Source organism: Succinivibrio dextrinosolvens, assembly GCF_900116345.1.
Lineage (GTDB): Bacteria > Pseudomonadota > Gammaproteobacteria > Enterobacterales > Succinivibrionaceae > Succinivibrio > Succinivibrio dextrinosolvens_B.
In genome coordinates this window covers 1-44,450 of the sequence record NZ_FPAH01000021.1, presented here as the reverse complement: position 1 = coordinate 44,450, position 44,450 = coordinate 1, and the positions used below count along the sequence as shown (strand labels likewise).

General features: G+C 39.2%; 33 protein-coding genes and 2 pseudogenes. 18 read left to right on the top strand and 17 right to left on the bottom strand.

The features are described from left to right. Nucleotides 1-198, top strand: a 198-nt coding sequence (locus BM308_RS07900) for a transposase (RefSeq protein WP_177214431.1), incomplete at its 5' end; no start/stop codon positions are given. A 193-nt stretch (nt 199-391) separates the two neighbouring features. Here the strand turns inward: BM308_RS07900 and ade are convergent. The 3 genes from ade to BM308_RS07885 all read right to left on the bottom strand — a co-directional run bounded on the left by ade (nt 392) and on the right by BM308_RS07885 (nt 5,205). After that, a complete protein-coding gene (ade, locus tag BM308_RS07895) occupies nt 392-2,107 on the bottom strand; it encodes an adenine deaminase (RefSeq protein ID WP_074944321.1) in 1,716 nt (571 codons plus the stop codon). Between the two features lie 30 nt (nt 2,108-2,137). Continuing rightward, nucleotides 2,138-3,118 (bottom strand): hypothetical protein, encoded by a 981-nt coding sequence (locus BM308_RS07890; protein ID WP_074944319.1) that lies wholly within the window; start codon nt 3,116-3,118, stop codon nt 2,138-2,140. A gap of 257 nt (nt 3,119-3,375) precedes the next feature. Then, nucleotides 3,376-5,205, bottom strand: coding sequence for a hypothetical protein (locus tag BM308_RS07885; protein ID WP_074944316.1), 1,830 nt, complete (start codon nt 5,203-5,205; stop codon nt 3,376-3,378). Nucleotides 5,206-5,489: 284 nt separating this feature from the next. On the opposite strand from BM308_RS07885, the gene BM308_RS07880 reads away from it, so the two are divergent. The 5 genes from BM308_RS07880 (at nt 5,490) to BM308_RS07860 (ending at nt 12,091) form a co-directional block, all read left to right on the top strand. After that, nucleotides 5,490-5,924 carry a DUF805 domain-containing protein gene (locus tag BM308_RS07880; RefSeq protein ID WP_074944315.1) on the top strand — a complete coding sequence of 145 codons (435 nt, stop codon included), beginning with the start codon at nt 5,490-5,492 and terminating at the stop codon, nt 5,922-5,924. Nucleotides 5,925-6,149: 225 nt separating this feature from the next. Next, on the top strand, nt 6,150-7,106 hold the full coding sequence (locus BM308_RS07875) for an AEC family transporter (RefSeq protein ID WP_074944313.1): 957 nt from the start codon (nt 6,150-6,152) through the stop codon (nt 7,104-7,106). A gap of 15 nt (nt 7,107-7,121) precedes the next feature. Beyond that, nucleotides 7,122-7,493, top strand: a complete 372-nt coding sequence (crcB, locus tag BM308_RS07870) for a fluoride efflux transporter CrcB (protein WP_074944311.1) — start codon at nt 7,122-7,124, stop codon at nt 7,491-7,493. Between the two features lie 225 nt (nt 7,494-7,718). Then, the gene (locus BM308_RS07865; RefSeq protein ID WP_074944309.1) at nt 7,719-9,878 is read left to right on the top strand and encodes a SpoIIE family protein phosphatase; all 2,160 of its coding nucleotides are present in this window, start codon (nt 7,719-7,721) and stop codon (nt 9,876-9,878) included. 38 nt (nt 9,879-9,916) lie between these two features. Further along, a complete protein-coding gene (locus BM308_RS07860) occupies nt 9,917-12,091 on the top strand; it encodes a SpoIIE family protein phosphatase (RefSeq protein ID WP_177214430.1) in 2,175 nt (724 codons plus the stop codon). A gap of 3 nt (nt 12,092-12,094) precedes the next feature. Here the strand turns inward: BM308_RS07860 and tusA are convergent, their stop codons facing one another. Next, nucleotides 12,095-12,322, bottom strand: coding sequence for a sulfurtransferase TusA (gene tusA, locus BM308_RS07855; protein WP_074944305.1), 228 nt, complete (start codon nt 12,320-12,322; stop codon nt 12,095-12,097). 47 nt (nt 12,323-12,369) lie between these two features. Next, nucleotides 12,370-13,050 (bottom strand): formate/nitrite transporter family protein, encoded by a 681-nt coding sequence (locus tag BM308_RS07850; protein ID WP_074944304.1) that lies wholly within the window; start codon nt 13,048-13,050, stop codon nt 12,370-12,372. 226 nt (nt 13,051-13,276) lie between these two features. Between BM308_RS07850 and BM308_RS07845 the strand changes: the two genes are divergently transcribed. The 6 genes from BM308_RS07845 (at nt 13,277) to radA (ending at nt 20,556) form a co-directional block, all read left to right on the top strand. Then, nucleotides 13,277-14,116 (top strand): 5'-nucleotidase, lipoprotein e(P4) family, encoded by an 840-nt coding sequence (locus tag BM308_RS07845; RefSeq protein WP_074944302.1) that lies wholly within the window; start codon nt 13,277-13,279, stop codon nt 14,114-14,116. A gap of 593 nt (nt 14,117-14,709) precedes the next feature. Then, nucleotides 14,710-15,933, top strand: a complete 1,224-nt coding sequence (gene iscB / locus BM308_RS07840) for an RNA-guided endonuclease IscB (protein ID WP_074944300.1) — start codon at nt 14,710-14,712, stop codon at nt 15,931-15,933. Between the two features lie 33 nt (nt 15,934-15,966). Next, entirely contained in the window at nt 15,967-17,559 is a 1,593-nt protein-coding gene (gene prfC, locus BM308_RS07835) for a peptide chain release factor 3 (protein ID WP_074944298.1), read from the top strand. After that, nucleotides 17,560-18,288 (top strand): TatD family hydrolase, encoded by a 729-nt coding sequence (locus BM308_RS07830; RefSeq protein ID WP_074944296.1) that lies wholly within the window; start codon nt 17,560-17,562, stop codon nt 18,286-18,288. It abuts the gene before it with no gap. 4 nt (nt 18,289-18,292) lie between these two features. Continuing rightward, nucleotides 18,293-19,174 (top strand): phosphoserine phosphatase SerB, encoded by an 882-nt coding sequence (gene serB, locus BM308_RS07825; RefSeq protein WP_083425500.1) that lies wholly within the window; start codon nt 18,293-18,295, stop codon nt 19,172-19,174. Between the two features lie 5 nt (nt 19,175-19,179). Further along, nucleotides 19,180-20,556: a DNA repair protein RadA gene (gene radA / locus BM308_RS07820; RefSeq protein WP_074944294.1), complete on the top strand. Its 1,377-nt coding sequence runs from the start codon at nt 19,180-19,182 to the stop codon at nt 20,554-20,556. A gap of 97 nt (nt 20,557-20,653) precedes the next feature. Here the strand turns inward: radA and BM308_RS07815 are convergent, their stop codons facing one another. Next, complete coding sequence (locus BM308_RS07815; RefSeq protein WP_074944291.1) at nt 20,654-21,157, bottom strand: Rsd/AlgQ family anti-sigma factor; 504 nt, start codon at nt 21,155-21,157, stop codon at nt 20,654-20,656. 400 nt (nt 21,158-21,557) lie between these two features. Between BM308_RS07815 and BM308_RS07810 the strand changes: the two genes are divergently transcribed. Next, nucleotides 21,558-22,433, top strand: coding sequence for a Cof-type HAD-IIB family hydrolase (locus BM308_RS07810; RefSeq protein ID WP_083425499.1), 876 nt, complete (start codon nt 21,558-21,560; stop codon nt 22,431-22,433). A 3-nt stretch (nt 22,434-22,436) separates the two neighbouring features. After that, nucleotides 22,437-24,227, top strand: a complete 1,791-nt coding sequence (locus tag BM308_RS07805) for an ABC transporter ATP-binding protein/permease (RefSeq protein ID WP_083425498.1) — start codon at nt 22,437-22,439, stop codon at nt 24,225-24,227. Between the two features lie 199 nt (nt 24,228-24,426). Here BM308_RS07805 and BM308_RS07800 read toward each other — a convergent pair whose 3' ends face one another. From BM308_RS07800 to BM308_RS07775, 7 genes and pseudogenes are all read right to left on the bottom strand, one after another. Continuing rightward, nucleotides 24,427-25,728, bottom strand: coding sequence for a hypothetical protein (locus BM308_RS07800; RefSeq protein ID WP_074944289.1), 1,302 nt, complete (start codon nt 25,726-25,728; stop codon nt 24,427-24,429). Between the two features lie 60 nt (nt 25,729-25,788). Next, nucleotides 25,789-26,274 (bottom strand): type III secretion system chaperone, encoded by a 486-nt coding sequence (locus BM308_RS07795; RefSeq protein WP_074944287.1) that lies wholly within the window; start codon nt 26,272-26,274, stop codon nt 25,789-25,791. Between the two features lie 288 nt (nt 26,275-26,562). Then, nucleotides 26,563-26,838, bottom strand: coding sequence for a hypothetical protein (locus BM308_RS07790; protein ID WP_074944285.1), 276 nt, complete (start codon nt 26,836-26,838; stop codon nt 26,563-26,565). A 296-nt stretch (nt 26,839-27,134) separates the two neighbouring features. Then, on the bottom strand, nt 27,135-27,503 hold the full coding sequence (locus tag BM308_RS13665) for a M23 family metallopeptidase (RefSeq protein WP_373604446.1): 369 nt from the start codon (nt 27,501-27,503) through the stop codon (nt 27,135-27,137). Between the two features lie 84 nt (nt 27,504-27,587). Next, nucleotides 27,588-28,085 (bottom strand): annotated as a pseudogene (locus BM308_RS13660) (hypothetical protein); the annotation flags it as partial. Between the two features lie 1,225 nt (nt 28,086-29,310). After that, entirely contained in the window at nt 29,311-29,781 is a 471-nt protein-coding gene (locus BM308_RS07780; protein WP_074944280.1) for a type III secretion system chaperone, read from the bottom strand. Nucleotides 29,782-29,862: 81 nt separating this feature from the next. Next, nucleotides 29,863-35,421: a hypothetical protein gene (locus BM308_RS07775; protein WP_074944279.1), complete on the bottom strand. Its 5,559-nt coding sequence runs from the start codon at nt 35,419-35,421 to the stop codon at nt 29,863-29,865. A gap of 502 nt (nt 35,422-35,923) precedes the next feature. Here BM308_RS07775 and BM308_RS07770 point away from each other — a divergent pair. Next, nucleotides 35,924-36,520: a DUF416 family protein gene (locus tag BM308_RS07770; protein ID WP_083425497.1), complete on the top strand. Its 597-nt coding sequence runs from the start codon at nt 35,924-35,926 to the stop codon at nt 36,518-36,520. Between the two features lie 108 nt (nt 36,521-36,628). Here BM308_RS07770 and BM308_RS07765 read toward each other — a convergent pair whose 3' ends face one another. From BM308_RS07765 to purH, 3 genes are read right to left on the bottom strand one after another with little or no spacing between them, the layout of a single operon-like run. Then, nucleotides 36,629-37,405, bottom strand: a complete 777-nt coding sequence (locus BM308_RS07765) for a sulfite exporter TauE/SafE family protein (RefSeq protein ID WP_083425496.1) — start codon at nt 37,403-37,405, stop codon at nt 36,629-36,631. An 18-nt stretch (nt 37,406-37,423) separates the two neighbouring features. Further along, nucleotides 37,424-38,704 (bottom strand): phosphoribosylamine--glycine ligase, encoded by a 1,281-nt coding sequence (gene purD / locus BM308_RS07760; protein WP_074944277.1) that lies wholly within the window; start codon nt 38,702-38,704, stop codon nt 37,424-37,426. Nucleotides 38,705-38,716: 12 nt separating this feature from the next. Then, nucleotides 38,717-40,306, bottom strand: coding sequence for a bifunctional phosphoribosylaminoimidazolecarboxamide formyltransferase/IMP cyclohydrolase (gene purH, locus BM308_RS07755; protein WP_074944276.1), 1,590 nt, complete (start codon nt 40,304-40,306; stop codon nt 38,717-38,719). A 633-nt stretch (nt 40,307-40,939) separates the two neighbouring features. On the opposite strand from purH, the gene BM308_RS07750 reads away from it, so the two are divergent. The 3 genes from BM308_RS07750 to BM308_RS07740 all read left to right on the top strand — a co-directional run bounded on the left by BM308_RS07750 (nt 40,940) and on the right by BM308_RS07740 (nt 44,006). After that, on the top strand, nt 40,940-41,215 hold the full coding sequence (locus BM308_RS07750; RefSeq protein ID WP_031490801.1) for an HU family DNA-binding protein: 276 nt from the start codon (nt 40,940-40,942) through the stop codon (nt 41,213-41,215). Between the two features lie 218 nt (nt 41,216-41,433). Next, a complete protein-coding gene (pgm, locus tag BM308_RS07745; protein ID WP_074944274.1) occupies nt 41,434-43,083 on the top strand; it encodes a phosphoglucomutase (alpha-D-glucose-1,6-bisphosphate-dependent) in 1,650 nt (549 codons plus the stop codon). Nucleotides 43,084-43,307: 224 nt separating this feature from the next. After that, nucleotides 43,308-44,006: a hypothetical protein gene (locus BM308_RS07740; protein ID WP_074944272.1), complete on the top strand. Its 699-nt coding sequence runs from the start codon at nt 43,308-43,310 to the stop codon at nt 44,004-44,006. A gap of 132 nt (nt 44,007-44,138) precedes the next feature. Here the strand turns inward: BM308_RS07740 and tnpA are convergent. Beyond that, a pseudogene (tnpA, locus tag BM308_RS07735) lies at nt 44,139-44,431 on the bottom strand (IS200/IS605 family transposase). Between the last annotated feature and the right edge of the window lie 19 nt (nt 44,432-44,450).

Genomic DNA, 44,450 nt, shown 5'->3' with positions numbered 1-44,450 from the left:
GAAGGCCTGAAGCATAGAAGCCGGAGACCAATTGAACCTGAAGCTGTATTCGGTGATATCAAATATAATCACGGTTTCAAAAGATTCAGACTGCGATCTAAAGCGAAGGTAATAATTGAATTTGGGCTTGTGGCTCTGGCTCATAATATAAGAAAATGGGCCAATATAAGAAATGAAATGAATGCGGTAATAAGTTAAAAAAGAACAAGAAATACCTTAAGCTTCCCACCTTATCTCTCTAAAAGTTCTAAAAATCTCCAATCAAAATAAATATCTCAACAAAATCGTATTTGAAAATTTCAATTCCCTAGAAATAACAAAATTCTATGTTTGAAAAAAGAAAGAGGCTGACATACTTTTTAGCCAGCCTCTAGCATTAAAGAGAACTGTTCTACTTATTAATAAGCTCTGGCCCATAATCTCCTATGCTTACCAGACCTCTAGGAATAATTCTGAGTTTTGGAATAACCGGTAGTGACAGGAATGACAGGGTAATAAAAGGATCAATATCCTTATATACGCCCATCTCGTAGGCTTTATTCATAAGGCATTCTACCTTCTCTCTAACCTTATCGCATTTTTCATTTGAAATCAGTCCCATGATAGGCAGCGGTAGAGAATCAAAGACCTTCCCCTTTTCCACGATAACAATACCGCCCTGAAGTCTGCTGATCTCATTTACTGCGATTGCCATGTCATTATCGTTGTCTCCAATAACAATAATGTTATGGGAATCATGAGAGACAGAAATTGCTATGGCGCCGTTCTGAATACCGTAGCCATTGGCAATTGCAACTCCAACCAGACCTTTGTTTTTATGACGTTCAACAGAGGCTATTTTCTTGAAATCTCCATATGATTGGAAATTGTCCGTAGGATTGAATCTGATTAGAACATCCTCGGTGGTAATCTGTCTTGGTACAATGCTTATAACGTGTACAGGCTCTTCGTCTATAGGCAGCCTGAATCGATCTGGAGTAATAGGGGAAATATTAACGGTATGTTTAAGTCCCTCTGGACACTCTGGTCCATTTTCAAAGTCCTCTTTACCTTTAATCTCTTTTCCTTTTACGAAAACTCTTTCAACATTGAACTTGTTAAGATCGTCCACGATTATAAAGTCAGCCTGGTAACCAGGAGCAATGGCTCCTAAATGCTTCAGACCATAGCGGTGTGCGGTGTTGATTGTTGCGATTTTTATTGCATCAAGAGGCTTCATTCCAAGTGAAATAGCAATTCTGACATTGTTGTCGATATGTCCAATCTTAACAATATCCTCAATATGACGATCATCTGTACAGAAACTGAAATTGCAATTATCAATCTCTGTATTCATGATTCCCTTGATCAGGCCTTCTACATTATGAGCGGCACTTCCTTCTCGAATCAGAACCTGAATGCCAAGGCGCGCTTTTTCAAGCGCTCCTTCAAAGTCGATAGATTCATGATCTGTATCAATACCGGCTGCAGCAAATTTCATCAGATTTATGCCGCTCAGGGAAGGAATATGTCCATCAATTATATGGTGTTGATCGAAGATTTCGAGCTTTTTAAACATCTTCTCTTCACCGTTGATGACCGCTTCAGTATCCATAACTTCAGCAAGACCAAGTACTCTTGGGTGATTAGCGAATGGCTTCATGTCCTCTGCAGTTATTTCGCTGCCATTGTCATCAAGAGGAGTTGCTGGTACACAGGAGGGCATGGTTATAAAGACATTGGCAGGAGCATTCTCGGTCTGATCAAGAATATACTGGACACCTTTTATGCCACAGACATTTGCCGCTTCATGAGGATCTGAAATAAAGGTTGTAGTACCGTGCATAACAGCAACAGCAAGAAGATCTCGTGGCTGTACCATGGTTGATTCAAAATGCATATGGGCATCAATAAGACCAGGGACAACATACTTGTCTTCAACATCAATCTCTTCAAGTCCTCGGCCTGTTTCTGACCAGAATACAAAATGACCTGCACAGACAGCAAGATTGGAATGGATGATTTCACCAGTAAACACATTGACAATATTGCAGTTTCGAAGCAGTAGGTCGGCAGTTTTTTTACCGTCTATGACTTCTTTTACTTTCAGATAACTTTCTCGATCCATTCCCGACTCCTGGGGGTCCTTATGTGATTTCTACTCACAGATTTTCAGATACTCTTTCAGCGGTATAAAATCCACTGCAGTAACTGAACAGGCTTTACCTGTATAGTCTGCGATTTTTGTTTCGGAGAGAGTAACTGCCTCTGGAACGTAGGACACTCTGTTTTTTATTTCATTGTTAATTTCTCTGATGTATGTCAGATACTCCAAAGGAAATTCTGTATTCTGTGTGGTTACTGTTCCTTTCTCTGTGATCAGCTTTACTGCCTTTTTCTCAGGATTGGCAGGATTGCTCTCATTTACATAGCCAATCTCTTTGGCTTTACCTTTATCGACAGAGGTTGAAAAGCTGATCCTCTCTAGATCTGGTTTTACGATTGTTGTCAGGTTGAAACAGTGCTCCTGATTGTTTTCAAGGGCACAGTAGGCTTTGGTGAACTCCTCAATCTCTGCTCCCTGTCCATATCTATAGATGTAAGTGACATCTCTCGTCTCAAGAAAATCAGTAAACATCAGATCTGATTCTTTCGATTCAATCGTCCTGAAATATCCAAACATTGTTTTCTCATCCAGATCGATCTCCGCGTGCCCGGAGTAAATTTTTTTATTCTTCTTGTCATTGATCCAGTAAACATTCATGATTTTCTGGTTTTCGCCGTATTCAATCAGCTGCTCAACATCTCCTGAGTCTGATTTTATAAAGAGTCGTCCTAGACCGTCAGCCTTTCCTCTCACGCACTCTCCATCCCAGAAGAATTCACTTTGTTGTGCTAGCGTATCTCCTTCAAAGGTAAAATAGGTAATTTCGCATTTCTCTTTTTTATTTGAAGGCTGAAACTTCATGATCTGATAAGCTGTTTTCTTATCCTGAATGCTCTGAATATTATCTGCTTCCAGAGCCATCAGTGTTTCGTTTGATGGAACTACCTCAAGATCAGTGGTATCTATCGTGTTTACACAGCCACTCAGAATTAAACAGGTAAAAATGATCTTAGGGAAGTTCTTTTTCTTCATTGCTCTCACCTCTAGCTTTACTCAAACGAGCTTATCTGTGATGAAAATTTACTTATATATTTTTAAGATTAGATTTTGATTTTGCGATTTCAAGGTAAACATAGTAAAAACAATATGTTAGTATCACACTTTTGGGATAAATATTGAAATTGTGAGTGTGAAGAGAAAAGCTTTAAAACAATGCTCAACAGGGGAGGGGGAGGATAGAAAAAAAACAACGGGGATATAAAATCCCCGTTAGAGCCGATATCTACATGTTATTTAAGCGGATTAATCTGATTTTCTACCTGTAACACTCCTTTGTTGACAAGTTTTGAATCGGTGGTAACTAATTTCTTAAGATTACTTACCGGCTGAACGCTTACATTGTTGATCTTGAGGGCTCCGATCTGAGCGCGTCCTCTGCGATCAACTCTGATGGTGGTTGGCTGTCCTGAAGCGGTATTCTCTACACTAACCTCTCCTGTTACCTTAAGAACTCCTCCCTGTACCAGAAGCTGTTCGTGTCTTACATCCTCTGCATTTGGTGCCTGACCAAGTTTTACAGCCTTGCCCATGTCAGGTCCAGGAGGAACGGTTCCCACGAACTTGGCTATAGTGCCGTCATCATAGCCTTTGACAAAAAGGTTGCCGTTGACTGTGGTTCCGTATCCCTTGAAGGTATTGGTCTGGAAGAATGCATTTCTGCCCTTGGCGCTTACGGTTACATCCCCCATTACAGAGGTGGTTTTCTCCGGTCCAGTCCAGCGTGCATGACCTGTTGATACAATAGCAGCTGCACCACCGCCAGGAGCTGTTACACTGACTTTTCCTGTTACTGTAGAGTCAATTACACCCTGAACTGTGTAAATCGCAGAAAGAGGTCCGTCACGATCATTGTCTGCTGCGTTTTCGACAATAACTTCTCCAAGCTTAACCTTAGGTCCAACCTTGGTAACCTTGCCTCCTAGAATACCCGCTGCTGTGTTGAAGTTGGCAAGAGCAACTGTTGAGTCAGCTGTTACTCCTGGATTGGTGCTCTTTACAACCATGCTGCCCACATCAATGGTTCCATTGGCTCCTACATAATAGAATCCGGCGTTGGCATTATTTCTGTAGCCTGGGCTGCCATCTACTGAACCGTCTGGATTATATATACCCTCGATACCATGTCCTATGATCTCGATTGCTCCTAGTCTGATTTCTGGTTCATCTGCGCGATCAAAACCGTCAGATAAGGCACCGCGGTCGAACTCGTTGATGGCAAAGATAGCATTACCGTGGGTCTTGTTGAGACCTTCAATCAGCAGCTTTCCTTTACCTGTCAGAGTTGTTCCCTTGCCCTTGAGATTTCTAACTGTTCTGATCTTGGCAACTCCGGCTCCGGCTGCACTTGAGACTTTTAGAACGCCATCTACGAGGATATCTCCTGCATATGGACTCTTCTTGCCGTTCTCTGCGATTGAACGTCCGTCAGCCAGCCACAGAACCGCATTATCCGCCTGTCCTAATGTCTTGATCTCAGGTCCCTTGGTATTCTTTGCATCAGCCTTGTCAGAACCTAGGATGAAGGTACCTCCTTCCTGAACTTCAAGTGCATGGGTAAATTTTGGATTAAAGATGCAGGCTGCAGTCTTTGCATTCTTATCTGCTGAAGACTTTGATACTGCGGTATTTGAAGTTCCGTTACCGCCTACAATAAGTGTGGTGTGATCATAATCCTTTTTGTTGAGTCCGCTGTGAACCTGGAGTTTAGCTCCTTTTTCAACTAAAACAAATTTTCCTGCAGGGATATAGAAAGTATTTTTCTCCTTCTTCAGTTCTCCTGGAAGACAGACTGAAACATTGGCTCCTGAGGCGATAATCACGCCATCATATGGAAGTCCAGTATCAGCTGCTCTCCATTCTTTTACATCACCTGAGAGAAAGCCTGTAGCTGTAACTTCGCTCCATTCACCGGTAAAACCTGTTAAAGCATCCATCTGGGACTGATTATGTATTACTCTGATTCGTCCGTTGTCATCCGCCTGCTGAGTGCTTGTACAGGCGCTCAGGGAGAGTGCTACAACGACAGCGCAGGCTGAGAGTTTAAACTGATTGAGGTTCATACGAACTCCTTATGTTTGCTTAAAAATAATTTTTAGTAAATTATATTTACAAAAGTTGAGTGTGATAACTTTTGTTGCATATTTAATGGTAGGGTAGCATTCTCAGTAATCAAGAAAAGAAATCTGAAACCTTGACGGTGTGTACAATTTACTTTACAAAATAGCCATGGGGAGCAGGTCAATTTCTGTTTTCATTCATGTGGTGCTGCTATGTAAAATATATATTTTGTGTGTTATATTCGGCACCGAAAAAATGATGAGTTTAGGTTTTGAGGTTTTGGAAAATGCTCTGTAAGTACTGTGGAAATCCTGTCAGCGCCGGCGACAGAGTCTGTCATATGTGCGGCAGATCTTTGGTTGATCCTGTTGAAATCAGAACCGCAAAAGAACCTCAGAACAAGATTATGAAAAGACTGCCTTTTGCAGTGTTTACCTTTCTTCTGTGTGTGTCCATCATATTCTGTATGGTGATAGATCAGCGTGCTTTACTCTATCCGCAAAAATATGCTGATCCTATCTCTCAGTGCTTTCTTCAGATAACTTCAATTCTGCCTGCAGTCATGACTTTTCTTTACTGTATCCTCTGTGTACGCAGAAGACTAAGAGATATAGGAAAGAGTCCTTACTATTCTCTTTTGGTAATGTTACCTGTGTTTGGTGTCTTTTATATAATCTATCTTTGCTTTAAGAAGTCTGTTCCGCTTCAGGTCTGTCACTAGTTTTTTGAAGAACTGGGAATTAACTTAAAAGGTCTAAATCCTAATCTTGTCAGAATCTTTTGTACCAGTTCTGAATTGAATATCTGTACAAATTCTCTAAAAAACTTGTAATTTTTTCTCACACAGAAATTTTTTTTGTATCTTCGCGACATAAATCCTGAATAATGGGTGTATATTAAGTCGCCGATGATATATTTGCGTTAAAAATGATTTTGGGTTTGCATTGTGCTTGAAGAAAACTACAGACTTTTGTTCGTTCTTACTGATCTGATTCTGCCTCTTGTTGCTGGATATTATCTGCACAAAAGTCACATCATTACAGATAAGATTAACTTTTATTTGATTAAATTTAATATTCTGGGAGTCTGTACTTTTTCTGCCTTATTCAGTTTCTGGGCACTGCCTCTGAATATTGAGTCTCTGATTCTGCTGCCTTTCGGTTCTCTTTTTGTTATAGTTCCTGGTATTGTAGGCTACCTGACGTTTGCCAAGCGTTATAAGAATATGCTCTCTCAGGGCTCATATATCATGAGTGTTATGCTCTCCAACGTCGGTACCTTGGGCGGAGTTTGTTCATTCATTCTTTATAGTGATGTAGGTTTTGCCTACAGTCAGATTATTGCCTCCTGCCAGAATTTTCTTCTGGTTGTTCTGTGCTTTCCTCTTGCTCAGTATTACTACAATAAGCACATCTCCGCATTTTCATCAGAGTTTCAGTCCACCAGTATTCTCAAGAAGTTTGTAAGCTGGAATCAGATAAGTGTAGTCGGTATTGCTGCGGGACTGTACCTCAATGCAACAGGTGTACAGCGAAATGAGACTCTGACAGATATTTTCCATTTTCTTGTTCATTTTGGAGCCTGGATTGCACTGATCCCTGTAGGGTATCTTATAAACTTTTCAAAGATTCGCTATTATTATTTCAGGGTATTAGATATTCTTGTTGTCAGATTCCTGATAGTCCCACTGGCAATCTACATGACAGCACTCCTTTTCTTTACAGACAAGGTGTTATTAAACTCTCTGTTAATCTGTGCAATGGCTCCAACTGCTATTAACGCAGTACTGGCCTGCAAGCTGTATAAGCTTAATGTTAATCTTCCAGTGGCTTCGTTTGTTTCTACAACGGCTCTGTTTCTTCTAGTGATCTTCCCTGTTATGTTCTTTATCATCAGATACTAGGATTAAGGTTCTGTTATGGCTCTTCAGCTTTTATGTGTTTTTATCGGGGGCGGCATTGGTTCAGCTTTGCGTTTTCTTATTACAGCCTTATCAAGAAAAATTTTTGTTCATTCTGTCTACGGCACTCTAAGCTGTAATCTTATCGGTTGTTTTCTGATAGGTCTGACTGCAGTCCTCTTTACCCAGAAATTAGGCATTTTTGCTTATATCCCCAAGCCTCTGGTGGTCACCGGTTTTTTAGGAGGTCTTACGACTTTCAGTACCTTTAATCTTGAGGCGTTCACCATGCTAAGTGAAGGTCGTTTCCTTCAGGGAATACTTTATCTGGCGGTATCTGTGCTTCTGGGGCTTCTCTGCACATATGCCGGCTTCAGAGTTTTACTCTGATTGTCTGCAGGCATTTCTGTTTTTTTAGGAAAAAGCTCATAAGAAAGAAAGTTTCCACTTTGTAAGTAGATTAATATGCGCTTAAAAAGCTTCAGAATGATGCTATTTTCTTATAATTAAAGATTTTTTTTTTACACGTCTCAAATAATCAGCATATAACCTCGTCAATTTGTTAATTCTTGTTTTAGACTTCAATTAAGATGGTATGTTTTGAAGGTGAGACTTGTGAAATTAACAAAGTCCTTAAGAATAAAATTAACATTTGCTGCATTGTGCGGCAGTGTCCTGTTTATCATAGGTTTCGCTATCTCGTCTCCTGTAAAGAGTTATTTTTTACTTAATGAGATTAATTCTCTCGAACGAAATACCCTTAACAATATTACCACTCGCGCTGAAAACTACGCCTTAAGAGAGGAAGAAAGGCGTCTTACCAGCCAGAACGAAGCTGTATCAGATCTTCTTAGTACTGAGTTTCGTCTCATTTCTGAAGATGTGGCCATGCTTAGAGATACCTTTGTTTCCTTTTTAGAGAATCCTGACAGGACCAAGCTAAGAGAACTGCCTAATGCTCTTTATGAGGATGTTAAATCAAAAACTCCTTATGTTCACTATAGTCAGAGGCTTCTGAAAAACGGGCTAACACCGGAACTTGTTAAGGAGATAAAATCGGTCTCCAATATCGCTGACTATATTCCGTTCTTTGATGATTACTACAAGTGCTTGTTTTTCGGAGCTGAAGCCGGTTATTCCGTTGCAATGTATGTGATGGAACATGATTATGATCTTGTGCCTGTAAGCAAAGAGCCAAACCGTCTTACCTACGATCCTGTAACCAGAATATGGTACCAGGAGGGTAAATCCTTTGACGGAACCGGTTTTACTGATGTATACAAAGCCAAATCTGGAGATATGGCTGTATCCTGTATTTCTCCATACTATGCCAACGGTACTTTTCAGGGAGTGATGGGAGTTGACTGTAATCCACAATGGATTTATGAACTGGTTAAATCCATTGCCGTGGAGGAAGGAGACCTTTATTTTATTTTAAGTAGCAAAGGAGAGATCCTCTTTGTAAATTTTGACTCTGATGCCATTAAGGTAACACTTGGGGATGATATCCGAAATTCAGAGGAAAAGTCCTTAGCAAATATTGCTGAAAAAATGGTTGGACAGGATAGGGGCTTTGATACTGTAACTATAGGTGGAAAGGATTACTTTATTGCTTATTCTCCTATCACTAACGTGAACTGGAGCTTTGCTTCATTAGTCCCTGTTGAAAAGGTTTATGCACCAGCCAATGAAATTAAAGAGCACCTTCTTAAGATTAAGGAGGATTACTACAGCAACCTTAAGTCTTCAATTGTTCTGATTGTTCTTTCAACCTCTGTTCTGGTGCTGCTGCTTCTGTTCTTCATCTTCAGACGCATCATCCGCCTTTCTGACAGTGTGGTCAATCCTATTATTCAGCTGACCCGTGATGTCAACGAGTTTGCCTCAGGAAATCTTGATAAGCGAGTTAAACTTGAATCTCATGATGAAATACAGAATATAGCTGAGAGTTTTAATTCTCTGGCTCAGAATCTTCAGGATAACATCAGAGCTCTATCTGAGGTTTCAGAGCAGAAGAAACGTCTTGATGCCGAGGTGAATGTTGTTAATGAGATTCTGATGAATTATCTGCCGGACAATTTCTCTATTGCAGAGAAAAAAGGATTTGATCTTTTTGCTAAAGAATATCCATCCAAGAGCTCTGGCGGTGATTTCTATGATTTCTACCTTCTTGATGATGATCATCTGGTTGTAAGTATCGGTGATGTTTCCGGAAGAGGTGTTCCTTCTGCGCTGTTTATGATGACCTCAAAGGCCGTTATCAAGAGCTTCTGCAATATGAATTCAGAGCGGGATCTGGAGAATATCTTATACAAGGTCAACAATCGTCTGCATGAGCATAACTCAGAACAGATGTATGTTGCTTTATTCATCGGCATAATTGAACTTTCTTCCGGCAGAATGTCCTATGTCAATGCTGGTCACTATGCTCCATATGTATACAGAGCGGAAAGCAGCAGTGGAAGTTTCCTGATTGACGGCAGTATCGATTCAATTATGGCATTGAATCCAAATGTATCTTTCCATACCTTTGAGACGATTATAAATCCTGGCGATTTGCTTTATATGTATACAGACGGTATTACCTCGGAAATATCAAGAAATGGTGAGAAATTTGGTGAGGACAGGCTTGCTGCATCTGTTCTGAAAGCTAGAGAAGACAATCTGAGCTCTAAGGAGATTGTTGAATCCTCTTACCATGCAGCAGTTAATTTTATTGGTCGTGATGAGTTTTCTGACGATATTGCACTCCTATGTCTGCAGCGAAAGAAATAGTATGAGAGTTTTAATACATGGAAGAGCTTAGAAAAAAAATGGGTCATAGCATAAAAAGGAAGATCCTGCTTCTCTCCTTAGGAGGCGCTTTTGTCAGCTTTCTGTGCATATTCTGTGTGTTCCTGTTTACTGTTTTTTCAACAGAGGAGAAACTCTCGGCATGGTATCCTCAGCTAAAGGAGAATCTGAGTGAAGAGATTACAGAACATACAGGACAGTCTTTAAAGAGAATCTATGTAAATCATGTTATTGCAGATGGCGTGACTCTGGATCTTAATGTAAAAAAATGTATGGACGATGTTGAGCTTATAGCTAATACCATGTCCAACTACATGAAACATCCAGAGAAGTATCAGAGAAATTATGATTCCACATTAGCTAAGAAAGCTCCTGGAAAAAGGGATGTTGTTACAAGGTTCAGTTTCGGCGTAAATCCTCAGGACAAGGTCGTCAGAGAAGAGCTGGCTTTAACAAATAATATCAAGGGGCTTTTGACCTCAATATCAACCCAGTACACCGATCTTCCAATAGTGTTTTATATAATCTCAAAAAACGGATACTGCCTGAGTATTAACTCTGATGACTTAAGCTATAGCGGAAATCTTTTCTCATTTCTGGTACAGGATTCCACAAAACGCTATTTTGATTTCAGAGGCCTGCCAGCTTATGTGCTTCAGAATCATTCAAATGGTAAAGGTAAGATAAGTAACGTCTTTGTCAACAACAACGAGCCTGTTGTCAGCTACTCTTTTCCTTATTACGATAAAGAGGGGCTTGCTGGTGTTGTGGCCTTTGATGTTAGCATTCACGATCTGGCAGAGTTTTCTCTGCATTCTAATGGCGATCATGAGTGGAAGATGTTCTTTATGGATAACACCGGAAAGATTCAGATGTCTGACTTCACAGAAGGCGTCTTCTCGGTTAAGGCTGATCTCACCTTAAGACAGATTGCCTCGGCTAACATCAAGGATATGGTCAATCGTGTTCTGGCAGGAGAGACCGGTATCTCTCATATAAGTATTGATGATAACTCGTACTATGTTGCCTTTACTCCTGCCCCTTCCTTAAAAGGTCATCTGGTTGCTGTTTATTTTGAGGATGAGATTAAACTGTCATTGTCTTCGGCAAAAAACAACATCTTTAAGATCATCGACGAGAAAAATGATAATGTCTTTTCTCTTATACGAGAGTTCAGACTCTTTATGTGTTTTCTTTTGGCTGGTCTGCTACTGCTCTCACTGTTCCTCGCCTATAAGGTGGTTAAAGCTTATACCAAACCGATTAATCTGATTTCATCTGAGATTGAAAGTCTGTCTACAGGTAAGCTTGACAAGAAGATTTATGTCAGAAGTGGCGGAGATGAGATTGAAACTTTAGCCGAGAATATCAACAACATGGTTGTTGAGATTAAAAAGAAGATGAAATCAATCTCAGAAGTCTCCTCAGAGAAGGACAGAATCGAAGCTACCATGAACGTGGCTAAGACTATCCAGTCAAATATGTTGCCAAAGAAATTTGATGTTTCACCATCTCACAGCAATTTTGATCTTTTTGCCATGAATCTTCCTGCAAAGAGTGTGAGCGGAGATTTCTATGATCTGTTCATGATCGATGACGACCGTCTGATTGTCACTATTGCAGATGTCTCAGGAAAGGGCATTCCTGCTGCACTGTTTATGGTAACCTCCATGACCATCCTGAGAAATCTGTCCCACATGATGCTCAAAGACAACAACGATCTTGCCAGTGTGGTTACTCAGACCAATATTCAGCTTTGTGACAACAATAAGGAAGGCATGTTTGTAACTTTATTTACTGCCATTATCAATCTTAATACCCGTGAGTTTTCATTTGTAAGTGGCGGTCATAACCCACCACTGCTGCTTTCCAGAAAAAACGGTGCCTATGAATATCTGAACTCTCCTAAGATTTTCCCAATGCTGGGAGTTTCAGATCTCATCGAATACGAGCAGAACAATATGGTCCTAGACGACGGTGACTGCCTGCTGCTTTATACCGACGGTGTAACCGAGGCCATTGATATTCATGAAAAACTGTTCGGAGAGGCAAGACTTCTTAAGATCATGAATGAGGTGATGCTCAAGGCATATCCTGAGAAGATTGTTAAGGGGGTTTACAGCAGTATTCTTGATTTTGCCGGTGAAGCAGAACAGTTTGATGATATCACTATGCTCTGCTTCCGATTCAAGTAACGTTTAGCCTTTCTTTTTGACAAGAAAGCTGTGGGGATGTTCCTCATCAGGCATTCTTAAAAGCTCGTGCTTCATGAAGTTACAGAATGCTGGAACATCTCGCTCTGATACAGGATCGTCAGAGAGCAGCTCAACAATCTGTCCTGCATCTGCCTTTCTGACTGCATTTCTCAGCAGCGTCAGCGGCTCAGGACATTTCATCCCTCTGCAGTCTAGAGTTATAGTCTCCATACTTGTAACCTCACAACTCGTTTGCTTTAAAGCCTTATAGCCTGAGATCAGCTTGCCTTCTGATAGGTACTGTCGTTGGCATCGATGGTTCTGCTGTCTTTAACCTTCCTGTCAGATGCCTCTGAGGTAAGCCACTTTGATAGCAGAATTCTGTAAAGATTGCAGCCGATGAAATTACCAAATACGGTTACCGCCCATTTTACGAAAACATCTGATGCCTGTGAGATATTCTCAAAGGATAGCCAGGTTGCATAGTAGAAGGCATCAGCAATAGAGTGATAGAAACCGCACATGATGAAAACAGGAACACCGAACAGCAGTGGCAGGAATTTGTTTTCTCTTGCAAACTGAACCGCTGTGGTCATGATAAAGCCGCAGCCTATGCCAAGAATAATGCAACCGAGCACATCAGTAGATAATCTCTTTTCAACTATGCCTGCACTTAATGAGGAAACATCCATGCAGTATCTGAAGGAGGCAGCAGCTGCCGCACAGCCTAAAATATTGCCTAAAAGAATAGGGAAGAGGGCTATGAATTCTTTTTTATTGGTGAAAAAGCCGGCAGTTCCGGTATAAAGCTTTAACTTGTAGTGAACCACGGTCAGAAGACCAAAACCGAAGAGCACAGCTCCGATGATATCCGGGTTCTTGAGATAGGCAAGGCCAGCAATACCGATGCAAAGACCTGCAGTAAAAGATGAACTAATGATGTGTAATAGTGATTTCATAATAATTCTGATTATATTTTTCTTAAAGAACGACCAACGGGGCATTATATACCAATTGACGGGAAATGATTAAAAAAAAGCTGTGCTGTTTTTGGTATTAACTTCAGAGATGGTCAATATTCACTTTGAATACAGTCACAAAACAGGGGATTTTTTGAATTGAAGATAACGTTAGATTATAAACTTAAAAATAGCTGTTATTGAGATGAATGGAGTTTAATTTTTTATGAAGAATCTGAATAAAACCCTGATGGTTCTGGCCTGTTCTGTTTCCCTGCTGTGCGGATGCTCCTCCCAAGCAACTAAGAAAGGAGATGACGCAACCACTGAACTGTATCAGCGTAATGTGCTTGCCTTATCCTGGATGCAGAATGCAGCTGAATACAGAGCTCTATGCTATCAGGCCTATAACGGTGCCTATGAGCATGTAAAGGCCTCTCTAAAACAGAAGACCGACAAACCTCGTGCCATTATTCTTGATCTTGATGAGACTGTAATTGACAACATTCCTGCAGAAGCAACCATAAATGAAGTCGCCAGAAACGGTAAGGACTTTAATGACTACTGGCTTGCCTGGGAAAGCATGGCCAGTGCCAATGCAATGCCTGGTGCAGCCGAGTTCCTCAAGAAGGTTGACAAGCTTGGGGTTCAGATTTTCTATGTAAGTAACCGCAGCTGTATGAATGTTGATTTTACCAACAAGAATCTTAAGAGCTTAAAGTTCCCTATGAAGAACAAAATCAGGTGCAAGGATAATACCTCAAACAAGAAAGCCCGTTTTGACAAGATCCTTGAGAAGTACAATGTGGTAGCTTTCCTCGGTGACAATGTCACCGATTTCCCAATCAGTATCTATGGTGTAAACGGAGAGGATCGCAATAAGATTGTGGATAAGAACTCCAGTCAGTTCGGTGTTAAGTACTTTGTACTTCCAAATCCTGTTTATGGAGAGTGGTTCAGTCAGATAGATCCTAACCTTCTGAAGCAGTCCCATTCTAAGATGGTGGAACTGGTGGATAAATCAGTAAAGAACGAACCAGCCTTAAAAAAGGCTATTTCCAAATAGTCCTCCTTCCTGAAAACTCAGCCTTTTTTGCGGTATTTTCTTAATATTTGCAAAAAAGGTTGTTTATATCCCATAAATAAGAGAAAATACACGCTGTTTAAAAATGGCGTGTAGGATCTTTTACAGAATTCCTTAAAACAATATCCATAATCATCTATAACATAAGAATCATCAGCAGACTCAGCAGTTGTCCTGTAATGAGCTGCCAGACCACTTCATTAAGACAGCAGGTCTTTGTGGTCTCCTATTAAAAGATCCTTTATTTTCTTTGTGAAATTGTATTTAACATAAATTTAAAAGCTCTGTTGTAGATGAGTATTGATATACAAGTCTGTAACTAAAGCTTAGTCTTAGCAAATTTTACTGTATACAGTAAATCGAGCTACGTTATGAAAGAATAGATAACAATCTAAATAGTTACGTCAGAATGTTCTACCTAGTTCTGACCTCTAAGGTCTATGATTAAACAGTTTTCACTGAAAACAGTGTTGTAGACAATAAACCTTTCAATAACATTGACGAAGGTAGCATTTTACAGTTTTGCAGGATCTGGCTTACAGCAACAAACTGCAACTTTTTAAAGGAATTTAATTATGGTTTATGTTCTAAATTGCAAAGGAGTACCAATCATGCCGACTACTCGGCACGGTATGGTAAGACGTTTGCTCAAAGAACGTAAAGCAAAGGTGGTTAAAAAATGTCCATTTACAATTCAGCTTGATTATGAAGGTGCAAACATTACCCAACTTATCACTCTTGGTGTAGACACAGGATATGCAAATGCTGGTATTTCTGCATGTACTGAGAAAAAGGTTCTCTTTGAAGCTAAAGCTAAAATCAGAACTGATATGGTAAAGCTCTTGTCTACAAGAAGAGAAACAAGACGTACTCGTAGATCAAGAAAAACAAGATATCGCAAAGCTCGTTTTTTTAACCGAAGTATTGAAAAAGGTTGGCTACCTCCATCTATCAGAGCTAAAGTAGAATCTCATTTAAGATTAGTTGCAAAAGTTCACGAAATTTTGCCTATAGACAAAATTGTCGTAGAGATTGCAAGTTTTGACATTCAGAAAATCAAAAATCCAGATATCAAAGGTGCTGAGTATCAGCAAGGTGATCAATTAGGATTCAAGAATGTAAAAGCTTATGTCTTAGCTAGAGATGGATGCACTTGCAGATATTGCAAAGGTAAGTCTAAAGACAAAGTTTTGCGAGTTCACCATCTTGAATCAAGATTAATAGGTGGTGATGCTCCGAATAATTTGGTTACTTTGTGTGATTCGTGTCACACGAAATTTCACAAAGGTTTAATCTCTTTAGATGACATTAAAAGAGGAAAATCTTTCAAAGCTGAAACCTTTATGGGATTGATGCGAAATTTCTTTTTCAAAGAACTTTGCAATAAATATCCATGTGTTAAGTGTACTTATGGTTACATAACCAAGCATTTGAGAGAGAAATATCATCTAAAGAAAGATCATCATGTCGATGCTCGGTGTATTTGCGGTACACCGCAAGCTTTACCAAGTGATGTCTATCTGATGAAAAAGGTAAGATGTCACAATCGACAGATCCATAAGTTTATCACTTTAAAAGGTGGTCGAAGAAAGCTGAACCAAGCACCGTATACGGTAAAAGGTTTCAGACTTTTCGACAAGGTTAAGATTGATGGAAAGGTAGGGTTTATCTATGGTAGAAGGACAAGAGGAGCGTTTGATATACGCACCGTGTACGGTGAACGTATCAATGGTTCAATAAGTTATAAGAAACTTCAATTGATTGAAACTAGAAAAAGTTGGTTAATTGAAAAATGTTAAATCAATACAATTCTACAACAGAGCGAATTTAAAATGGCTGATAAAAATCTATTAAATGAAATTAGCAAGCGTAGAACCTTTGCTATTATTTCTCACCCAGATGCCGGTAAGACCACAATTACCGAAAAAGTTCTGCTGTTCGGTTCAGTAATTCAGAGAGCAGGTGAAGTCAAGGCTCGCGGTTCAACCGGTACCTTTGCCCGTTCCGACTGGATGGATATGGAAAAAGAGCGTGGTATCTCTGTTTCCACCTCTGTTATGCAGTTTCCTTACAACGGCTGTACTGTAAATCTTCTGGATACCCCAGGTCACGAAGACTTCTCTGAGGATACCTACCGTGTGCTTACTGCTGTTGACTCATGCCTGATGGTGATTGATGCAGCAAAGGGTGTTGAGGAAAGAACCCGTAAGCTGATGGAAGTTACAAGATTACGTACCACTCCTATTCTGACCTTCATGAACAAGCTGGATAGAGAGACACGTGATCCGCTCGATCTTCTGGACGAGGTTGAGACAGAGCTTGATATTCTGTGTGCTCCTATCACCTGGCCAATCGGATCTGGTAAAACCTTCCGTGGTATCTATCATCTACTGAATGACGAAGTTATGCTGTACCACTCCGGTGAGGGCTATCACATTCAGAAGGCTCAGACCGTAAAAGGTCTTGATAATCCAGAGCTGGATTCAATTATCGGTGAAGATGAGGCTCAGAAGCTTCGTGATGATATCGAGCTGGTTAAGGGCGCCTCAAATGAGTTTGACCTTGAGCTATTCCTTCAGGGTAAGCTGACACCTGTATTCTTCGGTACCGCTTTAGGTAACTTTGGTGTTGACTGTATGCTTGACGGCCTTACCAACTGGGCTCCATCTCCTCTTTCAAGAGTAGCTGATGAGCGCGAGGTGGTTGCTTCCGAGGATAAGCTGACTGGTTTTATCTTTAAGATTCAGGCCAACATGGATCCTAAGCACCATGACCGTATCGCCTTCATGCGTATCGTTTCTGGCTCATATCACAAGGGTATGAAACTTTACAATGTCCGCTTGGGGCGTGAGATGATTGTCTCTGATGCGGTTACCTTTATGGCTGGTGAGCGTGAGCAGGCACAGGTTGCTGTAGCCGGTGATATTATCGGACTTCACAATCACGGAACCATGAGAATCGGTGATACCTTCACTGAAGGTGAGTCTTTGCATTTCAACGGAATTCCAAACTTTGCGCCAGAACTTTTCAGACGTATTCATCTGAAGGACCCTCTAAAGCAGAAACAGCTTCAGAAAGGCCTGATGCAGCTTTCAGAGGAAGGTGCAGTTCAGGTTTTCAGACCTATAATTAATAACGATCTGATTGTAGGCGCGGTTGGTGTTCTGCAGTTTGACGTGGTGGTTTCCCGTCTGAAGCATGAATACAACGTTGATGCTAAATACGAGGCTGTCGCTGTAACTACAGCAAGATGGCTGAGCGCTGACGATCCTAAGGCCCTAAAGGAAATTTCAGACAAGGTTCCTCAGTCTATTGCCTTAGACGGTGGTGACAATCTGACCTTCCTTGCTACTTCAGGAGTTAATCTGAACCTTAACATGGAAAGATATCCAAAGGTTAAGTTCAGCTCAACAAGAGAGCACTAAATGCTTTACGACGCACATCTTCATGCCGGTATGTTCCCTGATATCGGGGCAACGGTCGGGTGTGCGTTGAATTCCTCCATTACCCCTGTTCCTGTGGGGATCTATTTACAAGAAAGCCAGAATACCTTAAAGGTTCTTGAAAAATCATTTCCTTCTATTCCTGTTTTTGTGGGAATTCATCCCTGGTACATGTCTGAGCATCCCTTTGATGAGGAACTTTTTAATTCTCTTTTAACTTCACCTCAGGTTAAGGGAATAGGGGAATGCGGTCTTGATAATAAGATTGATGTTCCTCTTGATAAGCAGATAGAGCTTTTAGAGCAGCATCTTGAGGCTGCTGTAAAACACGATTTGCCGGTGAACCTGCATATAAGAGGCTATCATGGGGAGCTTATCAGGGTATTGAAAAAATACAAAGGCACACTCAGAGGTGTTGTTCATAACTTTACCTTCTCCTATGAGGTTGCAAAAAATTACCTTGATTTAGGGATGTATCTTTCTGTGGGATCTCATATAATCAAAGCTTCACAGAAGATGATTAATGTTTTAAATGCGGTAGGAGTGGAACATCTTGTCCTGGAAACAGACGCTGATTTCCTTCATACCGGAGAATATGCTCCAGATCTGCTCAAAAAATCTTATAAATCATTAGGTTCGATTTTAAATCTATCTGCTGATAATATAGAGCACCTAGTTGAAGTTAATATAAAAAATCTGTTGAGAATTTAGTTTTATGAGTTATGTTTTTATCGTTAAAAAGGCTGAACACTTTAATATAGATGCTGCATGGGAGCACTTTGAAAAGCAGACCTTCCTGAAGCTTTATAAAATCAGATCCAAGAAATTAACTTCTCATGTAGGCGCCCTTTTCTCCTGTGATACCCCCGAGGCAGAGATTAGAGCAAAGATAAAAAGGCTTATTGAAAAGGAAGCCCTTGATTTTGATGTCTGGTGCAGCGAGTCTTTTCCTACCTTAAAGCGTCGCGGTGAAATCTGTCTGGATATGGATATGACATCTGTACAGATTGAGGGGATCGACGAGATTGCAAGACAGCTTGGAGTTTTCGGAAAGGTTTCTAAAATCACTGAACAGGCAATGCGCGGCGGTTTGGATTTTACTGAATCTCTAAAACAGCGTGTGGCTCTGCTTGAAGGTGGTTCTGCTCAGGTGATTGAGGATGTTAAGGCTATCATGAATGAGACTGACGGTCTTGATATTCTGATGAATACTGTCTCTGAACACAACTGGGTAAAGGGCATCTGCTCGGGCGGTTTTGAACAGCTTATCTGTGTACTTGAGGACAAGTACAAGCTGGATATGGTCTGTGCCAACTCGCTTGAGATTAAGGACGGAAAACTTACCGGAAGGGTAGATAAGCGAATTGTGGATGCAGAGGTTAAGCTTGAAGGTGTTCTGAAGCTGAAAAAACGTGAAAACATCGACGCATCTCAGATAATTGTTTTAGGTGACGGTGCAAATGATCTTAAAATGATTGATGGCGCAGCACTGGGAATTGCCTATCATGCCAAACCTCTGGTTCAGAAACTGGCTCCAGCCTGCATAAATCATTCTGATCTGACAGCTGTGGCGCTGTTACTTTTACTGAATTCTTAATTTTTATGGCAAAACCAAAGAGTATCTTTATCTGTTCTGCCTGCGGTGCTAAATACTCCCGCTGGCAGGGTATCTGTTCTGAATGCGGCGAAGCTGCAACCATCTCTGAGACTCTTGTTGATAATGCTCCAAACCCTGGTGCCAAGGTCGCAGCCAGGGCCCTGAATGGTTTTGCCGGGGCCTCCGGTTCTGGTATCTGCAATTTATCAAGTGTTGATTTAACCTCCCGACCAAGAATTTCCACAGGCTTTAGTGAATTTGACCGAGTTTTAGGCGGCGGTATTGTAAGTGGTTCTGTCACTCTTATCGGTGGTAATCCAGGTGCCGGTAAATCAACTCTGCTTCTGCAGACCGTTGGCCGCTTATGTCTTTCCCATAAGATTCTGTATGTAACCGGAGAGGAGTCTCTGCAGCAGGTGGCAATCAGAGCAGCCAGACTTAAAATCGGTACAGACAGGATAAGAATCGCAGCTGAGACCTCAATTGATTCCATCTGTGAGATGGCTAGTTCAGAACAGCCTCAGGTTCTGATTGTAGACTCTATTCAGGTGATGCATGTAAATGGAATTGAATCAGCACCAGGCTCAGTATCCCAGGTACGTGAGGGCGCTGCTGCTTTAACTCAGTTTGCCAAGAGAACCGGCATTGCGGTCTTTATGGTAGGTCATGTCACCAAGGATGGAACTCTGGCAGGTCCTAAGATTTTAGAGCACTGTGTTGACTGCTCCATTATCCTTGAGGCTGGTACTGATATGCGTTACAGAACCCTTCGCTGTCAGAAGAACCGCTTTGGAGCGGTAAATGAAATCGGTGTTTTTGCCATGACTGATGAAGGTCTTAAGGAAGTTAAGAATCCTTCTGCTATCTTTTTAAGCCGTCAGGAGACTGTAGCTCCCGGCTCTCTTGCCATGGTAACCTGGGAGGGCACCCGTCCTTTACTGGTTGAACTTCAGGGATTGGTTGACCTCTCCTTATATTCAAATCCAAGAAGACTATCTTTGGGTACTGACCAGAACCGTCTGTCCATGCTCCTTTCGGTGCTTCATCGTCATGCTGAGTTTTCCTTAGGTGATCAGGATGTCTTTGTTAACATTGTGGGCGGTGTCAAGGTTGAGGATACTTCTGCTGATGTTCCTTTAGCTATGGCACTTATTTCCTCCTTTAAGGACAGACCGATAGATAAGGGCACTATCGCCTTTGGTGAAATTGGTCTTACTGGAGAAATCCGTCCTGTACCATATGGACAGGAGCGAATTGCAGAGGCTGTTAAGCAGGGCTTTGTTAGAATAGTGGTGCCTTATGACAACGCACCAAGACGCAGACTTAACAATGTTGAAGTGATTCCTGTACGAAGGGTAACCGACCTCTTTAATCTGATTTAAAAAACTCCTGATACAAATATTTTTAAAGAAAGTCTTTAAACAGATATCAAAAAAAATCTCCGTTGTTTAGGATGACGGAGATTTTTTTTACACTTTTTTAACCTGAGACTATGGTGTGAACCAGTCTTAGAGCGATGATCAGTCGATCCTCGTTTTTAAATCTTACCTCTAAAGCCTTGCCGATTGATGATAGATCTTTCTGTACGGTGGCCATCTTCGCCTCGTTCAGATCCTCGGCGTATTTATCTGTAAATTTCATCAGATACTCTGTGGTATCTTCTATTCTTGGAAGGGTTCTGTGTGCTATTGAAAGTGAACGTCCTGATGCGTTTTCGATGAGTTCAAGAATTTTTGGGAAGAGGTCGAAGTGACCGTGAGACATGTAATCAACCAGCTGATCACAGAATTTTGTTACATCCTCGTAGGAAGGGTAACAGACATCATTCTTATTAGAACTTCGTGATACAGATACGTTGAGAATTCTCATGTACTGAATCACTAGCTCCTTGCGAGCCTTGATCATGTCATTGATCCAGCTGTACTTATCATCAACTTTCTGTAGGGTAGTATTGAAGTTCTTACCAAATTGTTTCGAGGACATACGAACCTCCTTTGTTATTGTTGTTGATGTAAAATTAACATAAAAATCAGATATTAAAACGTGTCTGAGTTCAAAGAATAGAAACTAATGAAACATCAAAAGTCAAAATTGTAGATTTAATCTAAATTTTTGCACTTTATATAAATCGCTTTCTAAAGCCGTTTTGGTGAATAAAATTTCATTTGAAATATTTTATTGATTATTTTTGAAATTAATTTTCTAAAAAGCTTGCTATCTGTTATCAGAAAAGGATAATTTTTGTGTGTAAAAATTAGATGATTAAAGCCTTTGGAAAAACACTGCTGATTAACTTTCTTACGTGTAATTAAATATACAAAAAATCATGAAAAGAAACGGTTTTTTCCTTATAATTAGAGGCTGTTAATTAGAGGATAATAAATTGGCAAAATATACACTGGATTCACTTCCTGTAGAATTAGATAAATATAAAGTAATCACCTTAGATCTTGATGACACACTTCTTCGTTCTGACAAAAGCATCAGCGAGACCAACAAGAAGGTCCTGAAGAAAGCTCAGGAGCAGGGCTTCTCCATTGCTATTGCAACCGGTAGACACCCTAAAAGCGCTGTTAGGGTCATGAATGAGCTGGGCTGTCTTAATGAGAATTCCTACGCGGTATGTTTTAACGGTTCCTGTGTGGTAAGACTGTCTGAGTATATTGCACATAACAGTATCGTCGGTTATCCAACCGTGTTTAGAACCACTGCATCAGGCAAGCTTGCCAAGGTTATAACCGCTTTTGCTCACTCTTTTAAAGGAGCAAGAGTGCATGGCTATTCAGTAACCCGCGGTCTGGTGATTGAGGATCACAACCCTTATACCCAGATTGAAATAGATACCTCAGACGTTGGCTTTGTGGAAGATGATTTCATGAAGATTGACAACTATGAGGAATTCTTCAAGGTTATGATTGTCGGAGAAGAGAAAGTAATTGATCTGGTAAAATCAAAGCTTCCTGAAAGTCTGACCAGCGTCTTTAACGTGGTCCGTTCAAATCCTAATTTCCTTGAATTCATTCCTAACAAATCATCAAAGGGTACAGGACTTAAGAGTCTGTGTATCAGACTTGGATATCCGGTTAAGAGCTCCATCGCATTTGGAGATGCTGAGAATGATCTGCACATGATTCAGACTGCAGGTCTGGGGGTAGCTATGGAAAATGCTTTTGACGTTGTAAAGGAAGCCGCAGACGTGGTTACCAAAACCAATGATGAAGACGGTGTCGCAGCAGTTATTAAGAAATTTTTAAAGTAAACTATGTTTAAACTTTCCATTTTCAAAAACGAAGACAATTCTGACAAACTAAGAGAAAAATATCATGGCGCAGACAGCCTGCCTTTAAAGGTTTCTATCAAGGCCGGCTGGAGAATGATTAAACTGTTCTGGGGCTCAAAGGACAGTATTTTTGCCTGGTTTCTGCTTCTGTGTATTGTGGCTCTGACCGGCGGTGCCATCTACCTTGCCAAGGTAATCAACACCTGGTACAAGGAATTCTGGGATACGATTCAGAATTATGATCTGGAAGGTTTTAAATATCAGCTGATGGTCTTTGTGGTGCTTGCCACCATTCATGTTGTAGTCTCAGTCTACAACTCCTATCTTAGATCAAAGCTTGCCATCCACTGGCGTAAATGGTTTACCAACAAAGTTATTCATGACTATATTGATGCTGACACCTACTACAAGATGCAGCTTGAAGACAGAAAGACTGAAAACCCAGACCAGCGTATTTCAGAAGACCTCAACGGTTTTGTCGGCAGCAGTATTTCCCTGATTTTAGGTACAGCCTCAGACCTTGCTATGCTTGGAACCTTTGGTGTAGTTCTTTGGGATTTATCTCATGCTGTTACCATGACTTTATGGAATGGCTATGAACTGCATCTTCCAGATGGTTATATGCTGTATCTGGCATGTGCATACGCTTTTATCGGTACTCTTCTGACCTTCTGGATCGGAAAGCCTCTGGTAAAGCTTAATTTCCGTCAGCAGCGCTATGAGGCTGACTTCCGTTTCTCCCTGATTCGTGTTCGTGAAAATGCAGAGTCTATTGCTCTTTATAAGGGAACTGATTCTGAGGAGAAAATTCTGAATGTAAGCTTCCTGGATGTTGTTAAAAACTATATCAAGCTGATTAAAAGAGAGAAGAAGCTTGGCTTCTTTACTTTAGGTTATGCTCAGACAGCGGTTATCTTCCCGATTCTGATCTCTGCGCCTATGTACTTTGCTAAGGTAATTACCATGGGCAGTATTATGCAGATCAACTCTGCCTTCGGTCGTGTTCAGGATTCTCTGTCTACCGTAATCAGTTCTTTCTCCTCATGGGCAAGCTATAAAGCTGTTACCGACCGTCTTGCCTTATTCTTTGACAGTATGGATTCAAGTCTGGGAATTCTGTGTCTTGAGTCTAAGAAAGGGGAGAGTTCTGACTTTGAGGTCTCAAAGCTGAACGTGAATTCTCCATCAGGAGCTAAGCTGTGGAAGAACATTGACTTTAAGCTCGCAAAAGGTGACTCTTTACTTATTAGAGGTCCATCCGGATGCGGTAAGTCTACACTTATTAAGACCTTTGCCAGCATCTGGCCTTATGCACAGGGTGATGTGGTTATTCCTAAGGATGCCAATACTCTCTTCCTGTCTCAGCGTCCATATCTGCCTTTGGGAACCCTGAGAGAGGCTATTTCCTATCCAGGACAGATTTCAAATGACGGTTCAATTGAACGTTATCTAAATGAGCTTAACCTTTCTCATTTAATTGAGAATCTTGATGTGAAGGATAACTGGTCATCAATTCTATCCTTAGGTGAACAGCAGCGTATCGCTATCATCAGAGCTCTGCTGATTAAGCCTCAGATGCTGTTTTTAGATGAGGCCAGTTCTGCAATGGATGAGAATATTGAGCAGAAGTCCTATAAACTCTTAAAGGATAATTTGCCAGATACCATTATGATTAGTGTCGGACATCGTTCAACACTTCTTTCTGTTCACAGATATGCTCTTTTATCTGAGGATGATGCCTCCTGGAAGTTCACAGAAGCTTCTGCTGTCTAATCAAAAAATCCGCGTTATTTTGATGTAACGCGGAGTCTTTGCTTTCTTTTTTGTTTCTAAACGAATTCTTTATATTTACAGAGAAATCCATTTCAATACAATCTTTGTAATATGTATATGAGATTAGATTTGTAACTAGAACTTCTCCGTTCTTTTTAACGGAGAAGTTTAAAGAGAGGAGTAAAGCAGAGATCCAAGGTTATACTTTGTTCTTCATTTTAGAATTACTTTGTCCTAATATATTATTTAACTTACTAGAGAAGTCATTTCCAAATTTATTTGCTACATTAGGGATTTTTTTCCTCTGATTCTGATTATTAACATTGTTTGTGTTCTGTGCTGGCTTCTCTGTCCTTTTTCCTGTGTAGAACTCTGGCTTTCCAATACTGTAAGATACGCTAACATTTTTAATGCTTGGCTCTGTCTTTGACAGGTCTACTTCGAATACGGAGTTTCCATAAATAACAGGATCTGAAATTTTATCTCCTAACTGTATGTTAGATGCACAGTAGGGAGACATGATTTTTACTGTAGCTCCTACAACCTTTCCTTTTTCACTATGAACCTGAATGTCATACATTGGATAGCCCTTCTGCGCATCACTCTTAATCTGGTTTAGATCAGTAGACTGTGAAAGCTGAAAGAGGCCATTTCCGCCAGAATTTAAAGCTAAAAAGCCTTTTGGTGCCTTAAGTCCCAAATCACTTTCGGCAAAATCCTTATTAAGAAATAGTTGAGACATATCAGACTGAGCTGCCTGATTAAGCAACCAGGACAAATACTGCTGATGAGTCTCGTTTGGAATTGCTTTTTTAAAAGCGTTAATTTTCTGATTGATTTTTGTTTGATCTTCAGAATTTGTTTCCATAAATTTATTATTGTTAACAATAATGGTTTGACGACCAATATCTTTACTTAGCTGAGAACTCATTAGGTCAAATGTATTTGACATACTATCTTTAATGAATTTCTGTACATTATTTTTTATAGCATTATTTAGCGCCTGCAGTTGTTTTTTATCAATCTGCTCCATTGGTTTTAATTTAGCTAATTCATTGATAAAAGTTTTTAAACCATCTACTTTTACTTTAAGTGACAGGTTTGAATCTGGAGTCTGAAGCTGACAGCTATCTATACATGCTTTTGCAAGTTTTTTCTTATCAGGGGAAAACTCATTGATTTTGGAGTAAAGGTTCAATAAAGTTGCGGTATTATTGTATTTACCACTGAGTTTCGAACTTAGTGACTTAAGGTTATTTGAATTGTTCTTGTCAGTAATATCAGTAGCTTCCTTATCATTGCTCAGTATGTCTACTATCTTGTTTTCAATGGCTTCTTTACGAATTGCATAATCAGTGGCATTGAAAACTGAGGAAAAGAAGTTTTTTACCTTGTCAAGAAATCCCGCTTTTTTTAAATTTCCTTCACTATCAAGTTTGAAGGTTGATGATTGATTAATTTCATTTACTAATTGCTGTCTAGTTGAAATTATCTCTGTCATAGCTTGACTCCTTGCAGTGTAAATTCTGCTTTGTTTCCCTTTTATAAAACTGTTTCGATTCTAAATCTTTAACCATTGTTCAGGTCCATTTGGCAGACCTGTAGAAGCAGGTGTTTCTGATGTTGTTTTATCAGAGGTCTCGTTATCTGTTTTTTCAAGACTAAATTTTTCTAGCCAGGATGTTCCTTCAATAAAGGTATTTTCAACAAGATTTGAGAAATACTCCTGCGATAGGTAAGAAATATTCCAAACTGTTTGTAGTGTTACTATTTCAGCCTCTTTGTTAATTCCAAGAGTAAAACCATTGGTTCCTGCGAAAAAATCGTTGGCATCTAGAAGGCTCATCATAAATTCTTCTCTATCTGTTTTCGGAAGAATTCCTACAGGAACCTGAATAACTAACATTTGACTACCAGGTTGGATCAGTAGTTTCATTTCCATTGGTCCCAAACTGATGGTTGCACTGTAGCCGTTATCCTGCAGATTGATTTCACACTCGTCATGTTCTTTTTTGAAATTTGTGACTAATTCATTTAACTCAGACATTCTTTTACTCCATTATGTTTTTGTACAATTGAATTATAGTGTATATAATTTGCACTACAAAATTATTTTTAAAAAACTGTGAATATGCTCGAAATCTAAAAAATTAAAATATTTTTTCTTTTACAATAAGACTGTTATTTAAACTTATCTAAGAAAGTTAACGAGAAAAAAATATATAGTGTCCGACAAATAATTATTATTGTGATTCTGTCTTTTGTTGAGAAATTGGAGTATTTTTGAAAAAAAAAACTAGGATTGCTCCTAGTTTTTCTCTATCACATACACATGCTAAATCTTGATAACCGACTTTGTCTTTGCATCTGATTTGGTCTTCAGATACTGAGTCATACCAATTGCCTTGATCTTGTTAATCTCGGTCTGGGCTACATCAATCATAGACTTTAAGTCTGGAGATATATAAGCCTCAGGTACATCAAAGCTTTCATCTTCGTCAAATACCTGTCTTGGTACAACCTTATGATCTACATGAACTTCTTTTGCTGTAGCGACGTCTAAATCTGCGACACCTTCTCCAATGCGCAGCATATCTTCTGCGGTTAACATATCACATACCTCATCGTCTAGTTTGTAATAAATAATATTAATTCTCATTAATCATTATAGATAAGGTTTTTTAGAAAAATTAGCTGAAACTTAGGTATTAATTGTGATTGGAGATAAGATCAAAAATTCCGAAATTTCCCTTAAAGTTTTTCTAGAACTCTGATTTATGTAATTTTTGAAAAAAAATAAATTATTAAATTCAAATAATTAGAAAAAGCATTTTTGAGATAAAAGTTGAAGGGGGTAATATTTGTGCACCAGGTGAAAATCCTAAGTGCACAATTTAGAAGGAATTTTTAGCGTTTTGCGATCAGATTACTCTGATGTAATTCTTTCTTGTATCTCTGAACAGAGGCGGCAAAGGCTTTACGTGCTTTGCTATTGATGTTGTAGTTTCTGTTATCAAGATTAATACGAAGTGGGTTTACTGCACGGCCGTTAACACGAATCTCATAGTGCAGATGAGGGCCGGTTGATAAACCTGTATTACCAGAACGTGCAATTACAGTTCCCTGTTTAATGCGCTGGCCTGGCTTTACGCTAATCTTTGACAGATGCATGTAAACTGTTGATAAACCGCCGCTGTGACGAATTGTCAACCAGTAACCTGCTGATCTTGAGAAGGTTGCCTTATCAACAATACCATCTGCAGGAGCTGTAATCATGGTACCAACAGGTAAGCCGAAATCAACACCGTTATGAGGACGGGTAATGCCGGTTACAGGGTGTCTTCTGGATGGATTGAATGGAGAAGTTACCCTCACACGTGATCTGAATGGGAATCTTGAGAAAGAGGAATGAGTAGCATTCAGACCTTTCTCATCGTAATACTTACCGTCAGCTGTATTCAGGTAGCTGGCAATCTTTCCGCCTTTAGCCATCTGGAATTCAACTGCACAGATTTTTCCTTTGCCGTTTGAATCTGTGAACAGAACTCTCATGGTATCACCAGCCTGAATGTTTCTTGAGAACTGGATCTTACCCTTGAACATCTGAAGAATTCTGTTGATTTCGGTATAGGTTATACCAGCATTATTAGCAGCCTTTGAGAAGGTCTCGCCCTTGTTGATGGTAACAACCACCAGACGTCCTCTCTTGTTGCCTGCTGGAACTTCTTTCTTGTCTTTCTGTTCAGCAGCAACTGCAGGAACTGTCTTCTTATCAGCTGAGGCTACAACCTTGGTCTCGGTCTTGGCTGAAGGAGCTTCTGCCAGAGCCTTGGCTGCACTTACAGCATCGTCATCCATTACATAGGAGTTCAGAGCTTCTTTGGTATAGGCAAACTTACCGGTGTTATCAACTTTGTAGAAGCGCAGCTGCTCCTTGTCAGAAATTGGCTTGATGAAAACAATCAGTTCACCTTTGCTGTCAACGAGGAAGGATAGTTTTTCGCCAATCTTAAGTGAGTTGATGCTCTTTGCTACAGGCTTATTGTTATCTATGATTGTGGCTAGGGTTGCTGCTGGAATATTCAGATCCTCAAACAGAGAGGAAATGCTGTCGCCCTTCTGAACATTTTCAGTAACCCACTTGGCACCAACTGAGCCTGCTTCGACTTTTTCTGTTTTAGATGCTAGAGCTGAGATTTCCTGATCAAGCTGATCATCAGAGTCAGCAAGTTCAGCCTCATTTAGGGTGTCATCATAGTTCTCAAACTGCTCTTTAGATTTGTTTGAAGCAATACCGAAAGCCTGTGCCAGAGGAATTTCCTCGTCAGGTGCGGTAACATTGCTTGCAATAACTTCATTCTCAGGAGCCGCCTCCTCTGTGGAGAAGCCTGAAAACTTGTATAAGTTCTGATTGGTTGCGATTGCAAGGGATAGGGCTAGGGCAATAGTAGAGAAAATTGCCTTATAGTGACCTTTTGATAGAGGTCCCTTCCATGAGGAATTTGTAATCGCTTCTTTTGAAACGTAGTCTTCTGAAATCATTCTTGTATCTTGCCAGAAGTCTTTATTATTTATAATTCTACTACCCACAACACAATACCCTCATCAACCTACATGCACAAAGATGCCTGCTGGTAATTTTTGCGGTAGTTAAGACTTCTTTAGTTGTATTTTGCTAAATTATTGTATTTGATTATTATTATATCATACATCTACAGTATAAGGGGCGTAATGCCATATTTTACAAATACTTTTGATTGTTTATACCCTAAAATATGATATAGCGCAAACTTTTATCTAATTATTTATCTTTTTTCTAAAAAAATTACTGTTATTTTTGTGAAATAATTATTAGTGAATAATGGCATATATAAGCGGTTTATTTTTTTGTTAAAAAAATGAATATAGGAATGTAACAGTAATTTTTTTATGTTATTGGTGTGAAAAAATTTTTATTTTAGAGCACAATTTTTTTGATTGTATATAACAAAAAGTTTTCATTCATTAAAATGAAAAAAAAACTTGGAAATGAATATTTCAACAGATTTACTCTGATTTATGAGACCATCGATAGTTTTTTTTATTAAACAAGATGTGTAAGATCATTTATATCATTCAGAGGTGTATTTTCTTTTTGGCTCTCAATATCTTCTTCGCTGGTAAAAATAGTGTTTCTAACATAGTTAGAATACTCACTGACATTTCCTGCAAAACTGTATACTGAAGCTTTTAGAGTTTCGGTATCTATTCCTTCAAGACTGATAGAATAATTAAACCACAATATTCTAGAAGAAGTATCAAGACTGATACACAGATTTCCATATCTGTGAGATATAGACTGAACTGCTAAAATATCTCTGAACAGATATGGATGAGTTGATTCAAATACATAATCTATATGTATAATTTCACTATAGAACACCAGACTTGTATCAGTTGGATGCATATATATAATCTGATTATCGAGGTTAGTTGTAGAGATTTTGGTTTTCTCATCAAATAGACCAAACTCTAAGTTTCCATTCTTAATAATTTCGTTTAATCTTTTTATCATATTGCCTACCAATAATTTGTCTGATGCTTATTTATATATCATTTTTTTATAGGTTCTACGGAAATTACACAAATGTTTGAGCTACTGCAACACTTTGACTTTATAACTTATTATTTCTGTTCCCTTTGTCGTTGCCTTGTCAGTAAATCCTAATCCGATTATAGAACCAACTCCTCCTACAAATAAAGATGCACCTGTTTGTGTAGTATTACTCTGTTTTGGAAATTCCAGATCAATACTGTCGAATTCATAATTATCTTTACTTTTCAGAATAGACTTTATTTTTTCTGGATGCGCTTTCATTTCATCAATAGCGCTTTGCTTTAATTTAAAAACGGTATTAACATGACTAATTTGGTCTTCTCTACCTGAATTAAGCAGAGTTTGCAAAAAGTTAATTGTATCTTTTCCAACTAGTCCATTTTCCTTCATCCTATCTATGTGCTCCTGTGTGAGCTTAGATGATTCTATGGTTAGAGTCGCAGCATCAGGAATTCTTGGTGAAACAGCAGACAGCGGATAATGGACTACCGTCTTTTTGTTAATAAAATCTTTAACAAATTTTTTGTTTAATGCACTTCCTGTCTTATTAGTTACATTATCTAATTTGTTAAGATATTTCTCGCTTGATTCTTCATTTCCTCCTGCTACCAGGTTTCCATACTTTATGGCTGTCTGTGCTATTAGATTACCTGCAGAATGCACTGCTCCATCAAAATTACCTCCATGAACTAGATTTGCTTCAGCTGTAAAGAAAAATTGTGTCGTAGAGGTTTCTGTTGTTCCATTAATATCTTCTACTGTGGAGGTAGAATTCTGAACATTTATACTTAATCCAACTCTTCCGATATTAATTCCGTCGATAAATCCTACCCCGACGTCACCTGCAACGTCCATAATTTTTTGGACAGCATTAGATGCCAGATGATTAGGATCACTATAGGAAAGTAATCCCTGGAATGGGGCATATCCCAAGGCAACAGAAATGCCTCCGCCATACTTCAGTTTTGAGCCTGCTGCGACATTTTTGGCTGTATTTATATCTTCTTCTGTAAGTTCTTTACAGAGAAGTTTACTTATAAATACAATTGCAGCCTCATCATCTTCAAAAGCAAAATCTGTAACGTTTAATTTTTCAATGCTACCATTTAAACTTACATTCCCCTGTATGCCATAATTACTCATTGATGCTCCGGCTTTCAGTCCAACACCAACAATTTTTGACAGATCAGCAAAAAAATGTATACGTCCACTACTATCTCGATTTAAGGTGAAGCCTGAAGATCCCAATAATTGTAGTGCAGCACTAAACTTTGCTGAATTTGGAGAAGAAGAAATAACTCCTGCTTTTTGCAACAAATTCAGCGGATCAAAACTTAAGTTCCAATCTCTTTGAACTGAAAGAATTTTATTTTTAGCAATACTTCCTATAAACTCTTTAACAAGTAGCATTGTATTGCGCAGTTGTATTTGTTTTGCTTTCTTATTAACACTAACTCCAACGCTTCTTATTGAGAAAGCTAAATTTCTTAGACCGCGAATTATTGTATTGTGAAGCCATGTGTTTAGAGGATCATTAAATCTCTGTAGTACGAGTATTTTTGCCATCGCAGGATCAAACTTCTGTTTTACCAGGGCTTCAACCATCAGATCTTCTGCTTTTCGTTTATCAGCATCGCTCATTTGATGGTATTTCTCGAAGAGATCCTGACTGCCTGTATAATGCATTACGCTTGCTGCATAGCATCCTGCAAAACGCAGATAGTTATGAATCATTGGGGCACGGTAAATCTCCCTAACGTATGGAGTTAATGAGTTTGTTAATTTTTTTATCTCTTTGTTTGTCTGGACATTCTTTTCAATCTGAGATAATAGAATATTTTTCTGCTGTTTATAAACATTCTCAAGAGCCTCTGATTTGTTATTTCCCACCAGTGCTTCTTTGGAAATAATCTCATCAACCTCAGACATGTTTTTTATCTGATAGCTGTGTGATAGTAATATTGCATTTGCGTTGAGCTGTCTATCCGCAGTTAGTTCCTCATTTATAAATGCATTGAGTTTACTATTAAATTCTTCTCCTGGATTACTTCTAATCAGATTGTTAAGTGTATCTACAAAGTTGAGGTCAGGTTTGTCCGTAGAAGAGAGATTATCCAGATTTATGTGGCCTCGTTTTTCATTAAGTTTTAAAAGCAGGTATCTCTTTTCATCATCGGATAAGCTGTCTTTTGATAATGCTTCGGTTATGGTTTCTTCCATTTCATCAGATAAATCACACTGAAGCATCATTTCATGAATTACAGCATTCTCAAGGAGCAGTGGTCCGTTCTGTTTTATAGAAAAATGTCCATCAAACAGAGGTGAATTTGAAGCGTATACTGAAAGGTACATTGACTTGCTTTCATCCTGAATCTGATTTTCCTTGAATCTTACAAATTCTTCATAGGACATAACGTTACCTTTTAAATCTTTCTCTGGATTCTTGAGGTAAGCTTCTTCATCAAGATAACGTTCATCAGATACGAGCTTTTGAGTCTGCTGAGATGAAACTTCAAGCATAGACAGTTCTGCACCAAATCTTACTGAGTAGATTTGGGTGTATTTTTTCATCAGTAGCTCGCCTAGTTTACTCAAAGGATTACTGTTGGCAAATATTTTGATATTCTGTTTGAGTGTTTCTAGTACAGAGTCAAACTGTTTGTTTAGGTCTTCTAGACTTAATGGCGCAACACTCTCCTCAAATTCTTTATCAGTTATAAGTCCGGCATTTTTGTTCAGTAAAATTAAATTATACTGCTTCATTTTATCCAGATTTTCCTGGGAAATTCTAAGGTTTTGAGGGTCCTTTATACCAAATTTTTCAAGATTTACATCGTTGTAGGTGTACAAATCATCAACAAGATTTTCGCCAAGAGTCTTAACCTGTGTTGCGATTTTTGCACAGTTTTTAACAATTGTCTTTGTATCTGGTACATCTTTGTTATTTTTTATATATTCCTGTCTATTGGCTTCGATTACGTTGTTGACAAGAGGATTTCGGATCTCTTTCCTTAAATTATCTGTTTTCTCTTTTAATAATTCAGCCTTGTCTGAAAAAACATAAACCAAATTCGCAAGAGTTCCATCCGTTCTCTTAGGTAGAGAAAGAAGCTGTTCAGCATTTAAATCCCCATAGTCAACATTTTTTGAAAATTTTCCGGTTAGTAACAATGCCTCGTTTCTCATCTGATCTAATGCCATTAAAGACTTACCTGTATCAGATGAATTCATAAGTGAAGTTATGACTGCTGTTGCACTAAATTTAGATTTTAGTTTCTTGTCTGAATCCTTAATTATCTCGCCTGTTTGCTCACTATGAGCCAGACCCTTATGTGTTTTATTCAGTCTGTTTTCTGTCTCAGGATTCTTTTCTATTAATTCTTTCAGATAAGCATCTCGTAACTCTGGATTTCCATACAGATAGTTACCGAAAGCATCTTCTTTTTCTGTAATTGTTGAAGCATTAACCGGCATTAGAGATTTATTTTCCTCAGATTCGATTACAGTATGCTGCCAACCTGCGTTTAAGAATATCTGCCACATCGGCTTGATAATGTTGAATTTAGGATCTTTGTCCATCTCAATGAGAATATTTTTATAGTCCTGAGCTGAGATCTCAGAGAAAGGCTTCTCAATAATATTCTTCAGAGATTTTTCGATTTCCAGAGGCTCTCCATTACTTGAAGTTAGAGCGATGCGATCCTGTTCGGGAATCTCTTTGAGATAGTGCATAATAAGACTCTTGGAAAAGAATGCTTCATGTATATGAGCACAATTAATTGGATCTTTATAATGGAACTGCTCAAGAATACTTAAGGTCAAATCAATTGTATCAGGCATGGATTCACTATAACTTATAAGTTTGTTCATGAAGACAACGGATTCATCCTTATTGTTCAATGCGCTTGCCATTGAGGTTAGAAATTCCTGCATTATAACTTTTGGTTCACTATTAGGATTTGTTGCATTCTGAATTGCAAAGTTCATTAGTGAGCTTGTGTCAAATTCTGACTTTTCTAATGCATTTAATATAAATGGCAAGGTATGGAGCAACTCATTGTTTTCACTTATGATAGAACCTATCATCTTTAGATTCTCAAAGTTTGTTCCTTTGAGTATAGCAGAGCCCTTTAGTCCAGCAATTGCCTCAGAAAGTTTTAGATTAACTATGTTCTGATCTTCTTCTGACAGATCATGAAGTATTGAGTCACTGATTTCTGTAATGGTATTAGCTAGCTCTGCACCTGATACTTGAGAGTGTACGTCATACTTTATCTTCTTTAAAAGCTCATCTCTAATTTCATGAGAATGCTCCTTTAACATTTTTTTCAAATAATCACACTGATAAGGAAATTTATTAACCTTTTCCTCTAAAAATGCAAAACTTGTGTTTGAAAGTGTTTTCCCTTTAAAGCAGAGCTGAATCTGATTGTACAAATCATGTAGTGCATATTTTCCTGCATTTAATTGATCTATTTTCTTAAGTTTATCCAGGTTCTCGTTTTTGTACATCATTGAGCCGATGCCAGAGTATGGATGTACTCCAGTCCCCATTTTTTTATTGTCGTCTATTGAAAAATGTGGCCCTTTGTAATTGACTGGATTAAATTTTTTTAGATTAGGATTTCCATTGTCATCTAATTCTATTGAGTTTAAATTATCCTCAATTTCTTGCTGATAAGTTATTTTCTGTTGAGCGAGCATTTTCATATCGCTTTTTATTTGGTTGAGAATTTCTAGAATCTTTTTATCGCTTTCATCCTTTGTATATACTGTCAGCAAATGTTCAATTTCTTTGTAGGCTTTCTCTGTACTTTCCTTGTCATCACTTGCAAGTAATTCTGCAATAGCTATATGCATACCTCCTGCAAATTCTTTGTTTGAAGTAATGATTTCTAAATTTGTTGCTATTGTTTTTGCAAAGAACATATCTAGGAAGGCAAACTCTTCAGGTGATTGAGCTTCAGCGTAAAGTTCTGCAAATGTGAAATTGCCTGCTCCTTGCATAGGCTTATCGTGACATTTTCTAACAAAGGTAGCATCAACGTTCACTGCTTTTTTCTCAAGACTCAGAAGATGAGGTGCTTTTTCTGCAATCGGAAAAGGGGAAAATTTGTTTTTTGAGTCAATTTCAAACACTTTTGAGAAAAATCTGTTTACATTTCGACCATATCCTTTTTCAACTTGTTGATTAATTAAATTAATTGCGTAGATACCTTTATTCACAACTTTAGAACCAGTGTTTAGCAAGGTATTTCCAATATTTTTGATAGTTGATTTCTGATTGGTAGTTTTATGGGAATCTAATGGTGTAATTAAGTCTTCCTGAGATATAAAATTTTTCTGTAGTACATCTTCGTTGCGTATTTTATCTAAATTCTTGCTGTACTCTTCTGGAGATAGTTTCTCTTCTGGTTGAGTTTTCAATTCTTCATAGATTTTATCATTCTGTCTTAATATTGATAAAACATCAGAAGCCTTTTGATCATCGTTTTTTGTGTTGACATTAGAATCTTTGTTATTTTCTGTAATATTGGTATTGTTAATCTCATCTTCCTTGAATAGAGGACCAATATCCTTAAAATCAAAATCTGACATAAAAAACTCCCAAAGATGTTATAACAGTCTCTTTTGTTGGCTTAAAAGTATGCTGTTATCGCGATTATATATACTCAGATAAAGTGTATCCTAATGATTTTGCAAGAATTATTTTAAGAAAAACGCTTTCACTGTTCTTAACTCTCGGCTAATCATTTTTTGATTCTTTGCTGACTCTCGTGATTTGTATCTGAAGCTTAAATTTGACTTTATCTACACTTTAAAGTCAGATTTTTTCAGATTCTTTGGATGATTCTTTTAAAGAATCATCACTAATTTTTTTTAGTATAGAAAAAAAATGGAGTTATTTATGTATCCACATCACATAAGTTTAAAAAATAATATATTATCAATAAATCTCTTTATATTTGCGATAGTTAACAACTATTAAAAAAATTTTATTTTTATAAAAGAGTGTAAAAATAGCGATTTTGTAGATGAAAATTTATTTTTTCTGATGTGAGTGATAATATTGTAGGTGTTATTGTATGAGGTTTTTTCTATGATTTTTGGCGAGAAGTTTTATGATATGCTCTCAAAGATGTCTCCATGGCGTCAGAGCCTGTTTGCACTGGTATTGGCACAAAGACAGTATCCTAACTATGCTCTGTGGGCTGAGGTTGAGAATATCTGTGGAGGTGTTCATGCCTATAATAAAACTTTAGATACACTTTGGCAGTTTCATTCTGACAAATTTAATACCATCGATCTTGAAAAGGTATTAGATGAGTTTGAACCATACATGCTTGATGACGAAAAGAAAGATCTTTCTGTAGGTGATCTTTTTTCTCTTGATGCCACCTTATCTCTGTCAGCTTCTATTATTGCCATTATTCTTCATGAGGGTGAAGAGGCAGAAATGGCAAGCCGAGCTTCCTTAAGCGGAGTTGTTCGCAAGATTGAGCAGGAAACAGATCGAGAGTACACCGATGAGGAACTTCGTGAAATGCAGAGTGTTGATGATGAAGTTAATTTCCAGGTAGAGCTATACGAGTTGCTTGAAAACTCCTCAAGAGGAGAAGAACTTGTAAGGAAGCTTAAAGTTCTGGCTTTTAACAATGGTGTAAGCAATATCGGTATTGCTGTAGAAAAAGAGTAATTCTTTATTCACTATATTTTTTCTGGAACTGTTCTTCTGTAACTTCACTTTTAACCTCAGTTCCAGAGTCTACTGTTCAGATGATATTCTCATTTGTGTATCAGAATTCTATTTCAGATAACCTTCCGCGATTAGAATTACACCGGAAAGTATGGAAACTATTGAGAAGATAAACTTAACTTTCCTGGTTGGCAGATTTGTCAGAAGTGTTGTTCCAAGATATGCTCCTGTAAATGCCGCAATAATCATGGCAGGGATCCACTGCCAGTGGATTTCTGTTAAGGCGCCTACTGTAACTGCTCCTACTGCATTCCAGATAGTTGCCACAAAAATCATGGTGTGCATGATTGCTCTTTTTAACTCAAGACCAAATATACCTGCAAGAGTCAGTGTGGCAAACAGTCCTGCACCTGATGAAAGTGAGCCGGAGAACAGTCCAACAAATATAATGCAAATTGTTCCGATTATGGTTCTAAGCTTTGATCTGTTCTCAAGATCAGTGGCTCCGAATGACTTTTTGAACATGGTATAGAGGCCTGAGGCAATCACAATAAATCCAAGAACAATCTGAGCAATATCTGATGGAACAGATACAATGATAACTGAGCCTGCAACAACACTGGTACAGCCTGCAAGCAGCATGATCAGAGAAACAGTCTTATCGAATTTGAAGGTAGGATCGAATTTTTTCTTGGAGATGGCTCCGATGCCTAAAAAGACCACGGCAACCTTATGAGTTCCCAACGCAGTCGCAAAAGGCAGTCCTAAAAGGATCAGCATCGGGAACTGAATGAAACCAGCACCTCCTCCGGAGACACTGGCAAAGAGGTTAGCGACAAAAGTTACAAAAAATAGAATGGCCTGTCTAATGATTTCTTCTGTCACGAATCTACCTCTTTATTTTTATCGGTTAAGTGCTCTCCATGCAATATCGTTTCTGAAGAACATACCGTTGAAATGAATGTTTTTAATGTGCTCGTAGGCTTTTGTTCGTGCCTGGGCCACGTCATCACCTAAAGCTGTCACACAAAGTACTCGACCACCTGAGGTTACGATATCATCGCCAACCTGCTTGGTTCCTGCCTGGAATACTTTGATGTCATCTGCAGTTTTGTGATCTAGGCCAAATATTTTATCACCTTTACGTGGTGATGCAGGATAATTTTCTGCAGCAAGCACAACACCGATAGCAGGACGAGGATCATACTTGATATCCATTCCTTTCAGACCATCGTTATCACAGGCATGTAAGCACAGATCAACTAAGTCTGACTGCATTCTCATCATGATTGGCTGAGTTTCAGGATCACCAAAACGACAGTTGAATTCAACCACGCGAGGGTTACCGGCCTTATCAATCATAAGACCTGCGTAAAGGAAACCGCGGTAAGGAATTCCATCCTCTGCCATGCCCTTAAGGGTAGGGTAGATAATCTTATCCATTACACGCTTGTAAACTTCATCAGTTACAACTGGAGCAGGGGAGTAAGCACCCATGCCGCCGGTGTTAGGACCGGTGTCACCGTCGCCAACACGCTTGTGGTCCTGGGAGGTTGCCATTGGTAGAGCATTGATGGTGTCAGACATCACAATAAATGATGCTTCTTCACCTTCCATGAACTCTTCAATCACAACACTTGCTGAGGCATCTCCGAACTGGTGTTCATCCAGCATTGAGTGGACAGCTTCAATTGCCTCTGACTCAGTCATTGCTACAACCACACCTTTACCTGCAGCAAGACCGTCTGCCTTGATAACAATAGGTGCGCCCATCTTTCTGATGTATTCTTCAGCTTCATCAGCCTTTGTAAATACTTCATAGGCTGCGGTTGGGATATTGTGACGCTTTAAGAAATGCTTGGTGAATGACTTTGAACCTTCAAGCTGAGCCCCAGCCTTTGAAGGTCCGAAAATCTTCAGACCGTTCTTTTCAAATTCATCAACAACACCTTCAACTAAAGGTGCCTCCGGACCAACAATGGTAAGACCGATATTTTCCTTTTTGGCAAATTCAACCAGTGCTTTTATATCGTTAACAGCAATGTTAACGTTCTCCATTTTGTCCTCGGCTGCAGTACCAGGATTACCTGGTGCTACATATACCTTCTCGGCTAAAGGAGACTTTGCAGCTCTCCAGGCAAGAGCGTGTTCTCTGCCGCCGTTACCGATAATTAAAACTTTCATGTGCGCTCCGTATTAGTGTCTGAAGTGACGCATTCCAGTGAATACCATAGCAATTCCGTGCTCGTCAGCTGCATCGATTACTTCCTGATCACGGATAGAACCGCCTGGCTGAATAATGCACTTGATGCCTGATGCAGCTGCTGCATCAACACCATCACGGAATGGGAAGAATGCATCTGAAGCCAGTGCTGCACCCTCAAGTGATAGCTTGGCATCCTCTGCACGTAGACATGCGATTCTGGCAGAGAACACACGGCTTGTCTGACCGCAGCCGATACCCAGAGTCTTTTTGTGATTGGTGTAAACAATAGCATTAGACTTGGTGAACTTGCATACCTTCCATGCAAATAGCAGTTCATCCATCTCGTCCTCGGTAGGAGCTCTCTTGGTTACAACCTTCAGGTTCTCTTTATTTACAACCTCAAGATCAGCTTCCTGAACCAGCAGACCGCCGTTTACTCTCTTGAAGTCATAGCGAGGTTTTGCCTGTCCTAATTCACCGGTTTCCAGAAGACGGATATTCTTCTTGCGGGCAACTTCTGCCTTAGCTTCCTCTGTCACAGATGGAGCTACGATAACCTCACAGAACTGTCTGTCAACAATAGCTTTTGCGGTTGCTCCGTCAAGTTCCTTATTGAATGCAATGATACCGCCGAAGGCTGATTCGCTGTCGCAGTTGAAAGCATCTTCGTAAGCCTCTGTTAAATTCTTGCCCAAAGCTACGCCGCATGGATTTGCATGCTTAACGATTACGCAGCAAGGCTCATCAAACTGACGTACACACTCTATTGCAGCATCGGTATCTGCAATGTTGTTGTATGAAAGTTCTTTACCCTGAATCTGTTTTGCAGTTGAAATTCCTGCATCATGAGCATCAATGTCAGCATAGAAAGCTGCTTTCTGATGTGGGTTTTCTCCGTAGCGCATGCTCTGCAGCTTGGTGTAGTTCAGGTTTAAGGTTCTTGGGAGAGTTGACTGTGTACCGTCAGTAATACCGTAATCAGGAACCTTGGTTCCAAAGTAGTTAGCAATAGCACTGTCATATGCAGCAGTGTGTTCATAAGCTGCGATTGCAAGATCAAAACGGGTTGCCCAGGTTAGAGAACCGTTGTTCTGGTCCATCTCAGATAGAACGCGAGCATAGTCTGATGCTCTTACAACAATCGCAACATCACGGTTATTCTTTGCTGCAGCACGAACCATGGTTGGGCCGCCGATGTCGATATTTTCAATTGCTTTTTCAAGAGGACAGTTAGGATCAGAAACAGTTTTTACGAAAGGATAGAGATTTACAACAACTAGATCGATAGGCTTGATATCATGTTCGTTCATTACGTCTTCATCAATTCCCCTTCGGCCTAGGATGCCTCCGTGAATCTTTGGATGAAGTGTCTTGACTCTTCCATCCATCATTTCTGGGAATTTGGTGTAATCAGATACCTCTATAACCTTAATTCCTTTTTCTGTCAGCAGCTTTGCGGTACCGCCTGTGGACAGAATTTCAACATTGCGTTTTTCAAGTTCCTGTGCAAACTCAACAATGCCTTCCTTATCGGAAACACTTATTAAGGCTCTTTTGATTGGACGTAAGAGGGGTTCCATAATTAAGATATGCTCCTATAGATTATGTGAGTGACTTTAATGGAGGGTGGTTACCCTAAAAAGCGCGTATATTGTAACAATTTATGTGATGAAAATCGCTTAAATTAATGTCATTGCCATATCTTTGTGCAAAATATTTCAACGCTATGATTTTTGATAATTTTTTTTTGAGTGGTGCTGCAGATTGTTTTGAAATTTCTTACCGTGTTCGTAATATTCTGTTTAAAAAAATTGTAGCTTTTCTTAATCAAAATTTTTTTACAAACAAAATTTTTGCCATCCTTTTGTGCACCGAAAAATACCGCTATATAAGGCATAAGAGTGCATTTTGTCTACATTTTTTTTTATATTTTTTTTTGAAGAAAAATAGAAAATCAAAAGTCTTATAAATCAAATAGTTATTTTTGCTTAAAAATCTATGATACGGAAATATAAGCCTTTTCAAGTGGTTTTCAAAAAAAAATCTATCTTAATTCTATTGAAAATAGCGTATACTAAGTCCCGCTTTAAGAAGGAATGCCTAGAATTCCGCGTATTAAAGAGATTTGACGGATAATTTTTTATCTAAGAATAGATTTGTCTACAATAATTACTCCAGCTAATGGAGCAAATAATTTAAGGAAAATAATAAATATGAACAAGTCTGAGCTTATTGAGCAGATTGCAAAGCGTTCTGGTTTAACTTTAGTTAGTTCACGTAATGCTTTAGACGCATTACTAAGCACTGTTAGCGAAGCTTTAGCTTCAGGCGACCGTGTTCAGTTAGTTGGCTTCGGTACTTTCAAGGTAACCGAGCGTAAGGAGCGTGAAGGTCGTAATCCACAGACTGGTGCAGTTATTAACATTCCAGCAACCAAGACCCCTTCTTTCAGCGCTGGCGCAGAGTTAAAGAAGTCAGTAAACAAATAATCTGATCTCGATATCAAAATTATTTCATGAAGCCCTCAAAAAGATTAAGAGGGCTTTTTAATTTCCCCACTACTGTTCACTTCATCAAAAATTATCCAACAAACTTTGCAATTTTGCGTTTATTTTCATTTTTTTGTGGCTTTTGATTTTGCCCTGTCTATATAATATTGTGAATACAACTTAAAACATAACTATATGGATAAACAAAGGAAAGTATCATGGCATTGCATCAGAAAGCAGGAAAAAAAGCAACCTATGAGGATTTGGACAATATTCCTCGTTTAATGGCAGCATATTACTTGAATGCACCTGATCTTGATGATCCTGAGCAGCTTGTAAGCTTCGGAACCTCAGGTCACAGAGGAACCTCTCTGAATGGTTCATTCACCGAGTCACACATTATTGCTATTTCTCAGGCTATTGCTGAGTACCGTCAGAAAGAGGGTATTACCGGTCCATTATTTATCGGTATGGACACCCATGCTTTATCTGAGGCTGCTCTGGCAACCGCAGTTGAGGTTCTAGGTGCTAACGGTGTTGAGGTAAGAGTTGAGACCAACCATGGTTATACTCCTACTCCATCAGTTTCTTTCGCAATTCTAAACTATAACAAGGGCCGTACCTCAGGTTTAGCTGATGGTATTGTTATCACCCCTTCACACAATCCTCCATCAAACGGCGGTTTCAAATACAACCCTACTGATGGCGGTCCTGCAGGTACTGAAATCACCTCTGTAATTCAGAACCGAGCTAATGAGATTTTAAAGAACAAGCTTCAGGGCGTTAAGAGAGTTCCATATACTCAGGCAATCAAACTGCCTAACGTAAAAGAATATGACATGCTGACTCAGTATGTTGAGGCTTTAGGTGAGATTATTGATATGGATGCAATCTCTCACTCAGGCATCAAGATGGGTGTTGATCCTCTTGGCGGTTCTGGTCTTTACTACTGGGATCGTATTGCAGACAGATACAATCTGAACCTTAAGGTTGTAAACTATGCTGTTGATCCAACCTTCTCATTCATGAGCATTGATAGAGACGGAAAGATCCGTATGGACTGCTCAAGCCCATATGCAATGGCCGGTCTGATCAAAATGAAGGATGACTTCGATATTTCCTGGGGTAACGATCCTGACTATGACCGTCATGGTATAGTCTGCCATTCTGGTCTTATGAATCCTAATCACTATCTGTCAGCCGCAATCAATTACATCTATACCCACAGAAATATGTGGCCTAAGGAAGCAATGATTGGTAAGACTGTAGTATCTTCAAATCTGATGAACAGAGTTGCCGCAGGTCTTGGCAGAAAGGCTTATGAGGTTCCAGTTGGATTCAAGTGGTTCGTTCCTGGTCTGTTTGACAAGTCTCTGGCATTTGGCTGTGAGGAGTCTGCAGGTGCTTCATTCCTACGTAAGGATGGTAGTGTATGGACTACTGATAAGGACGGTATTATTGCTTCATTACTATCAGCAGAAATGCTGGCTGTAACTGAGAAGGATCCTGCTCAGCATTACGAGGAGCTGGTAGCCAAGTACGGCAGACCTTACTACGATCGTGTTGATGCTCCTGCAAATACCGCTCAGAAGGCAGCTTTAAAGAAACTGTCTCCATCAGATGTTGAGGCTTCTGAGCTTGCTGGTGAGAAGATCATTGATAAGCTGACCTGTGCTCCTGGCAACGGTGCTGCAATCGGCGGTCTGAAGGTTGTAACCGAGAACGGCTGGTTCGCTGCAAGACCATCTGGAACTGAGAACGTTTATAAGATCTACATGGAAAGCTTCAAGGGAGAGGAGCACTTAAAGAGAATCGGTTCTGAAGCAGAGCAGATCGTAAGCGCAGCTTTAAAGAAGGCTGGAGTTTAATCTGAATCAGTTTTAACAACTGTTTTCTAAAGGCGTCATAGATGTAAAGTTTATGGCGCTTTTTGTTTGTACATAAAGTTGACCAGAAAGTTACACAGAATTAATGCAAGTTATGCAAAACTTGTGATCTGTGATACAAGATTTTGACTATTTTTCCAAGAATGTGAAACAATAAGATAAAATCTTGCAAAATACATAATAAATAATCAAAGGGATATAAAAAAATGAAGAAGAAGATTGTCCTAGCAATAGGAGCATTTGTTGCGTCTAATATTTCTGGTTGTGCTGTTGTCGGTTCAATGGTTACAACAAATGACGAATATGTTCAGATTGCTGCCAATAATATAGGTGTAGGTGCTGATACATTAACTCTGAATCAGGAAACCTTACATCCAAGTCTAGATTACGTTACCTACGAATTAAAATCCAAGGATGGCAAGCGTTATAAGTGTCAGGTGAATACCGGTGTAAGAGGTTCATCCGATGAAGCTTTATGTCAGGTAAGAACCTCTGAGGGTAAATGGGAATACGTAGGCAAGTCAGTTGAACTGTCAAAGAAAGCCGAGGAAGAAGGAGATTCAGAGAAATCTGAGAAATCCTTTATTACCGTGGGTGATCCAAGATACTCTTTGGAAAAAGAGCATACCCGTGACGCAGATATGCACGACCCTTCCAATAAGGCTAAAGTAAATACAAGAACAGCAGAAACTACCGCATCCTCTGATCCTACCTATGTTGGGGGTACAGAAAACACCGCAGTTCCAACTTTAAGTTCAGATAATAGTGTAAATAACATTCCAACCAAGACCAAGAACGGTTTATTCAAAGTAAGAGATGAACAGGGACATTCATATGAATGTCACTTTGCAAGTGTTGGAGAGGTAAAATCAGAGACTCTTTCTGTCTGCACCAAGCTTTACTAGTATATTTTAGCTTTCCTTTTGTCTAAAAAAATTCGGGGTTTAAAACCCCGAAATTTTATCAAGTAATAGTCACACTAAAACCACGCAGTTTACTTCGGGGATAAAGCGTGCCGATTAGAAAATGGATATTTTCTAATCAGGTGTGTTCTGTTGTTCTATATATTGTCTAATAATAGAAATTGAGGCTCCTCCACAACTGCATGCAAAATAGGATGGTGACCAAAGAGCTTTCCCCCCAAAGATTTTTTTTGTATAGAGGGATAATTCTTTTTTCTGATAATTAGACTCGAATAGCCTTTGAGAGCTTGAACTAGTTTTGAGATTGCAACTTTTGGAGGATAACCGACTAGCAGATGAACATGGTCAGCCTCTCCATCAAATGCTAATAGTTTTGATTCAAATCTGCCCCATACTAAAGAAAAGATATTTCTGAGTTCTCCTAAG

Bases quoted from the DNA above. Each gene is read 5' to 3' on its own strand.
- BM308_RS07775 (WP_074944279.1), bottom strand. From the start codon at position 35,421: ATGTCAGATTTTGATTTTAAGGATATTGGTCCTCTATTCAAGGAAGAT.
- prfC (WP_074944298.1), top strand. From the start codon at position 15,967: ATGGCTGATAAAAATCTATTAAATGAAATTAGCAAGCGTAGAACCTTT.
- tusA (WP_074944305.1), bottom strand. From the start codon at position 12,322: ATGGAGACTATAACTCTAGACTGCAGAGGGATGAAATGTCCTGAGCCG.
- BM308_RS07805 (WP_083425498.1), top strand. From the start codon at position 22,437: ATGTTTAAACTTTCCATTTTCAAAAACGAAGACAATTCTGACAAACTA.
- BM308_RS07790 (WP_074944285.1), bottom strand. From the start codon at position 26,838: ATGTTAACCGCAGAAGATATGCTGCGCATTGGAGAAGGTGTCGCAGAT.
- BM308_RS07795 (WP_074944287.1), bottom strand. From the start codon at position 26,274: ATGTCTGAGTTAAATGAATTAGTCACAAATTTCAAAAAAGAACATGAC.
- BM308_RS07890 (WP_074944319.1), bottom strand. From the start codon at position 3,118: ATGAAGAAAAAGAACTTCCCTAAGATCATTTTTACCTGTTTAATTCTG.
- BM308_RS07815 (WP_074944291.1), bottom strand. From the start codon at position 21,157: ATGTCCTCGAAACAATTTGGTAAGAACTTCAATACTACCCTACAGAAA.
- BM308_RS07880 (WP_074944315.1), top strand. From the start codon at position 5,490: ATGCTCTGTAAGTACTGTGGAAATCCTGTCAGCGCCGGCGACAGAGTC.
- BM308_RS07830 (WP_074944296.1), top strand. From the start codon at position 17,560: ATGCTTTACGACGCACATCTTCATGCCGGTATGTTCCCTGATATCGGG.
- iscB (WP_074944300.1), top strand. From the start codon at position 14,710: ATGGTTTATGTTCTAAATTGCAAAGGAGTACCAATCATGCCGACTACT.
- BM308_RS07850 (WP_074944304.1), bottom strand. From the start codon at position 13,050: ATGAAATCACTATTACACATCATTAGTTCATCTTTTACTGCAGGTCTT.
- pgm (WP_074944274.1), top strand. From the start codon at position 41,434: ATGGCATTGCATCAGAAAGCAGGAAAAAAAGCAACCTATGAGGATTTG.
- BM308_RS07740 (WP_074944272.1), top strand. From the start codon at position 43,308: ATGAAGAAGAAGATTGTCCTAGCAATAGGAGCATTTGTTGCGTCTAAT.
- BM308_RS13665 (WP_373604446.1), bottom strand. From the start codon at position 27,503: ATGATTACAGCTCCTGCAGATGGTATTGTTGATAAGGCAACCTTCTCA.
- BM308_RS07800 (WP_074944289.1), bottom strand. From the start codon at position 25,728: ATGACAGAGATAATTTCAACTAGACAGCAATTAGTAAATGAAATTAAT.
- BM308_RS07885 (WP_074944316.1), bottom strand. From the start codon at position 5,205: ATGAACCTCAATCAGTTTAAACTCTCAGCCTGCGCTGTCGTTGTAGCA.
- crcB (WP_074944311.1), top strand. From the start codon at position 7,122: ATGGCTCTTCAGCTTTTATGTGTTTTTATCGGGGGCGGCATTGGTTCA.
- BM308_RS07845 (WP_074944302.1), top strand. From the start codon at position 13,277: ATGAAGAATCTGAATAAAACCCTGATGGTTCTGGCCTGTTCTGTTTCC.
- BM308_RS07750 (WP_031490801.1), top strand. From the start codon at position 40,940: ATGAACAAGTCTGAGCTTATTGAGCAGATTGCAAAGCGTTCTGGTTTA.
- purH (WP_074944276.1), bottom strand. From the start codon at position 40,306: ATGGAACCCCTCTTACGTCCAATCAAAAGAGCCTTAATAAGTGTTTCC.
- BM308_RS07780 (WP_074944280.1), bottom strand. From the start codon at position 29,781: ATGATAAAAAGATTAAACGAAATTATTAAGAATGGAAACTTAGAGTTT.
- BM308_RS07770 (WP_083425497.1), top strand. From the start codon at position 35,924: ATGATTTTTGGCGAGAAGTTTTATGATATGCTCTCAAAGATGTCTCCA.
- BM308_RS07860 (WP_177214430.1), top strand. From the start codon at position 9,917: ATGGGTCATAGCATAAAAAGGAAGATCCTGCTTCTCTCCTTAGGAGGC.
- serB (WP_083425500.1), top strand. From the start codon at position 18,293: ATGAGTTATGTTTTTATCGTTAAAAAGGCTGAACACTTTAATATAGAT.
- ade (WP_074944321.1), bottom strand. From the start codon at position 2,107: ATGGATCGAGAAAGTTATCTGAAAGTAAAAGAAGTCATAGACGGTAAA.
- purD (WP_074944277.1), bottom strand. From the start codon at position 38,704: ATGAAAGTTTTAATTATCGGTAACGGCGGCAGAGAACACGCTCTTGCC.
- radA (WP_074944294.1), top strand. From the start codon at position 19,180: ATGGCAAAACCAAAGAGTATCTTTATCTGTTCTGCCTGCGGTGCTAAA.